This is a genomic window from Bacillus sp. AFS023182 (genome assembly GCF_002560575.1).
Taxonomy (GTDB): Bacteria; Bacillota; Bacilli; order Bacillales; family Bacillaceae_G; genus Bacillus_A; species Bacillus_A arachidis.
The window spans coordinates 1-57,671 of the sequence record NZ_NTRO01000035.1 but is presented as its reverse complement, the minus strand read 5'-3'; the positions used below and the strand labels follow the sequence as shown (position 1 = coordinate 57,671).

General features: G+C 34.3%; 53 protein-coding genes and 5 pseudogenes. 48 read left to right on the top strand and 10 right to left on the bottom strand.

Features of this window, described 5'->3' with window-relative positions:
- The first annotated feature begins 220 nt into the window (after positions 1 to 220).
- The 4 genes from CN288_RS17710 (at position 221) to CN288_RS17695 (ending at position 4,909) form a co-directional block, all read left to right on the top strand.
- A complete protein-coding gene (locus tag CN288_RS17710) occupies positions 221 to 724 on the top strand; it encodes a GNAT family N-acetyltransferase (protein WP_026590813.1) in 504 nt (167 codons plus the stop codon).
- A 234-nt stretch (positions 725 to 958) separates the two neighbouring features.
- The gene (locus CN288_RS17705; RefSeq protein WP_098302732.1) at positions 959 to 2,599 is read left to right on the top strand and encodes a family 14 glycosylhydrolase; all 1,641 of its coding nucleotides are present in this window, start codon (positions 959 to 961) and stop codon (positions 2,597 to 2,599) included.
- A 139-nt stretch (positions 2,600 to 2,738) separates the two neighbouring features.
- Positions 2,739 to 4,022: a protoporphyrinogen/coproporphyrinogen oxidase gene (locus CN288_RS17700; RefSeq protein ID WP_098302731.1), complete on the top strand. Its 1,284-nt coding sequence runs from the start codon at positions 2,739 to 2,741 to the stop codon at positions 4,020 to 4,022.
- A 17-nt stretch (positions 4,023 to 4,039) separates the two neighbouring features.
- A complete protein-coding gene (locus CN288_RS17695) occupies positions 4,040 to 4,909 on the top strand; it encodes a sigma-70 family RNA polymerase sigma factor (RefSeq protein WP_098302730.1) in 870 nt (289 codons plus the stop codon).
- Positions 4,910 to 4,963: 54 nt separating this feature from the next.
- Here the strand turns inward: CN288_RS17695 and CN288_RS28875 are convergent, their stop codons facing one another.
- A complete protein-coding gene (locus CN288_RS28875; RefSeq protein ID WP_090689319.1) occupies positions 4,964 to 5,122 on the bottom strand; it encodes a hypothetical protein in 159 nt (52 codons plus the stop codon).
- Positions 5,123 to 5,436: 314 nt separating this feature from the next.
- Between CN288_RS28875 and CN288_RS17685 the strand changes: the two genes are divergently transcribed.
- From CN288_RS17685 to CN288_RS17660, 6 genes and pseudogenes are all read left to right on the top strand, one after another.
- Complete coding sequence (locus CN288_RS17685) at positions 5,437 to 6,018, top strand: O-methyltransferase (RefSeq protein ID WP_051588548.1); 582 nt, start codon at positions 5,437 to 5,439, stop codon at positions 6,016 to 6,018.
- Positions 6,019 to 6,056: 38 nt separating this feature from the next.
- Positions 6,057 to 7,493 carry a class I adenylate-forming enzyme family protein gene (locus CN288_RS17680; RefSeq protein ID WP_098302729.1) on the top strand — a complete coding sequence of 479 codons (1,437 nt, stop codon included), beginning with the start codon at positions 6,057 to 6,059 and terminating at the stop codon, positions 7,491 to 7,493.
- A 214-nt stretch (positions 7,494 to 7,707) separates the two neighbouring features.
- Positions 7,708 to 8,817 carry a toxic anion resistance protein gene (locus CN288_RS17675; protein WP_026590820.1) on the top strand — a complete coding sequence of 370 codons (1,110 nt, stop codon included), beginning with the start codon at positions 7,708 to 7,710 and terminating at the stop codon, positions 8,815 to 8,817.
- 24 nt (positions 8,818 to 8,841) lie between these two features.
- Positions 8,842 to 9,675 (top strand): DUF3974 domain-containing protein, encoded by an 834-nt coding sequence (locus tag CN288_RS17670; RefSeq protein ID WP_098302728.1) that lies wholly within the window; start codon positions 8,842 to 8,844, stop codon positions 9,673 to 9,675.
- Positions 9,676 to 9,994: 319 nt separating this feature from the next.
- Positions 9,995 to 11,140, top strand: coding sequence for a DUF6688 domain-containing protein (locus CN288_RS17665; protein ID WP_255259994.1), 1,146 nt, complete (start codon positions 9,995 to 9,997; stop codon positions 11,138 to 11,140).
- Between the two features lie 385 nt (positions 11,141 to 11,525).
- Positions 11,526 to 12,461, top strand: a pseudogene (locus CN288_RS17660) (aminotransferase class V-fold PLP-dependent enzyme); the annotation flags it as partial.
- 38 nt (positions 12,462 to 12,499) lie between these two features.
- Here the strand turns inward: CN288_RS17660 and CN288_RS17655 are convergent.
- On the bottom strand, positions 12,500 to 12,829 hold the full coding sequence (locus CN288_RS17655; protein WP_026590823.1) for a YkvA family protein: 330 nt from the start codon (positions 12,827 to 12,829) through the stop codon (positions 12,500 to 12,502).
- A 499-nt stretch (positions 12,830 to 13,328) separates the two neighbouring features.
- Between CN288_RS17655 and CN288_RS17650 the strand changes: the two genes are divergently transcribed.
- The 6 genes from CN288_RS17650 (at position 13,329) to spoIISB (ending at position 17,637) form a co-directional block, all read left to right on the top strand.
- On the top strand, positions 13,329 to 14,639 hold the full coding sequence (locus CN288_RS17650; protein WP_098302726.1) for a DEAD/DEAH box helicase: 1,311 nt from the start codon (positions 13,329 to 13,331) through the stop codon (positions 14,637 to 14,639).
- 171 nt (positions 14,640 to 14,810) lie between these two features.
- On the top strand, positions 14,811 to 15,287 hold the full coding sequence (locus CN288_RS17645) for a MarR family winged helix-turn-helix transcriptional regulator (RefSeq protein WP_090689336.1): 477 nt from the start codon (positions 14,811 to 14,813) through the stop codon (positions 15,285 to 15,287).
- 177 nt (positions 15,288 to 15,464) lie between these two features.
- Entirely contained in the window at positions 15,465 to 16,199 is a 735-nt protein-coding gene (gene gpmA / locus CN288_RS17640) for a 2,3-diphosphoglycerate-dependent phosphoglycerate mutase (RefSeq protein WP_026590826.1), read from the top strand.
- 197 nt (positions 16,200 to 16,396) lie between these two features.
- Positions 16,397 to 17,137, top strand: coding sequence for a type II toxin-antitoxin system SpoIISA family toxin (locus tag CN288_RS17630; protein WP_026590827.1), 741 nt, complete (start codon positions 16,397 to 16,399; stop codon positions 17,135 to 17,137).
- A gap of 121 nt (positions 17,138 to 17,258) precedes the next feature.
- Positions 17,259 to 17,387 carry a hypothetical protein gene (locus tag CN288_RS17625; protein WP_026590828.1) on the top strand — a complete coding sequence of 43 codons (129 nt, stop codon included), beginning with the start codon at positions 17,259 to 17,261 and terminating at the stop codon, positions 17,385 to 17,387.
- A 76-nt stretch (positions 17,388 to 17,463) separates the two neighbouring features.
- Entirely contained in the window at positions 17,464 to 17,637 is a 174-nt protein-coding gene (gene spoIISB / locus CN288_RS17620) for a stage II sporulation protein SB (protein ID WP_026590829.1), read from the top strand.
- 15 nt (positions 17,638 to 17,652) lie between these two features.
- Here spoIISB and CN288_RS17615 read toward each other — a convergent pair whose 3' ends face one another.
- Positions 17,653 to 18,039: a GNAT family N-acetyltransferase gene (locus tag CN288_RS17615; RefSeq protein ID WP_170833630.1), complete on the bottom strand. Its 387-nt coding sequence runs from the start codon at positions 18,037 to 18,039 to the stop codon at positions 17,653 to 17,655.
- Between the two features lie 188 nt (positions 18,040 to 18,227).
- Here CN288_RS17615 and CN288_RS17610 point away from each other — a divergent pair, with 188 nt between their 5' ends.
- The 6 genes and pseudogenes from CN288_RS17610 to CN288_RS17585 all read left to right on the top strand — a co-directional run bounded on the left by CN288_RS17610 (position 18,228) and on the right by CN288_RS17585 (position 23,432).
- On the top strand, positions 18,228 to 19,694 hold the full coding sequence (locus CN288_RS17610) for an aminoacyl-histidine dipeptidase (RefSeq protein WP_098302725.1): 1,467 nt from the start codon (positions 18,228 to 18,230) through the stop codon (positions 19,692 to 19,694).
- Positions 19,695 to 20,017: 323 nt separating this feature from the next.
- Positions 20,018 to 20,209 (top strand): annotated as a pseudogene (locus tag CN288_RS30235) (metallophosphoesterase); the annotation flags it as partial.
- A gap of 369 nt (positions 20,210 to 20,578) precedes the next feature.
- A complete protein-coding gene (locus CN288_RS17600; RefSeq protein WP_026590832.1) occupies positions 20,579 to 20,830 on the top strand; it encodes a hypothetical protein in 252 nt (83 codons plus the stop codon).
- A gap of 176 nt (positions 20,831 to 21,006) precedes the next feature.
- On the top strand, positions 21,007 to 21,732 hold the full coding sequence (locus CN288_RS17595) for an ABC transporter ATP-binding protein (RefSeq protein WP_026590833.1): 726 nt from the start codon (positions 21,007 to 21,009) through the stop codon (positions 21,730 to 21,732).
- Positions 21,729 to 22,748 carry an ABC transporter permease gene (locus tag CN288_RS17590; protein ID WP_026590834.1) on the top strand — a complete coding sequence of 340 codons (1,020 nt, stop codon included), beginning with the start codon at positions 21,729 to 21,731 and terminating at the stop codon, positions 22,746 to 22,748. The genes CN288_RS17595 and CN288_RS17590 overlap by 4 nt, the downstream gene beginning before the upstream one ends.
- Before the next feature lie 24 nt (positions 22,749 to 22,772).
- Positions 22,773 to 23,432 (top strand): TetR/AcrR family transcriptional regulator, encoded by a 660-nt coding sequence (locus tag CN288_RS17585; RefSeq protein ID WP_098302724.1) that lies wholly within the window; start codon positions 22,773 to 22,775, stop codon positions 23,430 to 23,432.
- Positions 23,433 to 23,744: 312 nt separating this feature from the next.
- On the opposite strand, the pseudogene CN288_RS17580 reads toward CN288_RS17585, so the two are convergent.
- Positions 23,745 to 24,012 (bottom strand): annotated as a pseudogene (locus CN288_RS17580) (hypothetical protein).
- 102 nt (positions 24,013 to 24,114) lie between these two features.
- Positions 24,115 to 24,864, bottom strand: a pseudogene (locus CN288_RS17575) (pre-toxin TG domain-containing protein); the annotation flags it as partial.
- 404 nt (positions 24,865 to 25,268) lie between these two features.
- Between CN288_RS17575 and CN288_RS17570 the strand changes: the two are divergent.
- The 9 genes from CN288_RS17570 to CN288_RS17530 all read left to right on the top strand — a co-directional run bounded on the left by CN288_RS17570 (position 25,269) and on the right by CN288_RS17530 (position 35,028).
- Positions 25,269 to 26,237: a YbgA family protein gene (locus CN288_RS17570; RefSeq protein ID WP_098302723.1), complete on the top strand. Its 969-nt coding sequence runs from the start codon at positions 25,269 to 25,271 to the stop codon at positions 26,235 to 26,237.
- A gap of 216 nt (positions 26,238 to 26,453) precedes the next feature.
- Complete coding sequence (locus tag CN288_RS17565; RefSeq protein ID WP_026590837.1) at positions 26,454 to 27,599, top strand: acyl-CoA dehydrogenase; 1,146 nt, start codon at positions 26,454 to 26,456, stop codon at positions 27,597 to 27,599.
- Positions 27,600 to 27,614: 15 nt separating this feature from the next.
- Positions 27,615 to 28,952: an acetyl-CoA carboxylase biotin carboxylase subunit gene (locus CN288_RS17560; protein WP_098302722.1), complete on the top strand. Its 1,338-nt coding sequence runs from the start codon at positions 27,615 to 27,617 to the stop codon at positions 28,950 to 28,952.
- A 27-nt stretch (positions 28,953 to 28,979) separates the two neighbouring features.
- Positions 28,980 to 29,195, top strand: coding sequence for an acetyl-CoA carboxylase biotin carboxyl carrier protein subunit (locus CN288_RS17555; protein ID WP_026590839.1), 216 nt, complete (start codon positions 28,980 to 28,982; stop codon positions 29,193 to 29,195).
- 22 nt (positions 29,196 to 29,217) lie between these two features.
- Positions 29,218 to 30,129, top strand: coding sequence for a hydroxymethylglutaryl-CoA lyase (locus CN288_RS17550; RefSeq protein ID WP_026590840.1), 912 nt, complete (start codon positions 29,218 to 29,220; stop codon positions 30,127 to 30,129).
- A gap of 4 nt (positions 30,130 to 30,133) precedes the next feature.
- On the top strand, positions 30,134 to 30,922 hold the full coding sequence (locus CN288_RS17545) for an enoyl-CoA hydratase (RefSeq protein WP_026590841.1): 789 nt from the start codon (positions 30,134 to 30,136) through the stop codon (positions 30,920 to 30,922).
- A gap of 2 nt (positions 30,923 to 30,924) precedes the next feature.
- A complete protein-coding gene (locus tag CN288_RS17540) occupies positions 30,925 to 32,466 on the top strand; it encodes an acyl-CoA carboxylase subunit beta (RefSeq protein WP_098302721.1) in 1,542 nt (513 codons plus the stop codon).
- A 48-nt stretch (positions 32,467 to 32,514) separates the two neighbouring features.
- Positions 32,515 to 34,455, top strand: a complete 1,941-nt coding sequence (locus tag CN288_RS17535) for an AMP-binding protein (RefSeq protein ID WP_098302720.1) — start codon at positions 32,515 to 32,517, stop codon at positions 34,453 to 34,455.
- 168 nt (positions 34,456 to 34,623) lie between these two features.
- Positions 34,624 to 35,028 (top strand): hypothetical protein, encoded by a 405-nt coding sequence (locus CN288_RS17530; RefSeq protein ID WP_176527691.1) that lies wholly within the window; start codon positions 34,624 to 34,626, stop codon positions 35,026 to 35,028.
- Positions 35,029 to 35,420: 392 nt separating this feature from the next.
- On the opposite strand, the gene CN288_RS17525 is transcribed toward CN288_RS17530, so the two are convergent.
- Positions 35,421 to 36,098 carry an ArsR/SmtB family transcription factor gene (locus tag CN288_RS17525; protein WP_098302719.1) on the bottom strand — a complete coding sequence of 226 codons (678 nt, stop codon included), beginning with the start codon at positions 36,096 to 36,098 and terminating at the stop codon, positions 35,421 to 35,423.
- Between the two features lie 94 nt (positions 36,099 to 36,192).
- On the opposite strand from CN288_RS17525, the gene CN288_RS17520 reads away from it, so the two are divergent.
- From CN288_RS17520 to CN288_RS17460, 12 genes and pseudogenes are all read left to right on the top strand, one after another.
- On the top strand, positions 36,193 to 36,813 hold the full coding sequence (locus tag CN288_RS17520) for a flavin reductase family protein (RefSeq protein ID WP_098302718.1): 621 nt from the start codon (positions 36,193 to 36,195) through the stop codon (positions 36,811 to 36,813).
- A gap of 11 nt (positions 36,814 to 36,824) precedes the next feature.
- Positions 36,825 to 37,013, top strand: a complete 189-nt coding sequence (locus CN288_RS17515) for a hypothetical protein (protein WP_090689374.1) — start codon at positions 36,825 to 36,827, stop codon at positions 37,011 to 37,013.
- Positions 37,014 to 37,104: 91 nt separating this feature from the next.
- Positions 37,105 to 37,734 (top strand): Type 1 glutamine amidotransferase-like domain-containing protein, encoded by a 630-nt coding sequence (locus tag CN288_RS17510; RefSeq protein ID WP_176527690.1) that lies wholly within the window; start codon positions 37,105 to 37,107, stop codon positions 37,732 to 37,734.
- Positions 37,733 to 38,051: pseudogene (locus tag CN288_RS29670) on the top strand (DDE-type integrase/transposase/recombinase); the annotation flags it as partial. The gene CN288_RS17510 and the pseudogene CN288_RS29670, both read left to right, overlap by 2 nt.
- Before the next feature lie 887 nt (positions 38,052 to 38,938).
- The gene (locus CN288_RS17500; protein WP_098302715.1) at positions 38,939 to 39,967 is read left to right on the top strand and encodes a LacI family DNA-binding transcriptional regulator; all 1,029 of its coding nucleotides are present in this window, start codon (positions 38,939 to 38,941) and stop codon (positions 39,965 to 39,967) included.
- Between the two features lie 103 nt (positions 39,968 to 40,070).
- Positions 40,071 to 41,321 carry an ABC transporter substrate-binding protein gene (locus CN288_RS17495; RefSeq protein WP_090690009.1) on the top strand — a complete coding sequence of 417 codons (1,251 nt, stop codon included), beginning with the start codon at positions 40,071 to 40,073 and terminating at the stop codon, positions 41,319 to 41,321.
- A gap of 26 nt (positions 41,322 to 41,347) precedes the next feature.
- On the top strand, positions 41,348 to 42,307 hold the full coding sequence (locus tag CN288_RS17490; protein ID WP_090689380.1) for a carbohydrate ABC transporter permease: 960 nt from the start codon (positions 41,348 to 41,350) through the stop codon (positions 42,305 to 42,307).
- Between the two features lie 15 nt (positions 42,308 to 42,322).
- Positions 42,323 to 43,150, top strand: a complete 828-nt coding sequence (locus tag CN288_RS17485) for a carbohydrate ABC transporter permease (RefSeq protein ID WP_026590850.1) — start codon at positions 42,323 to 42,325, stop codon at positions 43,148 to 43,150.
- 48 nt (positions 43,151 to 43,198) lie between these two features.
- On the top strand, positions 43,199 to 43,801 hold the full coding sequence (locus CN288_RS17480; RefSeq protein WP_090689382.1) for a YesL family protein: 603 nt from the start codon (positions 43,199 to 43,201) through the stop codon (positions 43,799 to 43,801).
- Positions 43,802 to 43,838: 37 nt separating this feature from the next.
- Positions 43,839 to 45,602, top strand: coding sequence for a glycoside hydrolase family 36 protein (locus CN288_RS17475; protein ID WP_026590852.1), 1,764 nt, complete (start codon positions 43,839 to 43,841; stop codon positions 45,600 to 45,602).
- Between the two features lie 162 nt (positions 45,603 to 45,764).
- Positions 45,765 to 47,090, top strand: coding sequence for an alpha-glucosidase/alpha-galactosidase (locus CN288_RS17470; protein ID WP_026590853.1), 1,326 nt, complete (start codon positions 45,765 to 45,767; stop codon positions 47,088 to 47,090).
- A 636-nt stretch (positions 47,091 to 47,726) separates the two neighbouring features.
- Positions 47,727 to 48,500 (top strand): glycosyltransferase, encoded by a 774-nt coding sequence (locus CN288_RS17460; protein WP_090689393.1) that lies wholly within the window; start codon positions 47,727 to 47,729, stop codon positions 48,498 to 48,500.
- Between the two features lie 58 nt (positions 48,501 to 48,558).
- Here CN288_RS17460 and CN288_RS17455 read toward each other — a convergent pair whose 3' ends face one another.
- Positions 48,559 to 49,572, bottom strand: a complete 1,014-nt coding sequence (locus CN288_RS17455) for a D-alanyl-D-alanine carboxypeptidase family protein (protein ID WP_090689396.1) — start codon at positions 49,570 to 49,572, stop codon at positions 48,559 to 48,561.
- Between the two features lie 391 nt (positions 49,573 to 49,963).
- Between CN288_RS17455 and CN288_RS17450 the strand changes: the two genes are divergently transcribed.
- The 4 genes from CN288_RS17450 to CN288_RS17435 all read left to right on the top strand — a co-directional run bounded on the left by CN288_RS17450 (position 49,964) and on the right by CN288_RS17435 (position 54,864).
- Positions 49,964 to 51,337 carry a short-chain fatty acid transporter gene (locus CN288_RS17450; RefSeq protein ID WP_098302714.1) on the top strand — a complete coding sequence of 458 codons (1,374 nt, stop codon included), beginning with the start codon at positions 49,964 to 49,966 and terminating at the stop codon, positions 51,335 to 51,337.
- A gap of 345 nt (positions 51,338 to 51,682) precedes the next feature.
- Positions 51,683 to 52,198, top strand: a complete 516-nt coding sequence (locus CN288_RS17445) for a DinB family protein (protein ID WP_026590858.1) — start codon at positions 51,683 to 51,685, stop codon at positions 52,196 to 52,198.
- Positions 52,199 to 53,163: 965 nt separating this feature from the next.
- Positions 53,164 to 54,642, top strand: coding sequence for an Lsa family ABC-F type ribosomal protection protein (locus CN288_RS17440; RefSeq protein ID WP_098302713.1), 1,479 nt, complete (start codon positions 53,164 to 53,166; stop codon positions 54,640 to 54,642).
- Positions 54,643 to 54,717: 75 nt separating this feature from the next.
- Positions 54,718 to 54,864 (top strand): hypothetical protein, encoded by a 147-nt coding sequence (locus CN288_RS17435; RefSeq protein ID WP_303745781.1) that lies wholly within the window; start codon positions 54,718 to 54,720, stop codon positions 54,862 to 54,864.
- Between the two features lie 40 nt (positions 54,865 to 54,904).
- Here CN288_RS17435 and CN288_RS17430 read toward each other — a convergent pair whose 3' ends face one another.
- From CN288_RS17430 to CN288_RS17415, 3 genes are all read right to left on the bottom strand, one after another.
- Positions 54,905 to 55,204 carry a hypothetical protein gene (locus CN288_RS17430; protein ID WP_098302712.1) on the bottom strand — a complete coding sequence of 100 codons (300 nt, stop codon included), beginning with the start codon at positions 55,202 to 55,204 and terminating at the stop codon, positions 54,905 to 54,907.
- A gap of 762 nt (positions 55,205 to 55,966) precedes the next feature.
- Positions 55,967 to 56,170: a hypothetical protein gene (locus CN288_RS28870; RefSeq protein ID WP_176527688.1), complete on the bottom strand. Its 204-nt coding sequence runs from the start codon at positions 56,168 to 56,170 to the stop codon at positions 55,967 to 55,969.
- 122 nt (positions 56,171 to 56,292) lie between these two features.
- Positions 56,293 to 56,742, bottom strand: a complete 450-nt coding sequence (locus CN288_RS17415; RefSeq protein ID WP_090689409.1) for a GNAT family N-acetyltransferase — start codon at positions 56,740 to 56,742, stop codon at positions 56,293 to 56,295.
- A 183-nt stretch (positions 56,743 to 56,925) separates the two neighbouring features.
- Between CN288_RS17415 and CN288_RS17410 the strand changes: the two genes are divergently transcribed.
- On the top strand, positions 56,926 to 57,213 hold the full coding sequence (locus CN288_RS17410; RefSeq protein ID WP_026590863.1) for a hypothetical protein: 288 nt from the start codon (positions 56,926 to 56,928) through the stop codon (positions 57,211 to 57,213).
- The last annotated feature ends 458 nt before the right edge of the window (positions 57,214 to 57,671 follow it).

Genomic DNA, 57,671 nt, shown 5'->3' with positions numbered 1-57,671 from the left:
TTCATTTACAAAATAACTAGGTANNTACCTAGTTATTTTGTAAATCGCTGAGAAATTCTGATTATTTTTTGCTTTTACAAAGTAAGAATAGATGTGAAACGTACATATTTAAGGAAATAGAAAAAATATTAGATGAATTACAAAACTTTTTTGAATTGTATGTACGAATTCAGTTAATATATGAAAAAGTAGAATGTTGACTAAGGAGTATGAGGTGTTTATGAAAGAAGATATTAAGATTAGAGATGCAAAAATTAGTGATTTATCTAGTATAGTGGATATATACAATTCAACTATTTCAAGCAGAATGGTAACTGCTGATACAGAACCTGTTACTGTTACGAGCAAGGAACAATGGTTTCATGAACATTCACCTTCTTTTAGACCTTTATGGGTAATAGAATCGCAAGGTGAGATATGCGGATGGGTTAGTTTTCAATCCTTTTACGGTCGACCAGCTTATAATGGAACAGCTGAAATAAGTGTATACATTCATCAAATGCATAGAGGTAGGGGGATAGGTAAATATATCATACAAAAAGTGTTAGATACTTGTCCGAAACTCAAGATTAAAACATTATTAGCATTCATATTTGCTCATAATAAAGCTAGTCTTCAGTTATTTTCTTGTTTTGATTTTGAAAAATGGGCGCATTTGCCTAACGTTGCAGAACTAGATGGAATAGAAAGGGATTTAATCATTCTTGGTAAAAGGATTTCTTGATATTTGAGTGAAATATTATAATAATAGTGTAATAAGGTCAGTATAATAAGAGATTAAATTTGTATGTGAAAGTAGAAAATATGCAGTTGGATTTGAAAATAAACAAGTTAATTAATCTAGCTTGTTTATTTTCATTTCATTTAATATTATGCATAATTTCATGCAATCGATTGCGTATTTTGTTTTATAATGAAAACGGATACATAAAAATGTAATTTAAAGAGGAGAATGTCGATGAAAAATCAGTTTCAATATCTTTGTATTGTTATTTTGTCTATCGGGATGTTATTTGTATCATTATTAATTCCGCAAATTAGTTTTGCGGCTGTAAATGGAAAAGGAATGAATCCGGACTACAAAGCATATGTAATGGCCCCGTTAAAAAAGATTCCAGAAGTAACAAACTGGGAGACATTTGAAAATGATCTAAGATGGGCAAAACAGAATGGCTTTTCTGCTATTACCGTTGATTTTTGGTGGGGAGACATGGAAAAGAACGGGGATCAGCAATTTGATTTTTCATACGTACAGCGTTTTGCTCAATCGGTAAGAAATGCAGGTATGAAAATGATTCCGATTATTTCTACACATCAGTGCGGTGGAAATGTTGGGGATGATTGCAACGTACCAATTCCTTCATGGGTTTGGAATCAAAAAAATGATGATAGTCTTTACTTTAAATCTGAAACCGGAACCGTTAATAAAGAAACATTGAATCCACTTGCTTCAGATGTAATTCAAAAGGAATATGGTGAACTATATACGGCATTCGCAGCAGCTATGAAACCGTATAAAGATGTAATCACAAAAATATATTTGTCTGGTGGACCAGCTGGAGAACTGAGATATCCTTCCTACACATCTGCTGATGGAAGCGGTTATCCATCACGTGGAAAGTTTCAAGCATATACAGAATTTGCAAAATCAAAATTCCGTTCCTGGGTATTAAATAAATATGATTCCTTAAATGAAGTGAACAAAGCGTGGAGTACAAAACTTACTTCTGTTTCAGAAATTTTACCACCAAGTGATGGGGAACTGTTTCTAAAGAATGGATATAATTCTTCATATGGAAAAGATTATTTAGAATGGTATCAAGGTGTTTTAGAAAGTCATGCAAAATTAATTGGTGAATTGGCACACAATGCTTTTGATCCAAGTTTTCAAGTACCAATCGGTGCAAAGATTGCAGGAGTACATTGGCAATATAATAATCCGGTTATGCCTCACGGAGCAGAAAAGCCGGCAGGGTATAATAATTACAGCCATTTACTCGATGCTTTCAAAAGCGCAAAGTTAGATGTAACATTTACTTGTCTAGAAATGACAGATAAAGGTAATTATCCGGAATATTCAATGCCTAGAACATTAGTACAAGATATTGCAACATTAGCTAATCAAAAGGGAATTGTATTAAATGGTGAAAATGCTTTAAGCATCGGAAATGAAGAGGAGTATAAACGAGTTGCAGAAATGGCTTTTAATTATAATTTTGCTGGATTTACTTTACTTCGTTATCAAGATGTAATGTATAATAATTCACTAATGGGAAAATTTAAGAATTTATTAGGTGTGACACCTGTTATGCAAACGATTGTAGTAAAAAATGCTCCTACAACAATAGGAGATACTGTATATATTACGGGGAATCGTGCGGAATTAGGAAGTTGGGACACGAAACAGTATCCAATTCAATTATATTATGATTCTCGTAGTAATGATTGGAGAGGAAATGTTGTGTTGCCAGCTGAAAGAAATATAGAATTTAAAGCGTTCATTAAAAGTAAAGATGGAACGGTCAAATCATGGCAAACAATGCAACAAAGTTGGAATCCAGTCCCCCTGAAGACTACCGATTATGTAAGTTTGTGGTAATTATATTATGTAAACAAAAAGATCCTTTAATATGAGATAAAGGATCTTTTTGTTTTTGAAGGAAAAATAAATCTTAAAAAATGTCACATTCATCTTCCTTCATCCGTCTTGTGTGTAAAACAATAAGGAGGAAATTTATATGCAGAACTTTAATGTGGCAATTATAGGCGGGGGACTTGCTGGATTGACAGCTTCGATTTATTTAGCAAGGGAAGGTAAAAAAGTTGTTGTATTAGAGAAATCGAGTCGCTTTGGCGGAAGAGCAATAACAACGAATAAAAACGGCGTTCTTATGAATCTTGGGGCGCACGCTTTATATCGCGGTGGAGAAGCACTATCAACTCTTAAGGAACTCGGAATCAACATTCTAGGAGGAATACCTTCTACTAGTGCACATGGTATATGGAAAAATGATGTGTATACAATACCGACAGATTTTCGGTCAATCTTAGCTACACCATTATTTTCATGGTCTGCAAAAATACAATTTTTCAATTTGATGTTAAAGTTAGGGAAATTTGATTTGAAGACAATTCCTAAAATGAGTTTGAGTATATGGGCAGAAAAAGAAATTAAAGATCCAATGGTAAGAAACATGTTTTATGCATTATGCCGAACATCGACTTACACATATGCTCCTACATTACAGTTAGCATCTTCTGTACTAAAACAAATACAACGATCAATGAAAGAAGGGGTTTTTTATGTCGATGGTGGATGGGAGACGATCATAACAAAGCTAAGAGACGAAGCTACAAATGCTGGCGTTCATTTTATAGCGAGTAAAAATGTAGTTGAAATTGAGCACTGTGGTCATATTCAAAGAATTCGTTGTTCTGGTGAGGAACTCTTTGAAGTTCCTACTGTTGTTGTTACTATACCACCAAAAGAAGCTTGTAAAATTATAAAGGGAGCAAAAGATACTGCGCTACAAATATGGAAAGAACAGTCTATGCCAGTTACAGCAGCTTCGTTAGATCTTGGTTTAAGAAGGTTACCCAATCCATCATATCAATTTGCTTTAGGATTAGATCAACCTGTATTTTTTACGAATCAATCAAGAGCCGCTAAGTTAAGTGATGATGGAACGGTAGTAGTGGGATTGATAAAATATCACAATCCTGCATTACAAGCTAGTAACTTTAATGACGATAAAGTTTTGTTAGAACATACAATGGATTTATTACACCCGAAGTGGCAACAGGAGTTAGTTGAAAAGCAATATTTGCCTAAAGTAACAGTTGTATATGATTTCCCTCATATTGGTCGTACTGAAAATCCAGGGCCTGCTGTTCCTGAAATGCCAGGGATATATGTTGCAGGAGATTGGGCTGGCCATGATGAATTATTAGCTGACGCTGCAGTTTCTAGTGGTAAACGAGCAGCACTACAAATTTTAGAACAAAGTAAAATCACAAATTGAAAGAGGGTCATGTGAGTTTGGAACTGGAGCAATTGTATCAAGCATATAAGCCTTTATTGTTTTCTTTAGCCTATCGTATGCTCGGGAGTGTTATGGACGCTGAAGATATTGTTCATGATACATTTCTTTCATTAGATCAAATAGAAGAGCTAGAGTCTGTTGATAATATAAAAGCGTATTTATGTAAGATGGTTACGAACCGCGCCATCGATAAATTACGTTCAGCAGCTCATAAACGAAATGTTTATGTTGGCATGTGGTTACCTGAACCACTCGTTGAAGAAAATGATGATCCTTCCATGACATATATAATGAGGGAATCTATTTCTACAGCGTATCTTTTGCTTTTACAACAGTTATCTGAAATTGAACGGGCAGTGTTTATATTACGAGAAGTTTTTGGTTACGATTATGATGAAATTGCATCAATTGTTGATAAAAACAATGCAAATTGTCGGCAAATCTTTCATCGTGCTAGAAAGGGCATTGTAGATAAATCGAAAGCTTCAAAATTAAGTATAAAGCAGATGGCTGCATATGTGGAACAATTTGTCGCATCTTTGCAGCGAGGAGACGTAAAGGCAATGCTAGAAGTGTTAAAAACAGATGCGATATTCAAATCAGATGGTGGAGGGAAGGTTACAACAGCTCTTAAACCAATTTACACATCTGAAAGGATTGTGCGCTTATTCTTAGGAGTTATCAAAACGTTACCAGAAGAACATTCCATTGCATTTAGAATGGTGAATGGTACACCTGGTATTACTGTAAATATAAATAATCGCGCTACGTATGTGCTTTCGTTTGAGTTTCAAGAAGAGAAAATAGCATCTATTTATATGATGATGAATCCCGATAAGCTTATGCATTTAAATGAGAATGTATAGAATGAAAAAGACGCATCTCAATAGAGATGCGTCTTCGATTTAAAATCATGTAAATTACTTCTCTAACATTTCAAGAGGAACATCCTTTTCGCCTAATACCTCGAACTTAATTTCTCCGTCCTCTTCGTAAATACGTTTAATAATCGGTATAGTTATCATTCGCTTTTTGTGCTGTTTACGTTTTCTAGCAGCGTCTAAATTAATCACGTTCATGTTCAAAGCATCCTTTCTTACATACAGTTATAAACAAAAGAAAATGCGTCCGAAAAGGGCGCTTTTTTAATTTGAAATACCGATTAAAAATGATTTTATAATTGCATTTTGATTGTAAAATAATGTGAATGGAATAATTACACGTAGAAATTAACTTTACCAAAAAACGAAACAATACGCTACAAAAAAATTCAATTCTTTGTCTTATAACAGGAAAAACCTATTCGTTTAGCATATAATGAAAGGTAGACAAACATAATCAACTTTCTCATCAATTTTTTATCATTAAATTTGTTGGAAAGGAGATAGATTGTATGAATTCATTAGAATTATTGTTGTTAGAGCTTGAAAAATACGGAAAAGAGCACGATAGTAAAAAAGAGAAACGAGAAGAAAAATTAAGAAATATTTCTCGTGAAATGGGACAATTTTTATCTATTTTAATAAAAGGGTGCGGCGCTCAAAGAATTTTAGAAATTGGTACTTCAAATGGATATTCAACATTATGGCTGGCAAATGCGGCTAAAGAAACGAAAGGAAATGTTACAACTGTTGAACTTTCTTCAGGACGAGTTGCAGAGGCACTTATGAATTTTGAAAAGGCAAATCTTAGATATCAGATTGATATTCATAATCAGGAAGCGGGGGCGTTTCTAGATACACAAGTAGAGTGTTCGTTTGACTTTATTTTCCTAGATTCAGAGCGTACTCAATATATGTGGTGGTGGGAAAATATAAAGCGAATATTAGAACCTAAGGGATTTCTGGTAATCGATAATGCAACTTCGCATGCAGAAGAGTTAGCGGAATGTATTCAGATGATTGAAGAAGATGATACGTTTGAAACAGTATTGCTAGGTTTTCAAAAAGGAGCGTTTGTAGCACGAAAAAAATAAAAAATATAGCCATAACAAACAAGGGGATTCAATAAAAAATGCATATACATTCTTATTTTTATGAGCAGGCACAAAAAAAACCTGACTGCGTTGCACTTTCGGAACAACATAATAGTTGGACTTATAAAGAGTTGGCGCAGAATGTTTCAAATCGTGTATCAGTGCTTATGCAAGAAGGAGCGGCACCAGGGCATATTTTTATTATAAAGTTAGACAATTGTATGGAATGGATTCAAGATGCCCTTGCAGTTTCAGAAATTGGTGGAATTATACTGCCAGTTCATCCAGACGTTACAGAAATGGAATGGAAAACAATTGTAAGTAGAACGGAGCCTAATTGGATTATCACATCTAAAGGGACTGTATGTCAAACAATGGAGCATAATACCATCTCATTTCCTTTTAGACATGTGAATAGTAAGGAAGAGTTATACTTTTTTGGCTATACTTCAGGTTCAACGGGCACACCGAAAGGTTTTGTTAAAAGTCATCGATCATGGACTAGTAGCTTTAAAGGATGGAGTAAGGCGTTTTCGCTAACTGAAAGTGATCGCATAGTAGTTCCATTACATTTATCTTATTCAGCTCAGCTATACCCGGCACTTCATGCATTAGCTACAGGAGCTGAGATTATTTTATTATCTAATTTCACACCAGAGGCATTTTTCAAAGCGAAAGGCTCATGTGCTTCTATTACACCAGCTTTAATTGAACCTTTAACTCGTTATGCAAAGCAAAAACAAAGTGTACAGGAAATGATTCCGAGATGTATGATTTCAGTTGGGACAAAATTATCGCCTATACAAAGAAAAAAATTTGAGGAATGTTTTTCTAAATCATTTTTGTATGAGTATTACGGATCATCAGAAATGGGGTATGCCTCATTATTAACACCAGAAGATGCAAGAACGGCACCTGAAACAGTCGGAGTACCATTCCCCGATGTGGAGATTGCTTTCTTTAATGAGAAGAAAGAACGAATAATAACTGATAAAGAAAATTTCGGGAAATTATTTGTTCGATCTGGTCAGGATTTTGAAGGATATATTGAAAATGAAGAGCAAACAAAAGCTACTTTCATAGAAGATTGGGTAACATCACATGATATTGGTTTTCAAAGAAAAGATGGAAAAATTGTTTTAATAGGTAGAGACCGAGACGTTATAAAAGCTGCTGGGAGCTTTGTGTATGCTGGTGAAATAGAAGAGGTATTGAAGGGACTTACTGGTGTTATAGAAGCTATAGTGTTTGCAGAAAAAGATGATAATCGTGGAGAAGTCATACACGCTATTATTGTAAAGGAACCTTCTCAAACATTATTAGCTATTCAACGAGAGTGTCGTCAGAAATTAATATCATATAAGCAACCAAGAAATTGGACTATATTATCACAATTACCTAAGAAGCCGAATGGGAAGGTAGACAAAATAAAATTGAAAGAGGAATTACTAAACAATAAACCGTGTAATATGTGAAGAATCCGCCTTTAGCACGTAGCATTCTAGGTCTTAAGTCTGAGGAAAATAATGCACGAAACAGGTATACTTATGGTAAGAAACAGGGAATGACTGCATAAGCAGGAGTTTATTAAAAATCGATTTCAAACAAATATCATATAAGTGGTATAAGATATCTTAGATGAAATATAGTGCAAATAAATTCGCACATATAAATAAAGGAGCGATTTTGTTGACTGAATTAGAGAAAAAAGAACCTGTATCAGTAGCGAAAGATAATATGCAAGTAGTTGTTGATACAGTTATTAAAGATGAAGAACTTGTTGAACTGAATAAAGAAGCTGATTTATATGTGAAAAAGTTAAATAGTGAACAAAATACTGATCTTTCAAAAGTGTTATCCCAGCTCGGAGATTTAGGAGATAAAGAGCAGCAAGCAGCAGGTCAAACATTATCAGCATTAAAACGTCCTGTGACTGCAATGATGAACGGGAAGAATGAAGAGATTCCGAATACATTGCTAGAACTGCGTAAAGTCGTATCAGAACTTGATCCTAATTCATTAAAAGCGTCGGGTATGAAGAAATTTATGTTTAAAGTTTTTAAGAAAAATCCACTTGAAACGTATGTTCATAAATATCAATCTATAGATAAACAAATTGAAGAAATTATAAGATCATTGCTTATTGGACGTGACAATCTCCAAGAAGACACGGTTGGTTTAGAAATGCTAAAAGAGCAATCACATGATAAAATCCATGCATTGGATAAGCAAGTATATCTTGGCAGAAAACTTGCTAGTATGCTTGAAGCAGAAAAGCAAAATCCAGATCGTCAAAAGGATATTCCATTAATCAATGATGCGTTAGAAAAAATTCTTGTACGTACACGCAACATGCAGCAAGCAAAAAGTGTATTGTTGCAATCTATCGCATCAGTAGACATCATTAAGAAAAATAACGAAAAGTTAACAGAGGCAATTCGTAATGCAATTACAATGACGCAAAACGTAGTTACTGTTTCAGCAGCGATTCAGCTAGCACTAACGAACCAACGTAAAACAATCGATGCGGTTAATGCGACGAATGAAGCAATCGAATCAATGGTATTAAGTAACTCACAAGCTTTAAAACAAAACACAGAAGAAACGACGAAGTTGCTTGAAAATCCAGCAATCAGCATGGATAAGCTGCGCGAATCATTCCAAAATGTATTTGCAGCTATTGAAGCATCTGAGAAATCATCAGAACGCATTATCGAATCAAGTAAGAAATTTGTTATTGAACTTGATACATTTAATGATGAAATGAAGCAGAAGCTCATTCAGCGTCCAAAGAAATAAAAGGTCATTAGAGGAGGTGAAAAGATGGGTTTCTTCGAATTTGTTTTAATGATAGGTGGAATTTTGCTTTTGCTAGGGTTTACAGTTGTTGTTTTACTCGTTTACTTCGGCCGAAAATTTTACTTATCCTGGACGAAACCGTATAAGCGGGCACACGAATCAATTGAAAAATTATCAAATAAATCAACACCATTTTTACAAGAATTTACGCAGCATCCTCTGTTTTATCGCTGGATTCGTACAGAAGGAAAAAAAGAACAAAAAGCATTTAACACACTTTTTTGTGCGGCAGATCAACGTACAAGAGAACAAGTTTTCTCTATGTTACCGAAAGATAAACAGAAAAAAGCACATGTAATGGCAAAAACAACGAAAAAAGTTACAAATGAAGATATTGATGTAACTACAGTGAAAGTAAAGGATTTCTTAAGGCAAGAAGCACAACAATCATCTAAGCCAACGGATCTATCGTTTTATAAATTGTATTTTTACGACCGTTATCCGGATGCATTAAATACCATTCAGGCGTATAAACGATCTGTTAATCCTTCATTACAAAGAATGGTTGATGAGATTACGATTTCAGTCTTAAATGCACTTCCTTACTATCAAGAACAACGTATGTTTGAACAACAACACAAACTGGAAACATTCTTAATGAAAGACTTAATCGCTATGTTGTCATTAGTAACACAGCTGCCGCCATCACAACGTCCTGAAAAAGAAGAAGAATTGCAAGTTTACTTACAAAACTTTCAAAAAGAAATGGAAGCGGTAGAACGAGATATTCGGGACTCTATTGATCATGATTTGAATGTGAAGATGAGAGCGGCGAAGGAGAAATTTAAGAATAAGTAAAGGAAAGCCTCTTGAGTAAATTACTCAAGAGGCTTTTGGTTTTAATATACATTTAAGGGGGATGTTGTATATTTTTGGATTATAAAATGATAAAATATACAATGTTATATTGAGATTTTAGAATGCTAAGTGGAAAGCGGTTATAAGTTGCACATTTAGTATGGTAGCCTATGAATCAGATAAAATGGGGGACTTAAAATGAAAAATCATTTTGAGGAGAACGATAAAAAAGAGAAAGATCGCTTTGAAAAAACGCTAATTTAAAAAATAGTAAATATCTCTTGTGAAAAATAGATCAAAATAAGGAGATCAGCCTATTGTGTTAATTATTATTTTTATTTTTCTCGTATTGTTATTACTTATTATCCCAATCGGAAGGATTTGGAAAAGTTTTCTACAAGAAAGAGAGATTACCGTAAATGTATTACAAATTAAGAATTGGGAATTTATATCTATTAGTATAAGCTATTTTATATTATGGTTAGGTATAATGGGAAATCTAAGGGACGTACAAGCAGGACAGCCTTTGCACAAATATGAGTATAATGGTGTTATGCAAGATCAATATGCTTCTTTAGCCCCAGATCATATTTTCATTGTCGTATTTTTGTTTATTTTAGGAGGTTTTTCATATTGGAAATTAAGTTCAGATATAGAAAAGCTTTCGCCTGTTATATATATTGTTTATAGTTCGTTATTAATCTTAAATGTTGTGTTTACAGTGGTTTATATAACACATACGGGTATGACTGTTTATGCAGAATTTCTAAGATTAAGATATATTTCCGTTTTGTTTATTCAAGCTAGTGCTCTTTCAATCAGTTTATTATTTATATCTAAATTAAAAGATTCCTTGAGCTATTTTATTCAATGTAGGCAGAATAGAGATTATAAACAGGAAAACAAATTTATGAAGTTTTTATATCGTATTTCTTTTGGATATGAAAAGATGTCGAGAATTTGGATGATTAGTTTATTTCCTATTTTATTGATTGTTCAATTTATATTAGTGCTTTTTGGACAAAGACCAGATAGTTTTATTCGAGTGTTTTTAGAAACGAGTAGTTTTAATTATTCAAAAATCGCTGCACCTAGTCCTGAAGTACTTTCTGGTGATGGACATTACCTGTGTACAGTTTCGGTTAAAGGACATAAGAAAATTGTTAAACCGCTTAGAGCTGGTATTAGGCATGGAGAAAGAATTACTGTAAATCGGCAGTTATTAATCGCAAATGCTTTTGAAAACGTTATTGAGGAATGTGCTCCAAAATGTCATAAAGTAATTCGGAATTTTTACGATAACTATGGTTATCCAATTAGCAAACATATCAACACAAAGTGGTCAGCCGATCTCATTTATATAATAATGAAGCCGCTAGAATGGTTTTTCTTACTCGTATTGTATACAGTAGATGAAAATCCTGAAAATAGAATCCACATTCAGTATAGTGAACTAAGAAAATAGCACTTTCTTTTTAAAACATATGCAAGATATAATCCCCTACAAAATGGAGTGGGGGATTTTTTATTATTACTTAGATTTAACAGCAGTTTTACTAGAAAGGGTACTTTCATTGTGCAACTAATCCACCGTAGTTACTACATACATATAAGTTTCTCAAGAGGTAGCTGTTTTATCTGTATAACTACCTTTTATTTGTTTGATGATTTTATATATTCTTCAGGATTCGACTAAGCGAGAACGGAATTATTGTTAATTTTGTATGCAGCTTGTCCGATATATAAGTGAATGGATTTGCTTGCATTTTCTTTTACCCGCCAATTTGTTGAAATATCATATGATGCAGCTGCAAAACCGATATTTCAACAGATTTGAGGTTTAAGCTGCGATGGAGAATGTGAAAAAACGACTATTGCAAATGACAAAAGCTAAGCATTTGCAAATCATGCTTGGGACAGGGACATTAGCAAATGATTCAATCGCTTTGCAGCTAAAGTTATTAAAGGGACGTGGATTCATTTTAACAAATGGTGAGTTTGGAAATCGTTTAATCAAGCAGGCGATTCGAGTAAACTTATCGTTTGATACATATGAAATAGAAATTGGGAGACCATTTTTATACAATGAAATAGAGAAATTAGTGAAACATCAAGAGTATGAATGGTTATGGTTTGTTCATCACGAAACATCCACTGGTATGCTAAATAATTTAGAAGAGTTAATTGGAATTAGTAAAAAGTACGGTATTAAATTATGTGTAGATTGTATTAGCTCTATTGGAGCAATACAATCCTCTCTAGAAGATGTGTATTTTGCTAGCGGAGTTAGCGGAAAAGCGATTGGAGCATACACGGGATTATCTTTTGTATTTTACAATCATATTGTGAATGCAAATGAAACATTACCTACCTACATGGACATAGGAATGTATGAGGAAAACGGGAGTGTACCGTATTCTCAATCTTGGAATTTAATATATGCATTACAAGAAGCGCTAAAGAAATTTGAAGATGAAACCGAGTATAAGAAGATGTATCAAACATATGTTTTTATTGAAGAAGCTGTTACTAATATGGGATTACAACTTGTATCTCCAAAAGAGCATGCTTCATCTATCATTCTTACAATTGCATTGGATAAAGAACTTTCTTCTAAGGAAATAGGAGATTCATTAGCTTTGCAAGGATTTATTATCCATTATGAATCATCCTATTTACAACAAAATAATTGGATCCAAATCGCTTGTTTAAATCAGTATAAAGAACGTGAAATGAAAAGAATGTTGGATTGTTTACGGGTGCATGTGAAACGAGTGAATGTATAGTGAAAGACGGTTATGAAGGGCGAGTTTTTTTTCATGTATTATGTATGTGCTGAATCAAATAAGGATTCCATTTTCACTTTTCCCTTTTCTCGAATTTCTGCATTTGTATGTGCCATGATATATTTATGTGCCCAGGCAATTGCGATAACATCATCTAACAGGCCAATCCCGATAATAGCTGCTAAATCTGGAATGAAATCTATTGCCCAAACGTAATAAGAGAGTGCAACTAATATAATCATTTTAGCTTTAAAAGGCAATCCGTTCTTTTTTAAGGTGTAATATAAAATAATGCTCTCATACACACCGGACTTACCTAACTTGGTTGCACCTTTTTTTAGTTTTTTCCATAGTTTCTGCTTCTCCATATTCTCACTCCTCATTTTATTTTTTCGTTCATATTGTAAATGTATATTTAACATTATGTAAAAACACGTAAAAATATAGATTTTTTAAAAGGATAGACAAACAATCGACAAAATAATCCTTTTTATCGTTTTATTCTTATTGCTCATTTTTATAAGAATAAAAAAGAAGATAGGAGGAGAAAACATGTGGCTTTTGTTTGAGGTAATAGCAGATAGTATATAATTTTATCCCAGGACTGACTCGAAGCTAAAGTGTCATATTGTAAAGTTAAATGAAGGTATAAGATACATAAGTTTTATTTAGAATAATCGAAGAATTAAGAAAGTTATTTGGTTGTTTCCAATAAGGCATTATTACCAATGTTAAAAAAGAAACAGAAAGAATTTCTTCAATTAATACATAGCGCACATGAAAAAGGATCTAAGAATTATTTTATTTTTCATATTTGCTGTAACAAGTGGTACAATGAAACCTTAATGTGAAAAATAAGGAAAAGAAGTGATCTGTTTGAAAACCTTTTTAGAATTAGGAATTAGTGAGACGTTAAATCAAACACTACGTGAAAACGGGATAGCTGAAGCAACGCCAATTCAAGAGCAAGCAATCCCGGTCGTTACGGCTGGAAAAGATATAATTGGGCAAGCAAAAACTGGTACAGGTAAGACACTTGCATTTGTCTTGCCAATTTTAGAAAAAATCGATCCTACGTCAAGTGATGTACAAGCTTTAATTGTTGCGCCAACTAGAGAATTAGCACTGCAAATTACAACTGAAATTGAAAAGATGCTTGTTCATAAAGAAAATATTAATGTTCTTGCGATATATGGCGGTCAAGATGTAGCACAGCAAATGAGAAAGTTAAAAGGAAGTACACATATTGTTGTAGCAACACCCGGACGTTTATTAGATCATTTACGCCGTGAAACGATTGTATTATCCAATGTTTCTATGGTTGTGTTAGATGAAGCGGATCAAATGCTTCATTTCGGATTTTTATACGATATAGAAGATATTTTAGATGAGACACCTGAGAGTAAACAAACGATGTTATTTTCAGCGACGATGCCAAAAGATATTAAAAAGCTTGCGAAGCGCTATATGAAAGAACCTGAAATGATTCGAATTCAAAGTGAAGAAGTAACGGTGAATAATATTAAACAACGTGTGATTGAAACGACAGATCGTGCAAAGCAAGATACGCTACGTTATGTGATGGACCGTGATCAGCCGTTTTTAGCAGTTATTTTTTGCCGTACAAAGCGTAGAGCGAGTAAGTTATATGCTGATTTAAAAGGCTACGGTTATAATTGCGATGAACTTCATGGTGATTTATCTCAAGGAAAACGTGAACGAGTGATGAAGAGTTTCCGTGATGCGAAAATTCAATATTTAATTGCAACAGATGTAGCAGCACGTGGATTGGATGTAGAGGGTGTAACACATGTATTTAACTACGATATTCCAGAAGATGTAGAAAGTTACATTCACCGAATTGGAAGAACTGGACGTGCTGGTGGATCGGGCCTTGCAATTACATTCGTTGCACCAAAAGATGAAATGTATTTAAAAGAAATTGAAAAAGGTATTGGTGCATCACTACAAAGACAAGTAATCGAACAGCCTGCTAAACAAAAAAATGAAGTGAATGAAACAAAACAAAAGCAACAAATGAAAAAGCCAATGAAAACAGGTCAATATCGTCAAAAAGATAACCACGGAGAATCGAAAAATTCAAAACAGCGATCATTTCATAAACCAAGTAAGAAGAAAAGTAGTATAAAGCAAGGACAGCAAAGACGAGGTCGTTAATATAGAGTACGTGTTAAGAACAAAAGTCGTTTTCTTTTAAAGAAGGAAACGACTTTTTTATTCATAGCACTACTAGTAAGTTCACCTGGAATACCCCTTATTAAGTCAAAGCAGGTGTGTTAATATTTCTGAAATAAATTGTGGTATAATTTACATATAGGGGGACAGTAGATGACACAACATAAAGAAGAACAAATGAATCAAGCACTTGCATTGTTTTATTTTGCATATAAAACATTTACAGAAAAACCAGATGAAATTATAAAAGAATATGGTATACAGCGGGTGCATCACCGAATTTTATTTTTTATTGCTCGTTTTCCAGGGCTCAGTATAAATGAATTGTTATCTCTGTTAGAAATAAGTAAACAAGCTCTTCATGGACCACTTCGTCAGCTTCTTGAAAAGGGGCTTATCGAAAGCAATGAAGCAGAACATGATCGTCGTGTGAAACAGCTTGTCCTAACGCAAAAAGGAGCAGAGTTAGAAAAAAAACTGAGTGATGTGCAAAGAAAACAAATGGGAAGGATTTTCACGAAATTTGGTGAAACATGTGAAGAAAATTGGCATCAAGTTATGACTGAACTAGCAAATAATCGTTTAGGTTTTGATGCATGGTTATCTAAGCGTGAAGAGCCAGTTGATTAAAATGAGTAAATAAATTATTCGTCTGTTTTTAGAGTTTGAAAAAACAATTTTATCCATGAATGTTGACAACTAGGGATGAATCATAGAATAAATGGATAAAAAATTCACATTACCAGATACTTTATTACGTGTACACATTACAAAATGTAAATAGTTATTTCCGAAAGGGGAATTATTATGATAAAACTTGTACTCATTCGTCACGGACAAAGTTTATGGAATCTTGAAAATAGATTTACAGGATGGACAGATGTAGATTTATCGAAAAATGGATTAACCGAAGCAAGGGAAGCAGGTGCAATATTAAGAAACAATGGATATACGTTTGATGTTGCATATACGTCTGTTTTGAAACGGGCAATTCGAACGTTGTGGATTATTCTGCATGAAATGGACCTTGCATGGGTTCCTGTACATAAATCATGGAAGTTAAATGAAAGACATTACGGAGCATTGCAAGGGTTAAATAAGGATGAGACAGCAAAGAAATATGGTGATGAGCAAGTTCAAATATGGAGAAGAAGTACGGATGTAAGACCACCAGCTCTTACTGAAGATGATCCAAGGTATGAAGCTGATGATCCAAGATATAAATTTTTGAAAAAAGGCGAATTCCCGCTTACAGAATGTCTAGAAGATACAGAACAAAGAGTACTGGAATTTTGGCATAAGGAAATTGCACCGATGTTACAATCAGGACAAAGGGTCATAATCTCCTCTCATGGGAATACGATTCGTGCTCTTGTGAAATATTTAGATGATTTATCGAATGATGGTGTTGTGTCATTGAATATTCCAACGAGTATACCACTCGTATATGAATTAGATGACAATTTACAACCCATTCGTCATTATTATTTAAGTATGGACGGTGCAGTACCTAAAGGTGTAATTCCAAAGCATATATCTTGATAAAAAATATTTGTGAAAGTTTGAAATGCATGCTTGTCTACATGTAAAATGTAGATTCATTATAAAAGACGTGGCTTTCTTCTCATGTATATGCAGTATAGCTTATTTTAGAAGGTTGTCCATGTCTTTTGTCATAATGAGAGAGAGTTGAGCATGTAATGATATCGTGAGAAGTTTTTGAATGGAGGGTGATGTAATTGACAGTCTCTAACATTCGAATTGGTTTGTTTTTTCTTGTACTAGTTTTTTTATTTCTTATTTTCTTTTATTGGAAAAATGAAGAGTTGTACGAAGAGAAAAAACAGCTGATTCGAAAAACATGGTATGGTGTTTTTATTACATCAGTCACAATTTATTTCATGGTGAAAGGAATTGATTTAACCCTCTGGAAAAACATTTTAATGTTCGTTGCAATGGTCATATTTGTTGATATTGCGTTTATTTTAACTCCAAACATTTCGGAAATATGGGGGGCGAAATTTAGTGATATTGGAAAGACCGTTCAATCTATTAAACGATCATTAATTGCTTCGAAAGCACGAGGTGAAATTTACACAACAATTATTCAAAATGTAAACCCAGTGGCATTTGGGACGATGGAGTGGCAAACTGAAACAGAGTATGCAAAAAGCTTAAATGTATTTCTTGATACGTATGGTGAAAAAATTGGAGCAAAAATCGTTGTATTTGTGACAGCCAATGAATTAAATACAAATTTCCGTGGTATCCGCTCTCAATTTAGTATTACAGTACCTTTAGAACATATAGAGCAGTTAAATGCACAAAAAGCAGTGCAGGTTGAAAATGTTGGTATTATACCAGCGAAAATAGTAAAAGATGTTTGTATTGTTATTGATGGTCAAAAGAACAATCTTCAAGATCGGGATTTTGAAAATGTATATAATTTAACGATTCATCATAGTTATTTTAGTAAATAGGACAGAAGCAAAAGTTTCTGTCCTTCTTTCATACATAAATATAGACAAAGTTCGTGAAAATGAAACATAATTGAATAAATTTGGACAATCATCCCAACACTAGCAGGTAGAGGTGATTGTAGTGGAAAAAGAATATAGTAATGAATTTTTCAAAGAAGAAACTGAGGATACAACAGATTTCTCTTTAATAAAAGGAGATACAATGCAGCAAGTAGAAAGTTTAGAAGAAGAATTAAAAAGAAACGGATAAAAGTGCGTCTGGTTTATATTTGAGATATAATTAAGAGAGAAAGGTTGTATCTCTTTTATAAAAGGGGGAGGAAAAAATGCAAGAAATGAAACAACAAAAACTTTCTTTTTTTAAGGAAAAAAAAGAAGCACCAAATACAGATTTCTCTCTTGTAAAAGGTGCATTAACAGAAAATATTAATCGATTAGAAAAGCTCATGAATCATGATGCATCATATATACAAAGGAAAAAATTGAAAGAAAATGTATAAAAGCATTTTCTTTTTTTATTTCTTCTTCATTCCTGCTCCGAATTCCTCAAAATCCAGTTTCTTATAATATGGAATATTTTCTTCTGTGCAAATTAATTGTAAATGCAGATTCCGTTTTTGGCATTTCACTATTAATTTTTGCACTATACCTTTTCCAATCCCTTGATTTTGGTAGGATGGATGAACGACTAATCCACATAGGTAAGCGTTAATTACCCCATCTGAAATGATACGCCCTGTCGCAATTAATTGATCGTTATCATAAACACTTATAACAAAAGTACTTTGAGTTAGAGCATGATGCAATTGCTCTTTTGAAAGCTTTAAAAAGTCATTCCAACCGACGGAATCGTATAAATCGAAAATATGTTCAGGATCAGGGAGGTTGTCTGTAAAATACATATACATTCTCCTTTTTTTATGTATTATAAAAATTATAACAATATTCTGTGAAAAAAGTGTAGGATAGTTTTGTTAAATAGGATCGATAGGTTTACATCTTTCATAAAAAGTAAAATGATGAAGCGTGGTATAATGATAAAGAAAAGAATAATTTAAAATTCAAAGATTTATTTGAGAGGAGCTTTACAATGTATTCTACTTTAGAACAATTAACAAAGCACCCTGTATTTTATCATTTTGCAGAAATTTCAAAGGTTCCAAGAGGATCTGGAAATGAAAAAGAAATTAGTGATTACTTAGTGAAATTTGCAAAAGATCGTAATTTAGAAGTTGTACAAGATGAAGCTTTAAACGTAATTATTAAAAAGCCAGCAACTAAAGGGTATGAAAATGTTCCAGCAATTATTATCCAAGGTCATATGGATATGGTTTGTGAGAAGAATCAGACAACAGTTCATGATTTTGAAAAGGACCCAATCGAGTTACGAATTGTTGGCGACATGTTGTATGCAAATCAAACGACTTTAGGTGCGGATAATGGAATTGCAGTTGCATATGCATTAGCGCTTTTAGATTCAACAGATATCGATCATCCAGCACTAGAAGTTGTGATTACAACAGAAGAAGAGACAACAATGGGCGGAGCTTTTGCTGTTGATCCAAAGCACTTTGATGGAAAAATATTTATTAATATTGATTCTGAAGAAGACCATAAATTACTAGTGAGCAGTGCAGGAGGAGCAAAAGCAGTTGAAACAATTTCTGTTGTTTGGGAAGAAATATCTGCGGATTTAGCTGCATATCGTTTATATGTTGGAGGGCTAAAAGGCGGCCATTCGGGTATGGAAATTGATAAGCAACGCGGTAATGCAAACAAAGTTTTAGGACGAGTATTGCATGATTTATCGAATGAGATCCAATTTAACATGAGTGAAATCCATGGTGGATTAAAAACAAATGCAATTCCACGTGAAAGTGTAGCAACAATTTTATTATCTGCAAATGATGTACATAAGGCAGAAGAGAAAGTTGCAGATTGGACACGCATTTTACAAGAAGAGCTACGTGCTATTGATCCCGATGTACATGTGTCTCTTACGAAATTAGAAGAAAAAGTAGAAAAAGTATTTGCGAAAGAAACACAAAAACAGCTTATATCTTCTTTATTCTTAATTCCAAATGGTATTCAAAGTATGAGTATGGATATTAAAGGGCTTGTAGAAAGCTCAACAAATTTAGGAGTTATTGAAACATTACATAATGAAATTAAATTACGAAACGAAGTAAGAAGTTCAGTAAGTAGTCTAAAGCAGCATATTACGAATGAAATTAAGTATATTGCAGAATTGGTCGGAGCAAAGTTTGAGAAGGAATCAGAGTATCCAGAATGGCCATATAATCCAAACTCATCGATTCGTGATTTGTTTGAAAAAGTGCATAAAGAAAAATATAATAAAGATGTTGAAATCTTCGCAGTACACGCTGGTATCGAATGCAGTGTATTTGTTCAAAAAATGCCTGAATTAGATGCAATTTCATTTGGACCAGATATTTTCAACGTTCATACGCCGGATGAACATATTAGTATTTCTTCTGTTATTAATAACTGGGGATACTTCATTGATGTAATGAGAGAAACAAAATCTTTAATATAAATATGAATGAATCGAACTGTCTAAGATTTTCTTAGGCAGTTTTTTGATGTATTTATAGGATTTCTCACACGGATAGGGTGAATAGGTGATGTCAGTATTTGCAAATTTAGCTGGCAAGGGAACTAAGAAAGTGATAATTTCATGTACTGTATTGGAAAGAAAATAAAACATTATATTCAAAAAACACAATAGTATCTATTCTATCAAGATAAGTTATATAATAAAATGCTAATAATACGATTTGAAAAGGAATGCTAAAAAATACATACTGATTGCACCTTTATAAGGAAGCGAAATATGAAAAAAGATATAAAAGGTTATTCATTATAAGTATATTAGTAGTAGGAGTTAGTGCATTTTCATATCTATAAAATAATGTATTAAGTATAGGAAAAGTATTGGTAACATCAAGTAAAATACCTGCTAATTTTAAAGGGTTTAAAATGGTCCAGTTGTCGGATTTACATAGCAAAAAATTTGGAGAAAATCAGAAAGTTTTAATTGAGAAAGTAAAAAAGTAGCGGTTTAGGGAATAGCATCATTCCTCAAAGGGTTTTTAATAGACCGGAGATTGTAGTCGTACAGTTTAATTAATTTGTACGACTTTTTTATTTGTTTTCGATGAAATTACTGTTATCTATTCACCAATACTCTTTTGATAGAAAATAGTATTGATGATGGAGAAATTTACATGAAAGATTGAAATTCTCTATAAAGTACAAGTATCCATTACAGTTTTGTTAAATTTTTTCAACGCTACATAAACTAACAAATTTTGACGTCCTTTCTTTGTTATAGTTTAAATAATTAAAATAATCAGTTTTCGTTCGAATAAAAATGTTTATGACTTGTGCATATAAAAAATATTATAAAGGAGTGTACACATGTATAAAGAATTTGAAATTGAGGAATACACTGCAATTGAGGAGCAAATTCATTATTATAGTCAAAGTTTATTAGTGAATCATCCTGAGCAAATAATAAAGTATTTGGAAAAAAGGCTAGAAAAATATACGGAAACTTTAAAATATGCACATTTGTATCCAGAAAAAGTTATTTTACCTATACAACAACTAATTATTGAATATTCTTTAGATGTTGCTAGAATTAGAAAATATTTAAATTTAAAGACTTAATTTGTAATCATTTGAAATGAATCAGAGTCGACTCTGATTCATTTTCTATAACAAACTTAGTTGTTAGAAGTTTAGATTGAAAAAAAATAATACTCATAAAAGAAATTTGACATATAATAATTCAAGCGTATAATCAAAGTGAGTACTCACTCATTTTATAAAAGGAGGAGATTTTATTGCAACAACCTTCTGTTATTTTGCAAGATGTATCAAAGCGTTTTGGAAAAAAAGAAGTTTTGCATAATATTTCACTATCTGTAGCAGAAACAGAAATTTTTGGTTTAGTAGGCCCTTCAGGTTCTGGCAAAACAACACTTATCAAAATGATTGCTGGTATTAGTGAATCGACGACAGGTGAAGTAACAGCTTTAGGAACGAAAATGCCTAATTTAAACGGTATGAAGCAAATAGGCTATATGGCACAGGCTGATGCACTGTATGAAGAGTTATCTGCTTATGAGAATGCAGATTTTATCGCAACAATGTATGGATTGAAAGGTAAACGTAAGAAAGAGAGAATTGAAGAAGTTTTTACATTAGTTGAATTATCAGAGCATGCTAAAAAACAAGTGCAACACTTTTCAGGTGGGATGAAGAAACGGTTATCTCTAGCGATGGCACTTTTACATGAACCAAGGCTTTTAATTTTAGATGAGCCAACGGTTGGAATTGATCCAGTTCTTCGTAAATCTATTTGGGAAAAATTCCATGAACTCAAAGGACAAGGAACAACGATTATTGTGACAACACATATTATGGACGAAGCTGAATTTTGTGAACGTCTTGGATTAATTAGAGATGGGAAGCTAATTGCAACAGGAACCCCAAATGATTTAAAAGATCGAACTTCATCAGGACGGATTGAAGATGTCTTTCTATTGGAAGGAGCGGTTGAATCATGAGAATTGGTGGTGTAATTATTCGGATTATTCGGCAATTTTTCCGGGATAAACGATCGTTGGCAATGATGTTCGGAGCGCCAATGTTACTCCTTTGGTTATTATCGCTTGTGTTTACACAAAAGGATTATACTCCTCATATTGCATTAATAGATGCTCCAGCACCTATAGTGGAATCAATGAAAAAGCAAGATGCTACCATCTATGAGTATAATAAAGATAAAGCGTATTCTAAGTTGAAAAATCAACAAGTAGATGCCATTATCACTTTAAAAGATGGAAAAGTGAATGTGTTGCTAGAAGGTAGTGATTCTTCAAAAAATCGTGCCGTGCTACAGACATTACAAAAGGCCACAGAAAAAAATGATATGCCTGGTATGAAACCAGAAATTGATTTTTTACATGGTTCCGCAGATTTCACGATGTTTGATGGACTCGGACCGGTATTAATTGGCTTTTTTACATTCTTCTTTGTTTTTATTTTATCAGGAGTTTCCTTTGTACGAGAACGTTTAAGTGGGACGTTGGAAAGATTATTATCTACTCCAGTGCGCCGCTGGGAAATTGTTGTTGGTTATATAATTGGATTTGGTATTTTTGCGTTTTTACAGTCTGTTATCATTGTAAGTTTCTCTGTCTATATTCTTGATTTATATGTAGCAGGATCACTGTGGCTTACATTACTCATTACATGTATGCTTTCACTAACAGCGTTAACACTAGGTACTTTTTTATCGGCATACGCCAATAACGAATTTCAAATGATTCAGTTTATCCCACTGGTCATCGTACCGCAAATTTTCTTTTCAGGTTTATTTCCAATGGAATCAATGAATAAGTGGCTACAAATGCTTGGAAAGTTATTTCCGCTCACATATGGTGCTGATGCGATGAGACAAGTGATGATTCGTAATCAAGGATTTGCTGAAATTGCGGGAGACCTTTGTGTATTATTTCTTTTTGCATTACTATTTACAATAGGGAATATATTTGCTTTGAGGAAACATCGTAGAATATAAATTTTATTAAAAGGGGCATGATGCATGAAAAAAGATTGGTTAGAGGAGTTAATTGCTGCTACAGATACAGATAAGCGTAATGAACGACAAATGCGTATATTAGAAGCAGCGGTTGATATGTTTGGAGAAAAAGGGTATGCATCCACTTCAACAAGTGAGATTGCAAAGCGTGCTGGTGTAGCGGAGGGAACGATCTTCCGCTACTATAAAACGAAAAAAGATTTACTTTTAGCGGTTGTAATGCCCACATTAACAAAGTTCGCTGCACCATTTTTTGTACAAGCTTTTGCAAAAGAAATACTGGAGAATACGTATGAAACGTATGAAGAGTTTTTAAGAATAGCAATACGAAATCGATTTGAATTTGCTAAAAAACATTTTCCAATGCTAAAAATTTTAATGCAAGAAGTACCATTCCAGCCAGAATTAAAAAATGAAATACAACAATTAGTGGAAAAAGAACTTTTTTCCCGGTTTAAAAAACTAATTTTACATTTTCAAGAACAAGGGCAAATTATTGAAATGCCTACACCTTCAATTGTGCGCTTTACTTTATCTTCTATAATGGGGTTAATTTTAACTCGATTTTTATTATTACCTGAAGAAAAATGGGACGATGAAGTAGAGATTGAAAATACAATTCAATTTATATTGTATGGACTAACACCACGAACGTTGCGATAACAACGTTTGTGGGTTTTGATTTTCATATTTGCAAACATTGACTATCCCAAGATACTGTTAACCGCGTTTTTACTTTCTTAAATGCAAATGTACAAAGAAAGAACATTCAATTCGTACATCCGCTCGTATTGCAGGTTCAAAATTACCAATCAGTGCGTTAGCAATAGCAAGTTATGAATCTGTAAACAATACGCAAAAAGAAATTTTGAATAATATGCCACAACAAGATATGCGCTTTATTATCTTTTATTCTATTTTTGCACCAAAACCTTTTTTATTTACTATTCTCTTTGTACAATAAATGAGTAGCTGTTATCTCCATCGCCATGCGATTGTCGTATCTTCGATGTGAATAGCTGGAATATCAATTCCTAGATATTTCCCCTCATTTTCATCGGAAATAGACCGATTTTCATCGTATAGAAATTCAGGATTGATACTTTCAAAATCAAATGTACTATCCTCATCTACCATTTCATGAAAATATTCCTGAAATGGAAATGTATTGTTCCATACATGGTGTTTCTACAAAAACATCTGTGATTTCGCCTATTTCAGTATCTTTAAAGTATAATTTCATATTTGCACCTTCTTATTCAGGAATTTTGAAATAGTCTTTTGGTATTTCACCTTTTATCAAATACTCATTGTCTCTTTTAGTCCACTTTAGAGCAAGGTTTTTTCAATGAGATGTCGTTATTTTATCTTGTTTAATTAAACGCTCGATTTGTTTTGAACTTAAGATTGCTACATCTTTTATATCTCTATTACGGATTGCTGTTCGTAAACCATTAAAGATTCCTTTACCAACGGGTGTAAGGCCTGCAAAAACCATGACACCTGCCCCACCACGTTTCCACCATGAAAGTTTTTCTCCCGTGTCAGGGTCCACACCTTCTATAACACACCTTACATCATATTCACCCGAAAGTTCACCCGTTAAATCCCTGGCTGCTTTCTTTAAATCATCGCCATTTTCTTCAGAAGAAGACGTATAATCTACTGTCTCACTTTCAACTAGATTGTCACCTTCAAGAGTTTCGGATTGGTGAGCTCTATCTTCTGTAATTTTTTGAATAGATGCCGTCCACTCCATGTTCAACCCTTGCGTACTAAATGTGCCACTTGCCGGACTAAAGCCTTTTCCGCTTTGGACTTCCGCTAGACCCGTCGCAATGCTAGCTGCTAATTGAATTGCTGTACTATAGTTATTGCTAGAGGTCTGATTGAATTGATACAGATGATCTAACTTTTCTTGAAATTTTTGCCTCATGACAGTAAAAAGATCCGCCATAGCGTCCATACCCGGGATTGGCATAGCTTGACTGACTGTTTCCATACTTGTTTTCATTCGGTCAATTTCTTGAATTTGTTCTAATATTTCTTGTTCGATTACATCCGTTGAAGCTACCTGTGATTGAAATTGACAAGGAAGGGGAGTGCCTAGTATGTATGTCCATTATCTTACTGTTCTTCATAGGAACACCCCTGGAAAAATATTGTTTTAGTTATAACAATAAATGGTTAAATTCTCCTCCAAAAAATACAGTTTGTGTAAAATGTGTTTCTCGTAGTTCTGAACAAGGAAACAAGAATTAATCTGATATAGCGTAGAGGTAAAGAAGGGGAGAAGATTATAATAGAAGAAATATAAAAAAAGTGCTAACAAGTTTGCAAATGAACTTGCTAACACTTATATGAAATAGATATTAATTATCGCTGATATGTCACTCATATTTAGTCATAATAAAAAGAGAAAATACAAACTAACTTTGCTTAGAATACTCATCGTAGTCCAATTTATATTATACGAATTAACGCCGTGGGGGTAATAAAATGCGACAATTTGCAAAACCAACAGTTGTTGTAAGTAAATGCCTAGAATTTGATGCTTGTCGTTATAATGGAGAAATGATTTCAGATGTTACAATTCGAAATTTACAACCATTTGTTACATTTATTCCGGTATGTCCTGAAGTAGAGATTGGATTAGGAATCCCTCGTGAAACGATTCGGATTATTGAAGATGAAGGAATCCACAAACTTGTACAACCTTCAACTAAAGAAGATGTAACAGAAAAAATGCAAAGTTTTTCTAATCAATTTTTAGGTTCTTTACCAGATGTTGATGGTTTTATTTTAAAGAATCGTTCTCCAAGTTGTGGAACTAGAGATGTGAAAATTTATACAGGATATGAAAAATCACCAATAAAAGAGAAGGGTGCTGGTTTGTTTGGTAGCGCTGTATTAAAAAAATTTTCGCATATTGCAATAGAGGAAGAAGGTAGATTGTCGAATTTTATTATCCGTGAACATTTCTTTACTAGGCTGTTTACAATCGCTAATTTTAAAATATTAAAACATAATAGAAACTTGAAAGATCTCATACATTTTCAGTCTGATAATAAATATTTATTTATGGCATATAATCAAGTGAAACAGAAAGAATTAGGGCGTATTATCGCGAATCCCAAAAAGGAAAAGATTGAAGTTGTTTTTGAAAATTATGAGAAGACTTTGCATGAATTGTTAATGCGCACACCGCGCTATACATCGAATATAAATGTATGTGCGCATATTTTGGGATACTTTAAAATGAAGTTAAAGAAACAAGAAAAAGAGCATTTTTTAGGATTACTTCACAAGTATGCTGAAAAGAAAATTCCACTTAGCAGTTTGCTTGCAATCTTAAAATCATGGGCGATTCGATTCGAAGAAAATTATTTATTACGACAAACATATTTTGAACCGTACCCTGAAGTATTAGTAGAAATCTCAGATTCAGGAAAAGGAAGAGATTATTAAAGAAAAAACCTCATAATTCGACAAAGAAATTCCTATGTTGTTGTAGAACAATGTAGGAATTTTTTTGTGCATGAGTACAGAATCTGTTTTAAAATTAAATTATGACAGAATTATAACAATTATCTAACTACTATCCTTATCTTTTAAAAAGCAATGTTTGTAGTACAGACTCGCACGCTGTCGAAACTCAATATTCGATAAGGGGTGTGTAGCGGAATGGAATTTACTCTAACTCGCGAAAAACAAATGATTAAAGAAATGGTACGTGACTTTGCTGAAAAGGAAATCGCACCAAAAGCTGTGTATTATGATAAAACAGCTGAGTTTCCATACGAAACGTTTCAAAAAATGGGCGAACTAGGTTTGTTAGGAATCCCATTCCCGGAAGAGTATGGAGGTTCTGGCGGCGATACTGTATCGTACGCATTAGCTGTTGAAGAAATTGGACGTGCTTGTGGCGGTACAGGCTTAAGTTATGCTGCAACAATTTCATTAGGTGCCTCTCCGATTTATTACTTTGGTACAGAAGAACAAAAGCAAAAGTATTTAATCCCGATGGCATCTGGAAAAACATTAGGTGCTTTTGGTTTAACAGAACCGAACGCTGGATCTGATGCAGGTGGCACACAAACAAAAGCATTTTTAGATGGTGATGAATACGTAATTAGTGGTGAAAAGTGCTGGATTACGAATGCGGAGTATGCAAATACAATTATTGTAACCGCTGTCAACGGTGTTGAGGAAAATGGTAAAAAACGTATTTCTGCATTTATTGTACCGACAACAAGTGAAGGTTTAACGATTTCAAGTCCATACGATAAGATGGGGGTTCGCGCTTCTAATACTTGCGAAATCGTACTTGATAGCGTTCGTGTACCGAAAGAGAATATTCTTGGTGATGTGAATAAAGGATTTAAGCAATTTTTATATACACTTGATGGAGGTCGTATTTCCATTGCGGCATTAGCTGTAGGGATTGCACAATCTGCTTTTGAGCGTGCACTTCAATATGCGAAAGAGCGTCAGCAATTTGGAAAAACGATTTCTAATTTCCAAGCGATTCAATTTAAACTGGCAGATATGGCTACTGAGGTGGAATTAGCGCGTAATTTAGTACATAAAGCAGCTTGGTTAAAAGATCATGATAAACCTTTCGGTAAAGAAGCAGCTATGGCAAAACTTTTTGCATCTGAAGCAGCTAGTCGTATTGCGAATCAAGCCGTGCAAATTCACGGTGGATATGGTTATATGCGTGAATATGAAGTTGAGCGTCATATTCGCGATGCAAAACTTTTAGAAATTGGCGAAGGAACTTCTGAAATTCAACGTCTCGTAATTGCAAGACATTTAGGATGTAGATAAAAGGGAGGGTTCACTATGTTTCAAAAAATCTTAATTGCTAATCGTGGTGAAATTGCAGTTCGTATCATTAAAACTTGTCAAAAACTTGGAATACGTACAGTTGCTATTTATTCAGAGGCGGATGAAAATGCACTTCATGTCAAACTAGCAAATGAGGCTTATTTAGTTGGTGGTCCGCGTGTCCAAGAGAGTTATTTAAATCTCGAAAAAATTATAGACGTTGCGAAGAAAACAAATGCTGAAGCGATTCATCCAGGTTATGGATTATTATCAGAAAATCCATCCCTCGCGATTCGTTGTAAAGAAGAAGGACTTGTATTTATCGGCCCTTCTGAAGAAATTATTGCTAAGATGGGTAGTAAAATCGAATCGCGTCTGGCAATGCAAGAAGCAAATGTTCCTGTTGTACCAGGAATCACAACAAATATTGAGACTGCTGAGGAAGCGATTGAAATTGCGAAACAAATTGGTTATCCATTAATGCTGAAGGCATCCGCGGGCGGCGGAGGCATTGGAATGCAGTTGATGGAAACTGAGCAAACGCTCACCAAGGCATTTGAGAGTAATAAAACGCGTGCGCAAAACTTTTTCGGTAATGGTGAAATGTACTTAGAGCGTTATATTGCAGACGCGCATCATATCGAAATTCAGCTTCTAGCTGATACTCATGGAAATACAGTGTATTTATGGGAACGTGAATGTTCAGTACAACGCCGAAATCAAAAAGTGATTGAGGAAGCACCATCTCCATTTTTAGATGAAGCGACTCGTAAAGAAATGGGAGAAGTTGCTGTACAAGCAGCAAAAGCTCTTGGCTATATAAATGCAGGTACTGTTGAATTTCTTGTAGATGACGAGAAAAACTTTTATTTCTTAGAGATGAATACGAGATTACAAGTAGAGCATCCCGTTACCGAAGAAATTACCGGTCTAGATCTTGTTGAACAGCAATTACTTATTGCATCTGGTGAAAAGCTTTCCTTTACACAGGACGATATAAATTGTAGTGGTCATGCCATTGAAGCGCGTATTTATGCGGAGGATCCAAAAACATTTTTCCCATCACCTGGGAAGATTACGGACCTAACGTTACCAGAAAAAGTGCGCATTGATCACTTTTTAGAAAATAACGTGACAATCACACCGTTCTACGATCCAATGATTGCAAAAGTAATTGCTCATGGTGAAACACGTCAAGAGGCAATTGAAAAACTACAGAATGCACTTCAAGAACTGAAAGTGGAAGGCATTAAGACGAATACACCAATGCTACTGCAAGTATTAGAAGATGAAGTATTCCAAAGTGGAATTTATACAACAGGTTTTGTAACAAAACAACTTGTAAAAAAATAAGGTTTATGAATATTAAAGGGGGAAAAAATGATGACAAAAGTGTATGCATCGATGGCAGGTAATGTTTGGAAGATTGTTGTGGGAGTAGGAGATACAGTAGAAGAAGAACAGGATGTCGTCATTTTGGAATCTATGAAAATGGAAATTCCAATCGTTTCAGAAGAAGCCGGTACAGTCATGAAAATTAATGTGCAAGAGGGCGATTTTGTTAATGAAGGAGATGTATTAATAGAGATTGAATAGGGAGAAGAAGGGGGGAAATGTATTGAAGCTACCTACTTTTGCTGTCATTAAAGAAGTTGGACCACGTGATGGTTTGCAAAATGAGAAGAAAATTGTTGGCACAAAAGATAAAGTGAAATGGATTCAATTACTTTCAGAAGCTGGAGTATCGTATATTGAAGTTTCCTCGTTCGTTCACCCAAAATGGGTTCCTGCTTTAGCTGATGCAAGTGATGTGTTTTCAGAGTTAAAGCAGAAACCAGACGTTACATATGCTGCGCTTGTTCCAAATCAAAATGGTTTGGAACGAGCTCTTTTGCAAAATGTAGATGAGGTGAATGTTTTTTTATCAGCAAGTGAATCACATAATAAAAGCAATATCAATAAGTCTATTAAAGAAGCATTATCTGTTATAAAAGATATTACAAAGCAGGCACAATTTGCAGGTAAAAGAGTAAGAGGTTACGTTTCTACTGTATTTGGTTGTCCTTATGAGGGGGATGTAAGCATTGATGCTGTAGATGAGTTATGTAATCAGCTCTTCTCATATGGCATTTATGAAATCTCACTTGGGGATACGATTGGTGTAGCAAATCCATTGCAAGTAGAGTATGTATTAGAACATTTACTTAAAAAATATGATTCTTCTCAATTCGCAATGCATTTTCATAATACGTACGGGATGGCGCTTGCAAATGTCGTTCAGTCATTGGCATACGGTGTTACGACATTTGATAGTTCTTGTGGTGGTCTCGGTGGTTGTCCTTATGCACCAGGAGCCTCAGGAAATGTTGCAACGGATGATCTAGTACATATGCTCCATCAAATGGGGGTACAAACCAATATAAATGAAGAAAAATTATTAAAAGCTAGCCAATTTATTCAAAGTAAGTTAAACATTCAATTGCCAAGTCATGTGTATAAAGCATTGCAACATAAAACAATAAGTAGGTGATAAAATGTTACAATTGCAAAATATTTCAGTGAATTATATAACACCGCATATTGTAAAAATAACATTAAATCGTGAACGACAAGCAAATTCGTTATCTCTTGCACTATTGGAAGAGTTGCAATCTACACTCACTCATATTAATGAAGAAGCTGATGTTCGTGTTGTCATTTTAACAGGAGCGGGCGAAAAGGCATTTTGTGCCGGAGCGGATTTAAAAGAACGTGCCAATATGAATGAGGAACAAGTACGTCATGCAGTCGGAATGATTCGTTCCACAATGGATATGGTTGAGCAATTATCACAACCAGTTATTGCTGCAATAAATGGAATTGCACTTGGTGGTGGTACTGAATTAAGTTTAGCGTGTGATTTTAGAATTGCAGCAGAAACAGCAAGTCTTGGACTTACTGAAACATCTCTAGCTATTATTCCAGGAGCCGGTGGTACGCAACGACTACCAAGACTAATTGGTATTGGTAGAGCAAAAGAATTAATTTATACAGCAAGACGTATTTCAGCAAATGAAGCGAAGGAATACGGAATGGTAGAATTTGTTGTACCAACAAACTTACTAGAAGAAAAAGCAATTGAAATTGCAGAACGTATTGCTAGTAATGGCCCAATTGCTGTTCGATTAGCAAAAGAGGCAATTTCAAATGGTTTACAAGTGGATTTGCACACTGGACTACAAATGGAAAAGCTGGCGTATGAAGGTGTGATTCATACGAAAGATCGATTAGAAGGACTACAGGCATTTAAGGAAAAACGTAAGCCGATGTATAAGGGGGAGTAAATGTGCTAGAACAAAAACAACAATCTAATTCGTTTGCAGAACGTGTTGAAACAATTAAACAAGGCGGAGCTCCGAAATATCATGAGCAAAATAAAGAAAAAGGAAAAATCTTTGTTCGGGATCGTTTAGCTCTTCTATTTGATAATGGCGAGTATGTAGAAGACGCTCTCTTTGCAAATTGCGAGCAGTCAGGTTTACCGGCAGATGGGGTTGTAACTGCTACTGGTAAAATACACGGACGAACTGTATGTGTGATGGCGAATGATTCAACAGTGAAAGCTGGATCTTGGGGTTCTCGTACAGTTGAAAAGATTTTACGTATCCAGGAAACAGCTGAAAAGTTACGTGTACCACTGTTTTATCTAGTTGATTCTGCCGGTGCTCGTATTACGGATCAAGTTGAAATGTTCCCAGGCCGCCGCGGTGCAGGACGTATTTTTTATAACCAGGTGAAGCTGTCGGGTAAGGTACCGCAAATTTGTTTATTATTTGGTCCTTCAGCAGCTGGTGGTGCTTATATTCCTGCTTTTTGTGACGTTGTTATGATGGTGGAAGGAAATGCATCCATGTACTTAGGTTCACCGCGCATGGCTGAAATGGTTATTGGTGAAAAAGTAACATTAGAGGAAATGGGCGGTGCTCGTATGCATTGTTCCGTATCAGGATGCGGAGATGTGTTATGTAAAACAGAAGAAGATGCAATTGCTCAGGCAAGACAATATATTTCATATTTTCCAAGTAACTATCAAGAAAATGCTCCTGCGACTAAGCCTCAAGAACCAAAGCAGTTCGAAAAAACGTTAGAACAAATCATCCCAGAAAATCAAAATGCTCCTTTTAATATGAAAGATCTTATTAACCGTATTATCGATGAAGGTTCTTTCTTTGAAGTGAAAAAGTTATTTGCGCAAGAACTCATTACAGGATTAGGACGAATCGATGGGAAACCTGTTGGTATTGTTGCAAATCAGCCGCGTATGAAAGGTGGCGTATTATTCCACGATTCTGCTGATAAAGCAGCAAAGTTTATTAACTTATGTGACGCATATCATATTCCATTATTATTCCTTGCCGATGTGCCTGGATTTATGATTGGAACAAAAGTGGAGAGAGCTGGTATTATTCGTCACGGTGCGAAAATGATTTCTGCAATGAGTGAAGCGACAGTACCGAAAATTTCAATTGTTGTTCGTAAAGCATATGGTGCTGGTTTATATGCAATGGCAGGCCCAGCTTTCGAGCCGGATTGCTGCCTTGCGTTGCCGACGGCTTCTATTGCTGTAATGGGCCCTGAAGCTGCTGTCAATGCTGTATACGCGAATAAAATTGCAGCGCTACCAGAAGAAGAGCGTGCAAGTTTTATTGCAGAAAAACGTGAAGAATATAAACAAGATATTGATATTTATCGACTAGCATCAGAAATGGTGATAGATGGTATTGTTCATCCGAATGATTTACGTGAAGAATTAAAGAAACGCTTTGAAATGTATATGAGTAAATATCAAGTATTTACAGATCGGAAACATCCAGTTTATCCAGTATAAAAGCCCTATTAAGGGCTTTCTTATTCGAAATATGAGGAGGGGAAAACAGTGAAACAAGCGGTATGGTTTCCAACAGAAGAATATAAAGAGAAAACGCGTTTACACGGATGGATGAAATCGCTGGGTTATGACGATTATGAAGCATTTTATAACAAGTCAATTGAAGAAACTGCATGGTTTTGGGGAGAAGCAGAACGTGCAGTTGGCTATCAATGGATGAGGCCGTATACAGAAGTGTTAGATTTAGCAAACGGTACACCGTTTGCACAGTGGTATACAGGGGGAACGTGCAATGTAGTTGAATCTGCTTTATCTCGTTGGCTTGCAGATGAAGAAACAAAAAAACAACCTGCCCTCATGTATGAAGGTGAAAATGGAACAACAAAAACATTTACATATGAAGAACTTGATAGCTGGGTAAGCCACGTTGCGAATGGTTTGAAGCATATGGGCATTGAAAAAGGTGATCGTGTAACAATTTACATGCCGATGATTCCAGAAACAGTTGTTGCTATGTTAGCAGTAATGAAAATCGGTGCAATTATTTCTCCGATTTTTTCTGGATTTGCAGCTGATGCAGTTATGACGCGTGTACAAGCAGCAGGATCCAAAATGATTATTACAGCTGATGGATTCTCACGCCGCGGTAAAATCGTTTCATTAAAAGATGAGGTGGATAAAGCGTGTGAACATTGTCCGACTGTTGAGAAAGTTGTGATTGTCCGTCATGCCGGAAATAATTTTACACCTCACAATTATGATCTTTCCTGGAGTATTCTTGAAAAGGAAAAGCCATTTACACATGCTGAAGAAATGAAAAGCGATGATCCGCTTATGCTCATATATACATCGGGAACGACTGGTAAGCCAAAAGGAACGGTACATACGCACGCTGGATTCCCTTTGAAATCAGCATTTGATGCAGGATTTGGTATGAATATTAAGCAAGGTGATCGTGTGTTATGGATAACTGATATGGGCTGGATGATGGGACCATTTTTATTATTTGGTTCCCTTATTAATGGGGCAACAATGGTCATGTATGAAGGTGTTCCAGACTATCCAGAAGCAGATCGATTATGGGAAACTGTCGATCGATATCAAATTACACATCTTGGAATTTCTCCAACATTAATTCGAGCATTGATGGCAAAAGGTGATGAATATGTAAAGAAACATTCTCTGGAAAGTTTAGAGGTATTTGCATCAACAGGTGAACCGTGGAATCCTGATCCTTGGATGTGGCTTTTTGAAACAGTTGGAAAAGGAAAGGTACCAATTTGTAACTATTCAGGTGGAACCGAAATTTCTGGTGGAATCTTTGGAAACGTGTTAGTTAAACCAATTGCGCCGATTAGTTTTAATGCATCATTACCAGGAATGGCAGCTGTTGTATTAGATGAACAAGGCAATCCGATTCTTGATGAAGTTGGCGAATTGTGTTTAGAAAAACCATGGGTTGGAATGACGAAAAGCTTCTGGGAAGATGACGAGCGCTACGTTAATACATATTGGTCGCGCTTTGATAATAAGTGGGTACACGGTGATTGGGTAATCTATGACGGTGAACAATATATCATTACAGGACGTTCCGATGATACATTAAATATTGCAGGAAAACGCATTGGACCAGCTGAATATGAATCAATTCTTGTAAAACATCCTAATGTAATAGAAGCTGCTGCAATTGGTGTACCAGATGAGGTGAAAGGGGAAGTCTGCCATTGCTTTGTTGTTTTACAAGAAGGAATAAAATTTACATCTGAACTAAAAAAAGAATTATTGAATTTAGTAAACTCTCATATCGGAAAGGCGTTATGTCCAAAAGATATTCATGTTGTAGAGGACTTGCCGAAAACACGAAATGCTAAAGTAATGAGACGGGTAATTAAAGCAGCATACTTAGGGAAAGAGTTGGGAGATTTATCTTCGTTAGTGAATCCAGAAGTTGTATCATATATTCAGGGGTTACAATCTGAGCAAGTATAAAAAATAAATAACGAACTCTTTTTTATAAGAGTTCGTTATTTATTTTTGGATATTCTATATTCTTTTCTATTGGATAACCGTTTATTTTTCTACCTCCTATGTTTTTGTCTTTATCATTTTCATCCTTTTTTTCATATTGTGTAGTAAAAGAATAAAGGAGTGGAAATTATGGGTTGTCGTGATGAATGGTTTGAAAAAACCCATTCTAAATGCCGGGATCACAAAAAGCATTCTAAATGCTGGGATGATAATGATGATTGCTTGAAGAAATTTAAAGAGTGCAAAAAAGATCATAATGAAAAATGTGATTGTTGCTGTACAACTGGTATTTTCCGTAAGTTAAGGGAACTAAGAGATAGTTTTAATTTAGTTACTTTGATTTTAAGAGGAACTATAATTGAAATTGTTGGTGTTGTTGAATCTGTAAATTGTGATACTGTTACCATAAGAACCGGTCGTACTACACGCAGCACAGTATCTCTTTGTGAGATTATTGCAGTTAGTGAACAAGAACCAGAAATTGCTTCTGAAATACATGCAGAGCTTCTTAACATTGTAAAAAAGAATAACTAGTTTTCTTTAAAAGAAGCTATTTTCAAAAGCGAATGGCTTCTTATTTGTGATTCTCATAATTTAGTAGGTAAACTTATATGTGTAAAAAATTAATAGTAATGAGAAAATATCGAATTTATACAGGGGAGCTAACCAATGAGTAGATACCACATTGGGCTTTTTAGGACTCTTCTAATTGTACAAACGCTTTTCATCCTTTTACATATAGTATCAAATAGAGTTCATTATTTTAATGAATTCTACGACAGCTCTAGCTCCTAGCACGTTTACCGTAATCACATTAGATTCTATTATTTATGATTACTGGTAAGAAGTAAAACTCGCAAGCTTTGTGGTATAAGGAAGCGAGTTTTCTTCTGTATATAGGAGAATTGATTTTTGTAATAAAAAATTCATTTTATAAGAAATGTACGCAATATTTGTTGTTCTCCTAAATGTGTTACATGTATAGCTCTCGTTTTCGGGGCTTTTGTTACCCAATTTTGTTCTAACATTCTTTCTAATATAGCTTTTCCTAAGGCTCCTGCTATATGGTGTTGTCTTTCAGTCCAATCTAAGCAACATTTTGAGAATGCTCGTCTTTTCCTGTATAATGAATCCAAGTCAATACCAAATTCTTTGAAAAATAATTGTCCCTCTTTAGTCACCTCAAATTGTAAATTTTCCTTAACTAATATGTTGTTATTCAAAAGTGAATTTGTAATTTCAACACCTAATTTCCCAGCTAAATGGTCATAGCAAGTTCTGGCATATTGAATTTCTCTAGTCTCTTTCGATTGCTTTAAGGATTGAATTTGTTCTGGGGGAGCTAAATATAGTATTTTTTCTAGAGATTCTGCTATTGTATGATTGGTTATTTTGTAATAACGGTGTCTTCCATGTTTCTCAACATCTATAATTTCTGCTTCATATAGTTTTTGAAGATGAAAGCTAGCTGTTTGTGGTTTGATTTTTGCGGCATGTGCTAATTCAGTAGCTGGGTGTGGACGACCATCCAAAAGTTGAATTAAGATGGTTGCTCGTGATGTATCACTAATAAGAGAAGCTATTTTTGCTGCGTTTACATTCATTTGCATCACTCCTTATTTTACATCCATATTTCGATGATAATGGAATTATTTGTGTTTTACAATACAAATAAATATCGAATTTAGGAGTGATAGTATGAATGCTAAAACAGAGAAACTGTTATGTAAAGAAATAAAACCAAAGATTTTATACTATGGAATGCCAATTTATTTATTATCGACATTAGATGAGGATGGAACAACAAATATTAGTCCAATGTCTTCTTCATGGGCTTTAGGAAACTATGTAATTTTAGGTATTGGTTTGGGAGGTAAATCGATTGAAAATCTTGAAAGGAATAGAGAATGTGTTATTAATTTACCTTCTTCATCGCAGTGGAAACAAGTGGAAAAAATCGCACCTTATACAGGATTAGAACATGTCCCAGTTTACAAACAAGAAATGGGATATACCTATCAAAAAGATAAATTTGCACTAGCTGGCTTGACTCTGCTAGATTCAAAATTTGTAAAACCACAACGTATTAAAGAATGCCCATTACAAATCGAAACAATCGTAAAACAAATTAGGATTCCAGAATATGATCCTTTCTTTGCAATTGTTGAAACCGAGATTGTTCATGTACATGCGCATGAAGAGATAATACTAGGGGAAAATCATATTGATCCGCAAAAATGGAGTCCATTATTTTATAACTTTAGGCACTATTTTTCGATAGGAGAAGAGCTTGGGAAGAATTATCGAGCTGAAAGTTAGTTGTATGTATTTTGAATGACAAATTATATACAATTGAAGTTTTTCGATGGACAGAAGATGAGGGATATGAATATTGGAATCCATTAACACGTAATCTATCTCTTATAGATTCAAAAGAACACGCAATTGAACTTGCTTATGAACATGTAAGACAATATACTTCTGAAAAAGTAATGATGAAAGGTGATATTAATACATAATTGCAGTTCTTTTTATAGGTGTCAGTGATAAACACTAGGCTTAATTAACTGAAAACAAGTAATTTACGAACTAGAAAATAGGGGGATTTTAGTGAGAAAAATAGTACTATATAGTGATCAAGTGCAAGAAGATAGAAAATTGGATTATGAACTTTTAAGATTATTAAATAAAGAAAACCCTTCAATAGCATATCTTCGATCATCTTCAGATGTAACAGGAAAGTATTTTAATTATGTAGTTAAATACTATAGAGAATTAGGAATTAGTAATGTAGAATATTTTGATTTAGATAAAGAATACGATGAAAGAAAGATTAATGACATATTTAATTATGATGCAATACATCTTTCGGGTGGAAACACATTCCTCTTTTTAAATTCCCTAAGAAAAAGAAATTTAATGCAGCCATTAAAATATTATGTGGAAAATGGTGGGATTTTGATTGGGGTTAGTGCAGGCAGTATAATAACAACTAAAAGTATTGATACAGCTCAATTTGTAGACAAAGATATAATAGGACTAGAGGATAGAAGCTCTTTAGGTTTTGTAGATTTTGATTTTCTGCCTCATTGGAGTGAGGAACAGAGTGAAAAATATTTAGATTTAGTAAGGGATTATTCCAAGTTGAAAAATAGGACAATTTATGCTTGTAAAGATGGTGCCGGGATAGTTATTGATGGAGAAAATATTAAATTGATTGGAAATATAATAAAAATCTAATCTGGTGAAAATGATGGAGGTAAGAGGATTATCAATTGATCATACAAAGATTATGCGCTGAGTTCATCAATATGGATCTCAATTAAAAGAGAAAGTACGACAGCATCTAAAACAGCAAATGATTCATGAAGAGTTGATGAAACCTATATTAAAGTAAAAATGCACTATATTTATATCGTTCCGTTGATTCAGAACAGAATACCATTGATTTTTATCTAAGTAAATCAAGAGATAAACAAGCAGCCAAGTGCTTTTTCAAGAAAGCCTTGGCCTTTTCGTACGTTTCTAAACCTCGTGTGATAACAGTAGATAAGAACTATCAAATTGATCAGATGTTTTTGATGTTGTTCAAACAGTTGCTGTAGTGTCTAAGTCCCTATCATTATCTTCGTTATTTGTTTGAAACACTTCCTAACATCGATTAAAACAATAAAGAGGAAATTGATAAAGTCTTGCCGTGATCAATGGATTTACCATCTAGTTGCAAAGTACCAAAAAAGTGAAGCAAACAAAAAATAACTCCAAAATCAACTTTTATTGTATATTTTGGAGTTACTTGACGTTTACATTGAAAACGGGTCGGAATTTTGGACATCCTTTCACAATCTAATATAATTAGGTAACCAAAAATCACCAATGAAAAGTTCTTATATTAAATAGAAAAGCCGACTTTCAATCCATAATTCTGGAAGGAATGAAATGAACCCAAAAAGTTTTACGATTCTTTTTAAATTAACGGTGAATATGGCCATTACTCTTTGTAATTCCATACCAATTAGACCCGAGGATGAAGCCACATTGTACCCGTGTTACCCTCAAAAATCATTATTTTTATTAACTCCTTTGATGGCACTCGCTACCCCAATAGCAATGAGATTAATGCAATTACAGTTGAAGAGGCTGAATGTTTCTTCAGTAAATTTTTATTTTGGGGATTTATTTTTTTAGTTTACTGAATTAATTGATTTATTTACTGGACTTTTTTCGCTCTTTTTATCGTAATAAAAAATGAGTGAATGTTAATAGTTATTAAAATCTTCGGATCCTTGAATTTCAATATGGGTGAATAGTGGCGGAAAATTAAATTGAAAATTATGAAAATTAATATTGCGCTTATTTTTTACCTCTGATATATTATATTTAAGTAAAAATTCAGTAAATTATTAATTTTTATTTACTAAAAATAGAAAAAGAGGTAATCATATTGGTAACATTAAATGAAATTGCCAAAAAGGCACAGATATCAAAAACGACTGTATCAAGAGTGTTAAATGAGGACCAAACTTTATCCGTTACAGAAGAGACTCGGAAAAAAATCCTTCAGGCTGCAGAAGAGTTAGATTACATACCTAAAAAGCAACGAAATATAGAAAAAAAAATTACCAATCCTAAGCAGTACGGAAAAATTGGGCTTTTGATGTATCTTTCTCAGGAATCGGAATTTGATGATCCATATTTTTTGGCCATTCGTAATGGAATTGAAAAGAGGATGATTGAATTGGGAATTGAACTATCGAAAGTGTTGAGACCTCCTTTCAATAAAAAGGATCTAGAAGGATTGGATGGATTAATAGTAGTAGGAGTCATAGGTCAAGAAGAGGTGGAAAATCAAGTAAAGCAAGTACAACATTTAGTGTTTGTCGATGTATCTCCTGACGAACAACTATATGATTCAGTGGTGATAGATTGTGAAAAAGCTACTGAAAAGGTTATTCAATACTTATTGGATTTAGGACACAAAAAAATCGGTTATATTGGTGGTCAATCATATACCATTGGTGGATTATCTGGAAAATTAGAGATTCAAGATGTACGAAAAAGAACATATGAAAAAATGCTAACGGAACAGGGATTATATAACCCGAAATATACTTATATTGGAAAATGGGCAACGAAAGATGGCTTAACGCTAATGGAGGAAGCGATCCATTCAGGGAATCTCCCTACCGCCTTTTTCATTGGAAGTGATCCTATGGCCATTGGTGCTTTGAAAGCTTTAACGGATTCAGGATTAAAGGTTCCTAATGATATCGCAATCTTTGGATTTGATGGGATTGAATTATGCGAATTTGTTACTCCTCCATTATCCACTGTAAAAGTTCACACCGAGGAGATGGGGAAAGTAGCAGTAAATCTTCTAGTTGAACGCATTGATGGGAGAACACTGCCATTAAAAGTGGTGGTTCCGACTAATTTGATTATTAGAAAAAGTTGTGGAGGTGAGGGGATTTAAAAAATTTTTAAGAAGGAATGAAAACGCATTCTTAAAGTTAGGTCTAAAGATTGTTTTACAAAAGACAAAATTGATCTTCAAAAAATGATAGGGGGGATTTATGTTGAAAAAAAGAATATCGTTATTATTAATTTTAGCTATTTCTTTTGCAGTGGTGCTTTCTGCTTGCGCGAACAGTGAGAAATCTTCTAGTCAAGGTAAAAGTGGGGAGAAAGTATTACGCTTTGCTACATGGGATACTGGAGAGAGTCTCAAATATCAACAAGATATTGCGAAAAAGTTTGAAAAGGCGAATCCAGGAGTGAAAGTGCAAGTTGAAGCATATGCTGACGGGTTTGAGGATAAGCTGGCTGCTTCTTTCGGAGCAAAAAATCCCCCTGATGTCATGTATATGTGGAATTATCCAGATTACTATAAATCTCTGGAGCCACTTGATGACTACGTAAATAAAGACAGTAGTTTTAAAACTACTTTTGATGATTTTTATACAAATATTCTAAACTATCACAAATTTAAAGATACTACCTATGGATTTCCAGTTGGTTTTACCACTCGCGTCATTTACTACAATAAAAAACTTTTCCAAGAAGCAGGGGTACCTCTTCCGACTTCTGGTTGGACTTGGGAGCAGTTCAGTGATGCAGCGAAAAAGTTATCCAATCCTGAAAAGAAACAATATGGGTTTGTTCTCTCTTCCAAAAAAAATTCATATGCATTCCAAGAATATGTATGGAGTAATGGGAGTAGTTTCATTAGTCCTGATGGCAAAAAGGTAGATGGATATATGAATAGTTCAAAAACACAAGAAATCCTTAAAGACTTTCAACATATGATTGATGAAAATAGTGCTATTGTGTCTGATAAAGTCACTGATAGTTTCAAATCAGGGAAAATAGCTATGATCGAGAACGGCATTTGGCCTTTAGAAGAATTTAAAAAGGCTGGCATGGATTTTGGAACTGCAGAAATTCCATCCTTTCATGGACAACCTTCAAAGGGTGTTATCCATTCTGCAGGAATTGCAATGGCCAAAGACTCTAAAGAAAAAGACATAGCTTGGAAATTTATCAAATACTTTGTATCAGCAGAAGCAGCAAAAATGAGAAAGTCTGATATGCCAGTACTTAAGAGTGTGGTTTCCGAACAAAGTCATAAAAATGATCAGTTATTAAGTACATTCTATTCTATGCTTGAAAGATCATCAGATACTCCAGGCTTTTTACTTACAAGCAAATGGACAGAAGTTGACAAAAAACTAGATTATGCAATTAGCAGTGTATTATTAGGGCAAAATTCAGCAGATAAAGCCTTGAATGAAGCGGTTAAATTAATAGAGCCTGAATTGAAAAAATAGTTTAAGAGAAAGAAGGGGATCATTTTATGATTATAAAAACTGAAAATAAAATAACTCAAACGGTTCCCGAACGACCTATATCCATTCTATCAAAGATTAGATGGGGAGACCTTACTCCCTATCTATTCATTTCTCCTTGGATCATTGGTTTCTTCTGTTTTACGTTCGGACCCTTGATTTTTTCTCTTATCATAAGCTTTTTTGATTGGCCTACTGTTGGAACCCCAACGTTTATTGGTTTCAAAAATTATGTTGATATGTTTACAAATGATCCAGTGTTTTGGCAATCTTTAGGAGTTACCTTTAAGTTTGCTGCTATTTTAGTACCGTTAAACATCGGTATTGCTCTCTTGCTAGCTATATTATTAAATCAAAAAGTAAAATGGCTTTCAGGCTATAGAACGATATTCTATCTTCCTACGGTTGTTTCGGGAGTAGCCCTTTCAATGATTTGGTCATGGATGTACGACGGTGAATACGGTTTACTAAACTATCTACTATCATTAATAGGCATTAATGGACCAAACTGGCTAAATGATCCAACCTGGTCACTTTTTGCCATCGTGTTTGCAGGTATTTGGGGGCAAGGGACTATGATGCTGATATTCTTAGCCGGTTTAAAAAATATACCGAAAGACCTATATGAAGCTGCAGATATAGATGGTGCAAGTAAATGGCACAAGTTCAGTAAAATAACACTTCCGATGCTTAGTCCAACCATTCTGTTTAATGTCATTACTGCTATCATTTCAGCATTTCAACAGTTAACACTCGCGCTTGTTCTAACAGGTGGAGGACCTTTAAGAAAGACGTATTTCTATGCGATGTATGTTTATGAAAATGCTTTCAAGTATTTTAAAATGGGTTATGCATCCGCAAATGCTTGGTTTATGTTCTTAATTATTTTGGCTCTGACATTACTGGTTTTCAAAACATCTAATACTTGGGTTTACTATGAAAATGAAATGAAAAAGAAACAAAAATAGGAAAGGAGGAATATGATGATTACGAGAAGTATAACAACGAAGGTTATTGTACATACAATACTGATTATTTTTTGTTTATTTTTTATCGCACCATTTCTTTGGATGTTCATTACAGCTGTAAAAACCCCTGCTGAGACATTTGTTTTTCCTCCGAAACTAATTCCGTCTCAGTTTGAATTTAGTAATTTTTATACAGCCTGGACTGTTTTACCTTTTACAACATTTCTGAAAAATTCTTTGATTGTTACAGGATTAGGCATCATCGGACAACTATTATCATCTTCTTTAGTAGCTTATGGATTTGCCAGATTCAATTTTAAAGGAAGGGACATTCTTTTTCTAATTTTACTAGCAGGAATGATGATTCCCTGGGATGTAACTGCAATTCCCTTATATATGGAATTTAATCAGTTGGGCTGGATTAATACTTTAAAACCACTGATTGTTCCTAACTTTTTTGGATCACCCTACTTCATTTTTTTACTTCGCCAATTTTTATTAGGAGTTCCTAAAGAAATGGAAGAAGCAGCGATCATAGACGGAGCGAACCATTTTCAAATTTTTTCTCGGATATTCATTCCGTTAATGGCTCCAGTATTGGTGGTTGTCGGTGTGTTTCAAATGTTAGGCTCATGGAATGATTATTTAGGACCATTAATTTTTCTGAACGATCAAAGTAAATACACTTTAACGTTGGGACTCATGCAATTCAAAGGGATGTTTGGAGTTGATATGACTTCTATCATGGCTTCGACTCTATTAATTTGTATTCCTCCCATTATAGTATTTTTTATAGCACAGCGCTTTATCCTGGATGGCGTTCAAAATACAGGTATCAAATAATGTTTATTTCCTACCTGATCAAGGAAGACAGAAAGGAGGAAGTGGGCCGTGATCGCAAGGATTTATCATTTATTAGAATGGATCATGAAATTGTTATTTCTTAATTTATTGTGGATTGGATTTACATTGATTGGTTTTGGGGTGTTTGGATTATTCCCATCGACTGTTGCTATGTTCCAATTAATAATGGATTTGATCAACAAAAAGGATACAAAAATGGTAGCAACTTTTTGGAATTCCTATCAATCTAATTTTAAAAAATCGAACAAAATGGGTTTTGTCATCGTTTTAATAGGCTCGATACTTATGACGGATCTTTATTTTTTTCAAATGTATGACACCTTGGTAAGTAGGGTTCTTTCCCTTATGAGTTTGTCAATGCTTTTATTTTATGTAGTGAATTTACTCTATATTATTCAGACATTTAATCATTTTGAAGTAAAAACATTTCATTATTTTAAATATGCCACATTAATAGGCATAGCAAATCCGATAAAAACGATCATGATCATCATCACTCTCATTCTGATGGCACTTCTTTTTTTAATATATCCAGGTCTAATTTTCATGTTTGGTGGTAGTGGTATTGCACTAGTCATCGTATTGTTTACAAAAAATATTTTTGCTCGCTTAAAAGGTGTAGCTCTATAATTCAATATTCTAAAAAAGAAAAAGAGGAGGAGAGGCTATGATCACACAAAAGGTAAACATTGAGGCCATTCATGAAGATAGTGTCAAAGTCAAAATTGACCAAAGAGAAGAAAATGGAGTTTTATTTGTTCATATCCATATAGGATCAGAACAACCCATTCAATTCCCCAAAGTTAATTTAGTTTGGCATCACCCAATTGTTGATATTCAATCATATTGGCATCCGGGATCCTCCCGTAGTAAAAGTTTCGGTGTGGATTGGGATGGAGGTTTTTCTTCTAAAGCAACAGTATTAGCCCCGGTTGGCTGTTTCTATAATCAAGAAGGACAAAACAGGCTGGCTGTAGCATATTCCAATGCGATGGATACTGTTAATTTTAATTTGGGCGTCCACGAAGAAACTGGAACGATGAAAGCGCAAATCACATTATTTACAGAGCCATCCAAAGTTCGATCATCCTATGATGGAGTGATTCGAGTCGATATGAGGGATATTCCTTATTATCAAGCAATCCAAGATATTTCCGTGTGGTATGAGGAAATGGATGGATATGGGCCATCCTTTGTTCCAGAAACTGCGAAGCTTCCTATGTATTCGACATGGTATAGCTTTCATCAGGACATATCTGATGATGAAATCGAGAAACAATGTGAGATTGCGAAACAGTTAGGTTGTGGGGCTGTTATCGTTGACGATGGCTGGCAGACAGAAGATGATCATCGTGGTTATGCTTATTGTGGAGATTGGGAAGTGTCTCCTAAAAGAATCGTGGGCATGAGGGAACATGTTGAGAGAGTACATGATTTGGGGATGAAATATTTATTGTGGTATAGTGTACCATTTGTGGGAATCTATTCAAAGACGTGGGAGCGCTTCCGAAGTAAAATTTTATATTTCAATGATAGTCTCCAGGCAGGAGTTTTGGATCCACGTTACCCAGAAGTCAGGGAATATTTGATATCTACTTACGAAAAAGCTCTGAAAGAGTGGGATCTAGACGGATTTAAATTTGATTTTATTGATTTATTTGATTTAAATCGAGCGAAGGGCCAAGCAATTCAATTTGATCCAGAACGGGATTATGAATCCGTACAGGAAGCGGTGGATCGTCTATTTACTGATATTATGGAAAGTTTAAAATTAATTAAGCCATCCATTATGGTTGAATTCAGACAAAGATATATCGGACCTTATATGAGGAAATATGGAAATATTTTCAGGGTAGGAGATTGCCCGAATGATGCAATTACAAACCGTGTTGGTATTATGGATCTACGCTTGCTATCAGGAAACACTGCTGTTCATTCCGATATGATTATGTGGAGTCCAGAAGATACGACTGAAAATGCGGCACTGCAATTAATCAATGTCATTTTTGGTGTACCGCAATTTTCCATGCGTTTTGAAAAATTAAATAAAGATCATTTTGAAATGGCAAAGTTTTGGCTAGGGTTTTCGAAAAAATACCAAGACGTATTATTGAATGGTGATTTAAAGCCTACTGCACCAGAATTACTTTACCCGATAGTAGAAACTATGAATGACTCAACCAGACTAATCGCCATTTACGCAGATGTTTGTATTAAGACTGGTACCAATATTCCCGAGGAATTTATTATTGTAAATGGCACTTTAAACGAGGAGTTCATCCTAGATTTAGAAAAAGATCTTGTCAATATAACAATTGAGACATACAGCTGTACTGGCAATTTAATCCGAAAACATAAAACCGATCTATTCAAAGGGTTACATAGGATAGAGACAGAGAAATCTGGAGTTCTAATTTTTAGAAAAGCCTAAATCGGATTATGGCTTCATGTTAATGAATGCTGGTATTCAACTAGAACAAACTGTTTTTAGGAACACTGCAATGGAACGATTTTTTTCACGGATTTTTATTCTAAAAAGCCGATCCTAGTTGCAATAAATAATAAATAAAAATGGTTCATGAGGAGGATGAAAATGTCAAAAATTACATTTCTAGGTGCTGGAAGTACGATCTTTGCCAAAAATGTACTTGGTGACTGCATGTTAATACCTAGTATCCAAGGATTCGAGTTTGCCCTGTTTGATATTGACCATCAACGCTTAAAGGATTCTGAGAACATTCTGCAAAATCTAAAGGAAAGCTCCGGTAGCAACGTGTACATCAAGACTTATACGGACCGGAAAGAGGCGTTAAGAGGAGCAAAATACGTCATTAATGCTATACAGGTCGGCGGATATGAGCCTTGTACGGTGACCGACTTCGAAATTCCAAAAAAGTATGGGCTTCGCCAGACAATTGGAGATACAATCGGTATTGGCGGCATTTTTCGCGCATTACGAACCATTCCGGTGATGCTTGATTTTGCCAAAGATATCCGTGAAGTTTGTCCGGATGCTTGGTTTTTAAACTATACAAACCCGATGGCGACGTTAACGGCGGCAATGATTCGTTACGGTGGCGTAAAAACGGTCGGATTGTGCCACAGCGTTCAGGTCTGTGTTCCGTACTTATTTCGTTCGCTCGGAATGGATACAGAAAATGTCCAGTGGAAAATTGCCGGAATCAATCATATGGCCTGGCTTTTAGAAGTGACAAGAGATGGGAAAGACCTGTACCCGGAAATCAAGAAACGTGCGGCTGAAAAGCAAAAAGAAAAACATGATGATATGGTTCGTTTGGAACTGATGAACCGTTTCGGCTATTACGTAACGGAATCGTCCGAGCATAACGCCGAATATCATCCATACTTCATTAAAAGGAACTATCCGAAACTCATCGATAAGTTGAACATTCCGCTTGATGAATATCCGCGCCGCTGTGTCAATCAAATTGAGGACTGGGTGAAAATGCGTGAAGACCTTGTTAACAATAAAAACCTGACACATAAACGTACACTTGAATATGCTTCTTATATCATTGATGCAATGGAAACTGATAAACCATTTAAACTCCACGGAAATGTCTTGAATACAGGCGGCTTAATCAGTAACCTTCCGGAAAAAGCTGTGGTTGAAGTTCCGTGCCTGGTCGATCGGAGCGGAATTACACCTTGTTATGTAGGAGAACTTCCTGAACAGCTGGCGGCGCTGAACCGTACCAACATCAATACCCAGCTTCTTACTATTGAAGCAGCTATAACAGGTAAGAGAGAACACATTTATCAGGCCGCAATGCTTGATCCACATACTGCGGCAGAACTGTCTATCGATGATATCGTCTCATTATGCGATGATCTCATTGAAGCACATGGTGACTGGCTGCCTCAATTTAAAGGGACAGAAATTTTGAAGACATTCTAAATAACGTGAATGAATGCGACAGAATAGACTGGGTTCCAGACTGGTTTATTCTGTTTTGGTGAAAAAATGTTCACTAGAACCCAAGAGTGAATATGCTTGAAAAAAGAGAGCAAACCACTAATTAATCTTTATGTAATAGGGGCTTGCTCCTTTTTTGTGTCTGTCTTGGGTGTAATCTCTAGGGTGATAGCACCGAGCTGTGAAGGCAGAAGGAACAGGAAAAGACTTAGATTAGTAGAAGTAGTTATTCATTTTGCTGCGGATTCATTTGTCGGCGAAAGTGTAAAGGCCCCCGTTAACGTATTTTTTGAAAAAATAGTAAATAAGAGATATTATATAAGCTAAGGCAACATGATAATAGGCTATTTATCTTAAGGGGTAATATAGAAATTGAATTCTTTAGAATAGGAATGCCAGTTTTGTATTGAATTATTCTAGGTAATGATCATTGTTAGAAAGAAAGGAGCACCGAGTCGTTAGGCATAAATCCTAAATTCCGGTGTTTTTTTGTATGAAAAAGTAGGCAGATTTTAATTATAATTCAATGTGAATACAGAAATTTGTTCTATAGTAAATGTATCTGTATATATAGTAAGGAATTGCCAAAATATAAGAATTGTATTGGAGAGATGCAACATGGATAGAGGTAGTTGTTTTGTAGGAGGAGATAGTGAACAAGACATTAAATTTTCTATTATAATTCCTGCACACAATGAAGAAAGGTATATTGGTAGATGCCTGGATTCTATTGTGGCTGCATCAAAAAATTATAAAAATAAGGTTGAAGTTATTGTTGTACTAAATCGCTGTAGTGATCGAACAGAAGAAATTGCCCAGTCATATCATTGCGTAACTGTACAAGATGAAAACAAAAACCTTTCTAAAATAAGAAATGCTGGTGCAAAAGTAGCTAGGGGAGAAATCATTGTTACAATTGATGCAGATAGCTGGATGAGCGAGAATATGTTGAGTGAAATAGAAAAGCAATTAATGACTGGAAAATATATAGGTGGGGGTGTTAAAGCAAAGTTTGAACGTATTTCACTAGGAATCATAGTATCGGGAGTATTATTAATTCTTCCTCTCATTTTTAAATATGGACTCATATCAGTTGGGATGTTCTGGTGTTATAGGAAAGATTTTAATGCAATTGGTGGTTTTAACGAAGGTTTGTTAATGGCTGAAGATGCAGAATTTGCGATGCGTTTAAAAAAACATGGTAAGACGAGTGGAAAAAAATTCAATACGATAAAGAAAGCATATATGACAACTTCATGTAGAAAATTTGATGAACATGGTGATTGGGCATTAATAAAGAGACCTCAAATTATTTTTGCATATTTAAAGGGGACAAATAGAAGGTATGCAAATGAGTTATATTATGAAAAAGATAAAGAAAAAGAAAACTAAGATAAACCGACTTGTCTTGAAAACGCAAGTCGGTTTTTATGTAAAAGAGGGTTTGAAATTAAAAATCCTCTGAATCTTTTTTTCGTATATGTAGGAATAGCGAAATGATGATAATAACAAAAATTATTATTGTTTGTACAAATAGATTTTTAAACTGAAATAACGAGATCCATGAAAGCGCATAATCTTTAACAGATTGAAGAGATGGAATGCGAGTAGGCTCGGAACCATAAGTAAATAGTTTTTTTGTTTCGATAAACACGCTATTTTCTCCGTTGACCCCCATTACAATGGAAATATATCTTTTGTTTCCTTGTTGCACTGTACCAGCAAAACTATATCCAGCAGAATTTGCAAAGCTAGTTTGTAAACCATCGACGCCTTTAAATTTCACATTGCTATCAAGTGAATACAACATTTTATTTGTATTGAAAACATGTATATCTTTGAAGGTGAATTGATAAGAGGTTAATTTGGAAATTTCCAATATTATAGGATAATCTGTTAGTAAATGCTGGGCTAATTTGGAGGCATCTAAAGCTGTTATTTTAGATTCTTCTTGTTGATTCACTATAATACCGCTTGCATTTGCAAAATATGTTTTATTAGAAAGTCCAAGTTGTGTCGCTTTTTCATTCATTAAATTCGTAAAGTCTTGCTCACTTTTTGAAATATGTTCTGCTAAAGATACAGCCGCACTATTATTAGATGTAAGAACCATTGCATGAAACAGATCACGAACCGTTACTTGATCGGCAGTATTTATATCAATATCCTTTCTCTCTGTTTGAATGGAAGAATCATTTATTTTTACACGATCATCCCAATTGATATTTCCTTTATGTATTTGTTCTAACACAATATACTCTGTCATCATTTTTGATAAACTTACTGAGGGAAGAGGGATATCTTCATTTTTTTTATATACAATTTCTTCTGATGTTGTATCTATTAAAATAGCTGATTTAGCTTTAATTGAAGGTCCATTTACATAGAAATAAAAATAAAAAACAACAATTGCAGTAATAAGAAAAGATAAGATAAGAAGCATCAGTTTCTTAAAATATTGCATAGGCTATCCTCCTTGTATCTCGATATTACTAGTGTAAAAATTAATATTTAACTAGGAGGAAAGAAAAGTTAAAGAATTTCTAAAGAATTATAAGGAAAATATTAAGATTGGATAATTATAGTGATGATGATGGGCTAAAAATATAATTTGACTTACATTTAAACATAAAGAAGATTTAATATTGGAGGACAGGAATGTATTAAGAATGTATAAGGAATAAATTATTCTAGTATAAATATAGAAGTAAATTATGCGGTAGAAATACTAGCTAGAGATGAAAAATTTCCTTAAGTTAAATGGGAGAAGAATCTGCATGTGTAAAAGGAATTTATTTTCTTTTGTGGAATGTTATTCATATTTATCTTATTAAAATTTGGAAAGGAGAATATTTATGAAGCATTCCCTATTAGAGAAAAACACAGATGCAGATCTAGGAAAGAAAGAATCATTGCTTACAAAGTGCGCAAATATGTTTTCGAGATGGTCTCAGAAGTATGTACCGGACGCCTTTGTTATTGCTGTGCTGCTCACTTTGTTTACTTTTATTGTGGCATTTTTGATGAATCCCTCTAAGCCGTATGCAATCGTAAAATCTTGGGGAGATGGGTTTTGGACTTATTTGACTTTTACAATGCAAATGGTATTACTAATGGTTACAGGGATGACGTTAGCGTCCGTCCCGTTTGTTAATAGAGGTTTGCAGTCAGTTGCAAAGTTAGCAGACACACCTCAAAAGGCTTATACGATGACATTTTTAATTAGTGCAATTGCGTACTACATCAATTGGGGATTAGCGGTAGTTGTGGGAGCAATCATTGCGAAGGAAGTGGCGAAAAAGAATCCGAATGCACATTTTCCATTGCTTGTAGCAGCTGCTTATGCTCCGACAGCCTTATACAGTGCAGGCCTTTCCAGCTCTATTGGCTTGACAATTGCCACAAAGGATCATTTTCTTGCAGATATGATTGGAATTATTCCTACCTCACAAACAATCTTTAGTTACTCTACTCTAATTATTTTTTTCGCTCTATTCATCACAATGCCGATTATTATTGTACTTATGGCTCCAAAGAGCGGGATTATCAGGTATCAAGCAAACGAAACAGATACAAATTCTTTTGTAAAACCCCCTCAAAAAGATTTAACTGCTGCGGAAAAATTAGAATGGACACCAATTCTCGGAATCGTATTAGGTGCAATCGGCACGTTGTATTGTATGTATGAATTTATAAACGGTCGCAGCTTAGATTTAAATATCATTAATTTATTTTTCTTGTCACTCGGTTTATTACTACATGGTTCCCTTGGCAACTTTGCACAAGGATTTAAAGAATCCGCGCAATCCATTTCGCCAATTATCCTACAGTTTCCGTTTTATGCAGGGATTATCGCTGTTTTAGGAAGTTCAGGATTGGGAAGTTCAATCATCGAATGGATGGCGTCCATTGCTTCAAAGGATACATTTGATATATTTACATATTGGTCGGCGGGATTGGTGAATTTATTGGCGCCGTCTGGCGGGGGACAATGGGCTTTGCAAGGACCGCTGCAGGTACCAGCAGGCTTGAAGTTAGGTGTAGATCCAGCTACTATCGCAATGGCGGTAGGTTGGGGGGACGCATGGACAAATCTAATTCAGCCGTTCTGGGCACTACCTCTATTAGGAGTGCTAGGATTGAAAATTAAAGATATCATGGGCTATTGTTTCATTCTCTGTATTTGGGTCGGGATAGTTACAAGTGTATTGATGTTATTTGTATATTAGCTTTCATAGGAATATCCAAGCTAAAGAACTACTTCACTTTAAGGGAAAAAGTATTCCTCGATAGATTAGTAGTCGTTGGCATCGTTCTGTTGATAATAATAAGGCAATTTTGATGACTACCTTTGAGAGTTTCGAATGTCATAGATTGATAATTTAAAACAAAGTTTGATAAAACCCTGTATAATAGGGTTTTTCTTTTGCCCTTTTAAATTCATTTAGAATGCTCAATTAAAGGGCTAGTTTGTAGAGGGTTTTAACAGGTTTTTTAGAGTTATTATTTAAATAAGGATTTTGAAGTCTTTTGGTGAATATTAAATGTTAATTTAAAAGACGGAGGTTGTTGTGATGCTGAAACTGTTTCAATATAACTGGCAAGTTCGTGATGATTGGTTTACATTGTGCGAAGACATACCGGATGAAGAACTATTAAAGAAACGGGTCGGTGGGTTCGGCAGTATCCTACATACTCTATTTCACATTGTAGATGTGGAATATATGTGGATCTTAGGTTTGCGAGGTGAACCAGTGCCTGAGGAGCCATTGTTTGAAGATTATGCTAGCTTACAAAAAGTGAAAAATCTTTCAGCTCAATACCACGAGAAAGTCAAGCTGTTTGTGACATCTTGGACAAATGAAATGGATTCTCGGAAACTTTCAGAAACTGATTTCAATAAAGAACCGATTAGCTCGAGAGACGCACCAATCAGGCGCCGAGTCATTGAATGTACACATGGAGAGATCATACGTCACATCATTGTCCACGAAATCCACCATATCGGCCAGTTATCTATATGGGCACGTGAAATAGGAATGGAGCCAGTTTCCGCAAATTTGAGGGGAAGAGGGCTATTCGATAATTAGACTGCCTTTGCCAATTTCACAATCGGGCGCTTTAATGGCACAAGCATCAAGAAATAATCAAACTTATTTATAAACGAATGGTTTAATTGAATATATTTAAAGCGTATTAGACGAGATGGTAGTGGAGGAGCTAGAGAATTAGAACGGTCCTTGTAGGCGACTTTTTTGTTTAATAGCAAAAGCTCTGGAATGTATTAGGGGATGTTTGCTGAAATGCCCATAATAATATGATTATACAGAGAAGAAACGATGCAAATGATCCCATAAAAGAAGAAAGTTATGAAAAAAGGAAAGAAGTCCCGTGACGAAGCGGGACTTCAAGTAGCTGCCAAAAAAATTTAGACTCGACAATTCAATGGTAATATAAATATTCAGGAAATTCACCTGGTAAATGCGACCAAATAATACAGTCAGTTTAATAGAATTTGCGAAAGACGCTAAAAAATCGGCAGAAGAGATCCGGTGATTTAAATGAGATTGGATAATGTGAAGATGATTCTGAAATTGCGTTCCATAAAAAAGAATGTTATTCTAAAAATAGAATAATGAGAGGACTGATGGATGAATAATGATTAACTAATCGATATTTTAATTTGAAATTAATAACTTCAAACTACAAAATATAGGGTTAGTCTATCCATTTTTCACAAATCAGTTCATACTTTATTTGTCATGATTCCAATGATTAATAAGGACTTATTAAGTATAAGTGAAAGGCTAATCCTTCCAATCACAAATTTGGGGGATTTTTTTATTCTCTTATAGGTAAGTTGATAATCATTAGTCTGTAACCTTAACCTAACAAATAAAGGAGAGAGAAAAGTGAGTAATTCAGAGACTATTGTTACACATGTAATGCTCTATATAAGTCGTTAATATCCATCAAACTTATATGGAGGAATTAAAAAATTGATGGATGTTCCGACTTTATATGAAACGTTTCGATATATAAAGGAGGAATTATTATGTCAATGATAAAAGTCCAAGACTTAACTTTTTCATACCCAGGTAGCTTTGATAACATTTTTGAAGGTGTAAATTTTCAAATAGATACGGATTGGAAACTGGGATTTATTGGTAGGAATGGACGAGGCAAAACGACGTTCTTTAATTTATTATTAGGGAATTATGAGTATAGTGGAAAAATCACTGCTTCGGTAGAATTTAATTATTTCCCTTACCAAGTTTCGGATAAGAACAAGTTTACTCATGAAATCCTTGAAGAAATTTGTCCCCAAGCAGAAGATTGGGAATTTCTTCGTGAAATATCCTATTTAAATGTTGATGCCGAGGTCATGTACCGACCATTTAAAACATTATCAAATGGAGAACAAACAAAGGTGTTGCTTGCTGCACTGTTTTTGAATGAGGGTCAATTTCTATTAATTGATGAGCCAACAAATCATCTAGATACTGATGCACGAAAGATAGTCTCTGATTATCTAAGGAAGAAAAAAGGATTTATTTTGATTTCACATGACAGAATCTTTTTAGATGGATGTGTTGACCATATTTTATCTATAAATAGAGCAAATATTGAAGTTCAAAGTGGTAACTATTCTTCTTGGAAGTTAAATTTTGATAGACAGCAAGAGCACGAAGAGGCTACAAATGAGCGTCTACAAAAAGACATAGGGAGATTAAAACAGTCTTCAAAGCGTTCAGCAGGTTGGTCTCATCAAGTGGAAGCTTCCAAAAATGGAACAAGGAATTCAGGATCTAAGTTAGATAAAGGTTTTGTAGGACATAAAGCTGCGAAGATGATGAAGAGAGCGAAGAACCTTGAATCAAGGCAACAAAAAGCTATTGAAGAAAAGTCAAAATTACTAAAAAATGTGGAGAAAACTGAGTCGTTAAAATTAGAACAATTGAAATTTCAGTCAAATGAATTGGTTGTTTTGGCGGATGTGTCTGTTAAATATGATGACCAAATAGTGAATGAGCCAATTAGCTTCATAGTTAAACAAGGTGACCGAATTGTACTTGATGGAAAGAATGGAAGCGGGAAAAGTAGTATCCTAAAACTAATTCTAGGACAGCCAACGCAGCATACAGGCTCAGTTAATTTAGGGTCAGGGCTCATCATTTCCTATGTCCAACAAGATACTTCTCATTTGAAGGGATCGTTATCGGACTTTATTGAAGAGCACGAGATTGATGAGTCGTTATTTAAATCCATCCTACGTAAGATGGATTTTGACCGAATTCAATTTGAGAAAGATATATCTCATTATTCTGGTGGACAAAAGAAAAAGCTGCTTATCGCTAAAAGTTTATGTGAAAAAGCTCATTTATATATATGGGATGAACCATTAAATTTTATTGATATTTATTCGCGTATGCAGATTGAAGAGCTTATTCAACAATTTAATCCCACAATGGTTATTGTTGAGCATGATAAGGCATTCCAACAAACAGTTGCAACAAAAACTATATCTATGTAGTTCAAGGTGAATTTTTGATCAAACTTTATTTAAAATAACAGCTGACCATATATCAAATTCTTAGAGGCAGCGAGATTGCTTTTAATTGAACTTTATTTCAAACCAACACTCGGATTTACTATCGACGCTAAGGTTGACGTAAACAGCTCACCGCAGTATAAAGTGCACAACTCGAAAGGGAATACGTATTACATTACGGCTAGTGATGCGTATGTGAAGTAATATGAAAAAAAGACCGCCTATTACGGGCGGTCAATTTTTACTAAGTATTTTTTAATGTTTGTTTTATCGTTTTAACTGTTTGTTCAAGCCATTCTAATGGTGTTATTTCTAACCCGCCAAAATATATTCCATCTGCAGAATACCGTATGTATTCATTTTTTTCTGTATTACTATAATCGCTTTGAATAAATTCAGTTAGAAAAATAATAGCGTCTTGTAAATATTCCGTACTTTCTTCTTCAAGTAACTCTTGGAGTGCTTCTTCGTAAAATGTATCTTGATAAAATGTTGCTGCTAAGAACTGATAAACCGGATCTTCTGGATTTTTTTTAAATAGCATATATTTCTTTCCTCCTATTAGTCAACTGAATAACCTGTTAAAATGAAATTTCCATGCCGTCTTTTTTTAAGATAATTTTGGCATTTTTCATATCATGAGCTGTTGTAAACTCTCTCTGTATTCCACACCCAATAATATCATTATTAAAATAAATAGATTAAAAATGTTTGAGTTTGATATAAAATTGCAGTGTTCCGCTCCATTTCTGCCCCAAAGTAAAAGTGGGCGGAGGGTAGTTATATCAGTGATTTACGGTAGATACTAATAGAAGAATAATATTAAAAAAGTGGTAGATACAGTTAGTAACGTTGGCTTTGAGGTGAAAATAGTTATGTAGCATACAGGGAAAAAGAGAATACACAATATATCTATATACAAGTACTCTCTTTTTGGTTTTTTATGATTTTGTAAAGTCCCAATTAGTAGAAACAAATCTAATATGGTAATTGTTTTGGTATATACCCGTTATTATGATTCTTTTTGCTTTGTACTTAATATATGGAACAAGTTCATAATGAGTTTTAGTTTTAAAATATTTAAAGGTCTATTTGAAGGTTTCTTCTCTATTTATAGTATCTAATAAATAGAGTTTGAAATACTAAGCATAGTTAAGGTTTATTTTCTTTTCAAGTGAATGCTCTATGGTTATTATTTCTTTTCTTCGTCAAGCCCTGTACTTTCTACTTTGTAATTGTCCTTATAATTTACAACAGCCAAAATTCTGCGAGTTGGTTCATTAGTAACATGTCCCGATACAAATATTCAACCTAGATCAGAAGGAGTAAATTTAAACTTTGTTACTGTGATATCAAGATTTTCTTGTTCTTTAAAACATTGGATGGCTACTTTTTCAGCTTTATCTTTAATAACTTGCTCCTTTTGTTCATTTTTATGCTCTCTGTATTTATACCCACCAAAAAAAATTAAAATGATTACTATTATTAAAAATAGATACCTTTTTCTCAAAATTATCCCCTCCTTTTATAAAATATATAATTAAGAATATACTATTTATTCGGAGCACAAAAGAATAGGAAACGATAAAGTTTTAGATCAAACCTACTATGAGATGTCCGAATTTGCATATTTTACAAATTTAGATAATGCGTAGCGTGGGGGTAGGTATCACTTTTTAGGAAACCCGTGGAGATGTAGAACTTGTCAGCCTGCTCTGTGTCTGTATAAAGTACCAAGATTTTATAATGCCTTCTTGCAACACAAATGATGGTATTTAACAGGAGTTTTCCCAGTCCATTTCTTCGATTATCCTTAGCAATATAGAATCTCCTCAATCGTCCAACCTCTTGTCCTTTTAAGGATGAGTCTATATTAAGTCCTCCAATACCAACTAACACATTTTTCTTGTTAAATACACCGTATAAGGATTCTCCGGGCTTATCAAAAGTGTTGATACCAATCTTATAATCATTAACTAGCCTTTCAAGAAAACGAAAGCCATCTTGCTTACTTTCTTGTACTAAATGAGTGAGATCATTATAAAAGATATCTTGTATCTCTCTAACTTCAAAATCTTTCATATTTTTCCTCCTCGATAATTAAGTCTATACACTTTATTCTTGTTAGAAAAGAGTAATCCCTTTCTGTATACTCTATACACTTATAGTTGAAATTACGTCTCATTACCGGAATTTGTTTAAAAAATATACACGCACCGATATGGTATAATGTGGATATTTAATCTTTTTGAAGGAGGGATCATAATGATAAAGAGAGGACTCATTTCAGGAATACTTCTATTACTTTTCGTATCTGTAGAAGCTTATTTTAGTGGGGAGTGGCGTCACATTTATTATGTATGCGGAACTTTAGGGTTAATTAGCATTGGGTTAGCTTTAGCTTACTTCATTGATAGTTTAATTTTAGGTAATAAAGGAACTCTATCTTCAAAAAAGGAAACGCGTAAAATTGGCCGTATCGACCAATCAAAAGGTTTTTTAATAATGGCTATACCAAATCTTATAGCAGCATTAGTTTACATCGTTATTTAATGTATATCGTATACATGTGAGGTTAACATAACGTCTTATAATTTATCGGTAGCAAGGACAGGCTGGAATCATTGTGTTTACTTGGTTTTTTGTTTCTACACTTGTCCGACCTATATACATGATTTTATACATTGTGGAGATGATGAGATTTTTAGGCTTATGAATATCCTGTATTAGTACAAAAATTCGTATAAATGAAAAAAGATTTTGATTTTGTTATCGAAAAGTAATAAGTATCCACTTTGAAAATTGATAGGTGTCCCTAAGCTCGGGGCTGTAATTCGAACTAAATAGATTACCCAAGTGAAGATTATGCAAGTTAAAAATGAAAACAAGTGATACGTGAATTATTAGGAAATAGGGTATATCATTGCTATAGCGAATATATTTTTGGAGCGAAACGCTATGAAGCCGTTTTATAGTCCTAGTGACGTGGTGGAGCAATTAGGTATCCAATC

What these genes read in the sequence shown, in the direction of transcription:
- CN288_RS17710 (WP_026590813.1), top strand. Translation starts at nt 221, where the DNA reads ATGAAAGAAGATATTAAGATTAGAGATGCAAAAATTAGTGATTTATCT.
- CN288_RS17705 (WP_098302732.1), top strand. Translation starts at nt 959, where the DNA reads ATGAAAAATCAGTTTCAATATCTTTGTATTGTTATTTTGTCTATCGGG.
- CN288_RS17700 (WP_098302731.1), top strand. Translation starts at nt 2,739, where the DNA reads ATGCAGAACTTTAATGTGGCAATTATAGGCGGGGGACTTGCTGGATTG.
- CN288_RS28875 (WP_090689319.1), bottom strand. Translation starts at nt 5,122, where the DNA reads ATGAACGTGATTAATTTAGACGCTGCTAGAAAACGTAAACAGCACAAA.
- CN288_RS17685 (WP_051588548.1), top strand. Translation starts at nt 5,437, where the DNA reads ATGAATTCATTAGAATTATTGTTGTTAGAGCTTGAAAAATACGGAAAA.
- CN288_RS17680 (WP_098302729.1), top strand. Translation starts at nt 6,057, where the DNA reads ATGCATATACATTCTTATTTTTATGAGCAGGCACAAAAAAAACCTGAC.
- CN288_RS17670 (WP_098302728.1), top strand. Translation starts at nt 8,842, where the DNA reads ATGGGTTTCTTCGAATTTGTTTTAATGATAGGTGGAATTTTGCTTTTG.
- CN288_RS17655 (WP_026590823.1), bottom strand. Translation starts at nt 12,829, where the DNA reads ATGGAGAAGCAGAAACTATGGAAAAAACTAAAAAAAGGTGCAACCAAG.
- CN288_RS17645 (WP_090689336.1), top strand. Translation starts at nt 14,811, where the DNA reads ATGACACAACATAAAGAAGAACAAATGAATCAAGCACTTGCATTGTTT.
- gpmA (WP_026590826.1), top strand. Translation starts at nt 15,465, where the DNA reads ATGATAAAACTTGTACTCATTCGTCACGGACAAAGTTTATGGAATCTT.
- spoIISB (WP_026590829.1), top strand. Translation starts at nt 17,464, where the DNA reads ATGCAAGAAATGAAACAACAAAAACTTTCTTTTTTTAAGGAAAAAAAA.
- CN288_RS17615 (WP_170833630.1), bottom strand. Translation starts at nt 18,039, where the DNA reads ATGTATTTTACAGACAACCTCCCTGATCCTGAACATATTTTCGATTTA.
- CN288_RS17610 (WP_098302725.1), top strand. Translation starts at nt 18,228, where the DNA reads ATGTATTCTACTTTAGAACAATTAACAAAGCACCCTGTATTTTATCAT.
- CN288_RS17600 (WP_026590832.1), top strand. Translation starts at nt 20,579, where the DNA reads ATGTATAAAGAATTTGAAATTGAGGAATACACTGCAATTGAGGAGCAA.
- CN288_RS17590 (WP_026590834.1), top strand. Translation starts at nt 21,729, where the DNA reads ATGAGAATTGGTGGTGTAATTATTCGGATTATTCGGCAATTTTTCCGG.
- CN288_RS17585 (WP_098302724.1), top strand. Translation starts at nt 22,773, where the DNA reads ATGAAAAAAGATTGGTTAGAGGAGTTAATTGCTGCTACAGATACAGAT.
- CN288_RS17570 (WP_098302723.1), top strand. Translation starts at nt 25,269, where the DNA reads ATGCGACAATTTGCAAAACCAACAGTTGTTGTAAGTAAATGCCTAGAA.
- CN288_RS17565 (WP_026590837.1), top strand. Translation starts at nt 26,454, where the DNA reads ATGGAATTTACTCTAACTCGCGAAAAACAAATGATTAAAGAAATGGTA.
- CN288_RS17560 (WP_098302722.1), top strand. Translation starts at nt 27,615, where the DNA reads ATGTTTCAAAAAATCTTAATTGCTAATCGTGGTGAAATTGCAGTTCGT.
- CN288_RS17555 (WP_026590839.1), top strand. Translation starts at nt 28,980, where the DNA reads ATGATGACAAAAGTGTATGCATCGATGGCAGGTAATGTTTGGAAGATT.
- CN288_RS17545 (WP_026590841.1), top strand. Translation starts at nt 30,134, where the DNA reads ATGTTACAATTGCAAAATATTTCAGTGAATTATATAACACCGCATATT.
- CN288_RS17530 (WP_176527691.1), top strand. Translation starts at nt 34,624, where the DNA reads ATGGGTTGTCGTGATGAATGGTTTGAAAAAACCCATTCTAAATGCCGG.
- CN288_RS17525 (WP_098302719.1), bottom strand. Translation starts at nt 36,098, where the DNA reads ATGAATGTAAACGCAGCAAAAATAGCTTCTCTTATTAGTGATACATCA.
- CN288_RS17520 (WP_098302718.1), top strand. Translation starts at nt 36,193, where the DNA reads ATGAATGCTAAAACAGAGAAACTGTTATGTAAAGAAATAAAACCAAAG.
- CN288_RS17490 (WP_090689380.1), top strand. Translation starts at nt 41,348, where the DNA reads ATGATTATAAAAACTGAAAATAAAATAACTCAAACGGTTCCCGAACGA.
- CN288_RS17485 (WP_026590850.1), top strand. Translation starts at nt 42,323, where the DNA reads ATGATTACGAGAAGTATAACAACGAAGGTTATTGTACATACAATACTG.
- CN288_RS17475 (WP_026590852.1), top strand. Translation starts at nt 43,839, where the DNA reads ATGATCACACAAAAGGTAAACATTGAGGCCATTCATGAAGATAGTGTC.
- CN288_RS17470 (WP_026590853.1), top strand. Translation starts at nt 45,765, where the DNA reads ATGTCAAAAATTACATTTCTAGGTGCTGGAAGTACGATCTTTGCCAAA.
- CN288_RS17460 (WP_090689393.1), top strand. Translation starts at nt 47,727, where the DNA reads ATGGATAGAGGTAGTTGTTTTGTAGGAGGAGATAGTGAACAAGACATT.
- CN288_RS17455 (WP_090689396.1), bottom strand. Translation starts at nt 49,572, where the DNA reads ATGCAATATTTTAAGAAACTGATGCTTCTTATCTTATCTTTTCTTATT.
- CN288_RS17450 (WP_098302714.1), top strand. Translation starts at nt 49,964, where the DNA reads ATGAAGCATTCCCTATTAGAGAAAAACACAGATGCAGATCTAGGAAAG.
- CN288_RS17445 (WP_026590858.1), top strand. Translation starts at nt 51,683, where the DNA reads ATGCTGAAACTGTTTCAATATAACTGGCAAGTTCGTGATGATTGGTTT.
- CN288_RS17440 (WP_098302713.1), top strand. Translation starts at nt 53,164, where the DNA reads ATGTCAATGATAAAAGTCCAAGACTTAACTTTTTCATACCCAGGTAGC.
- CN288_RS17430 (WP_098302712.1), bottom strand. Translation starts at nt 55,204, where the DNA reads ATGCTATTTAAAAAAAATCCAGAAGATCCGGTTTATCAGTTCTTAGCA.
- CN288_RS17415 (WP_090689409.1), bottom strand. Translation starts at nt 56,742, where the DNA reads ATGAAAGATTTTGAAGTTAGAGAGATACAAGATATCTTTTATAATGAT.
- CN288_RS17410 (WP_026590863.1), top strand. Translation starts at nt 56,926, where the DNA reads ATGATAAAGAGAGGACTCATTTCAGGAATACTTCTATTACTTTTCGTA.